Here is a 57,671-nt window from a genome sequence, read left to right as displayed (position 1 = left end):
ACAAGTTTTATGAAAAGATATTTGTAATTCGTGTCAAGTACCATATTTCAAGTCCTATAAGTATGACAGTTTATTGAATTCATCATGATTCTCTATGTGCGAAAGTTGAGTAGTTAACTATGGTAGTTTCACCTACACTGCTTGATATAAAACGACTAGTCCAATTACGGACACAAAAATTGATGCTACTGCAAAACTGGATGTGAAAAGAATTATCCAATTCGCAGTGGTTTGTTTAAAATGGTTTAGGTCTTCGTCATTTGCAAATTGTTGATCTGCACGTTTAAGTGACCTCGACCTTGTTATGGGCATAAAAGATTGCCCCATCATCCGAAATCCCTTCGTAAACAAATCCAAAAATCTTGTTTGCCAAATCTTGATGCAGGCGGTGACTATGGCGGAAATCAAACCGAATAGAAATGTATAGTTTATCCATTCCACTAATGCCCAGTCAAATAGTAGTTTACATACTATCCAAATAACTATAATACTACTACTAAGTAAGGAATACCTTTTCATATCATCACCTCAAAGAACGATAGAATACTCTACTTTTCTATACAACTAAATAATAAAGGAATAAAGCCCCTTATATCCGTAACGCGATTAATAAACTGTTGGATTAGGGACTTTATTCACTATTAAAGATAACTCTTTAAAATTCTACTTCCTAGTTATTCTGGGACTTTCTTAGCCCATTTCATTGATGGATAACGGTTTACATAATAAACTATGTCTTCATAATCTGTATTTACTAAATAATTATTTTTGTAAAAATACACTGGCATAAACGGCATGTCATCCATTAAAATTTCCTCAGCTTGGTGAAGTAGTTCATAACGTTTTTCCTGATCCTGCTCTACTTTAGACTTTGCCATGATTGAATCAAATTCCTCATTTACCCAACCTGTGCGGTTGTTTGGACTATCGCCTAAGTAATAGTCTAGGTTTACTACTGGGTCGAGGAAGATTCCAATCCATCCCATGCGAGCCATTTGAAAATTGTGTTGTTTCGTTGTTTCTAAGTAGGTTCCCCACTCTTGGTTGCCCAAACTAATATTTACACCTAGATTTTCTTTAATCATTTCTTGTACTGCTGCAGCCATTTTTTTATGGTTCTCTGAAGTATTATACATTAATGTTACTTCAGGTAATTCATCCCAGCCTTCTTCCGCCATGCCTTCTTCTAATAGTTTCTTAGCTTTCTCTACATTTTCTTCAAATTGTGGTCCACCTACTTCACGAAAGTCTCCACTTGGAGTCTTTGCTCCTGGTGGAACCATAGCATAGGCAGGTGTTTCTCCACCTAACGAAACATTTTTTGTTAACGATTCGCGATCAACAGCCATTGCAAATGCCTTACGAACTTTTTTATTTGTAAATGGTTCTTTATCTACATTAAACATATACATATATGTTCCATAGTATGGAACTTCTTTATATTCTGGATTCTCTCTCTCAGATGCAATTACATCAGTCGGTAGAGTCATCACAAGATCAAGTTCACCCGTTTGGAACATTTGGTAATATGTGGTTGCTTCATTTACAAGTTCAAACGTAACCTTTTCTAAATTAACAACATCTTTATTGTAATACTCATCGTTTTTTTCAATGACAACATAACTATCATGTTTCCATTCTGTCAGTTTAAACGGCCCATTACTAACATAAGTATCAGCTTCTGCCGACCAGTTTTCATTTCCTTCTACAAGTTCTTTTTGCACAGGGTAGAAAGTCCATAATGTTAGTAAACTATCAAAATATCCTAGTGGTGCATTCAGCTCAACTTCAAATGTGGTATCATTTATTGCTTTTATTCCAACATCTTCAACGGAACCATTACCTTTATTATATGCTTCAGCTCCCTTGATATAGTAAAAGTAAAAAGCAAATGCACTTCCTGTATCAGGGTTTAATACACGCTTCCAAGCAAATTCAAAGTCTTCTGCTGTTACTCGCGATCCGTCTGACCATTTCGCATCTTCGCGTAATGTAAACGTGTATGTTGTTCCATCTTCAGATACCTTTACATCTTCGGCTGCCCCTAGAACAGGCTTGCCTTCTTTGTCACGTGTGTACAATCCTTCAAAAATGTGGTCTAAAACCCACCCGGATGTTGTGTCAGTTGCTAATGCTGGATCAATTGCTGGTGGTTCAGTCATTGCATTAACTACAATCTCCTGTTTAACTCCGTCACTATTTTCGCTATCTCCTGAGGTTTCCTCATTTCCTCCACCACCATAACAACCAGCTAGGACAGTAGAAATTGTAAGTACAATTACTAATGATAGCAACCGTTTTTTCATTACCTTCACTCCTCATTAATTTTTAATTTAATGCATATACTTAAAACAGAATATAGACCTTGATCGTTCACCCCCTAAATTTAATATAAATGGCAAGCTGTCCAATGATCCGTTTCTACCTCCATCCATTCTGGTTCCTGGTGTTCACAAATACTCATTGCATGCGGACACCTTGTACGAAAACGGCAGCCACTTGGCGGATTCGTTGGACTTGGTGGATCACCAGCAAGAACAATACGATCCCGTCTAGCAATACGTGGGTTTGCTTGTGGTATTGCCGATAGCAATGCCTGTGTGTACGGGTGTAATGGTCTTCTGAACATATCATCGCTATTACTTAGTTCCATGATTTTCCCTAAGTACATCACCCCAATCCGATCACTTATATGTTTCACCATTCCAAGGTCATGGGCGATAAAAAGGTAAGTAAGTTCCTCCGATTCTTTTAGATCTTCCATTAAGTTGATTACCTGAGCCTGAATGGAAACATCTAATGCTGAAATCGGTTCATCCGCAACAATAAACTTCGGTTCGACTGCTAATGCCCTAGCAATACCAATCCGCTGTCTTTGACCACCGCTAAATTCATGTGGATAACGTTTTGCGTGTTCTGGACTTAACCCAACACGTTCTAATAACTCATAAATTCGGTTAAATCGTTCTTTTCCTTTGAATAGTTTATAAGCATCGATTCCCTCAGCAATAATATCTCCTACCCGCATTCTTGGATTAAGCGATGCCTGTGGATCTTGAAAAATAATTTGCATTTCCCTATTTACATTTCTTTTCATTTCTTTATTAAATTGCATTACATTTTGACCGTTGTAGAATATATCTCCTGCAGTAGGTTCTTGCAGGCCAACAAGTGTTTTTCCTAACGTAGATTTTCCACTTCCACTTTCACCAACAAGTCCAAATGTTTCCCCTTTTTTTACAGTGAAAGATATATCATCAACAGATTTAACCGTTTGATCCTTTTTAATTGAGAAGTATTTTTTCAAGGATTGGATTTCAACAAGCTGATCAGTCACTATTCTCCCCTCCCAAGTGCAACTGGTTCTTCTACTTCTGCTGCACGCGGATCATTCAGCCAGCACTTTGCAACATGTCCATCGTCAATTTCATATTCGCCCGGCATTTCCTCTAAACATACTTCCATTGCGTACTTACACCTTGGTGCAAAAGGACAACCTTTTGGTGGTGAAAAAAGATCTGGTGGCGCTCCATCTATCGGTTCTAGTTGTTTTTTTTCTTCTTCACCAATGTTCGGTACCGAGTTTAATAATCCCCATGTATACGGATGTTTTGGGTTTTCGAATAAATCAAAAACCGTTCCACTCTCAATCATCATCCCACCATACATTACAATAACTCGTTGAGCTGTTTCGGCTACAACACCCAAATCATGAGTAATTAAGATAATAGACGTATTTGTATCTTCTTGAATATTTTTCATCAATTCCAATACTTGGGCTTGGATCGTTACGTCTAATGCTGTTGTTGGCTCATCAGCAATTAAAAGTTCTGGATTACAAGCAAGCGCACTTGCTATCATTGCCCGTTGTCGCATTCCTCCACTAAATTCGTGAGGATATTGGTTATATCGCTCTTCTGGATTTGGGATCCCTACAAGCCTAATCATTTCGATAGCTCTTCTTTTGCCGTCTGATTTTGATAATCCTTGGTGAAGAATTAGTCCCTCTTCGATTTGCTTTCCAACCCTCATGGTGGGATTCAAAGACGACATAGGGTCTTGGAAGATCATACTTATCTTTGATCCTTTAATTTTTCGTAATTCTTTTTTTGGTAGTTTTAAGAGTTCCCTGCCATGAAATTGGATACTCCCCCCTTTAATGATACCTGGTGGGGTCGGGATAAGGTCCATAATAGATTGCACGGTTACACTTTTTCCACTTCCACTTTCACCGACAATCGCTACTACCTCCCCTTTATCAATATGGAAAGAAACATCTCGAACAGCTTTTACTTCCCCGCCATATGTTTTAAAATTAATCTCTAAATTCTTCACTTCTAATAAATGACCCATATTATCTGCCTCCTAATTACGGGATTGTGGATCAAGAGCATCTTGCAATCCATCACCAAATACATTGAATGCAAACATGGTTATAGAGATCATGACGGCTGGGAAAAACAGTCTCCACCATTGTCCGCTTAAAATAACACCCAATGCATCATTCGCCATTGTTCCCCAGCTAGCAAACGGAGCTTGAACACCCAGACCCAAGAAACTTAAAAATGCTTCAGCAAAAATAGCTGTTGGAATGGTAAATGTTAAATTAACGATAATAATTCCTATAGTATTAGGTAGTAAATGCCTGTAAATTATTTTTGCATGCCGTGTTCCAAGCTTTTCTGCAGCCATAACAAATTCCTGTTCTTTCAGTTGCAAAACTTGTCCACGAATAATCCTTGCCATACCCACCCATCCAGTAACAGATAAAGCGATGATAATCGTCGTTATCCCAGGTTCCATCATCACCATTAGAAGGATAACTACAAGTAGATAAGGAATACCATATAAGATCTCTACTATTCTCATCAATATGCTATCAATACGGTCTCCTCTCTTTCCCCTACCTGCCATATAACCAGATAAACCACCGACAACTACACCAATTATCAGATCAATAAAAGCCGCGAAAAAGCCTATGGTTAAAGAAACTCTAGCACCTTGCCATGTTCTGGCCCACATATCACGACCTAAATCATCTGTTCCAAACCAATGTTCACTGGAAGGAGGCAGATTTGTTGCGGTTAAATTCTGATCCGTTGCATCATACGGGACCATAGATGGACCAAATACTGCAAAAAATGTAATAGCCAACAGGAGTATTAGTCCAAAAACCGCTAATTTATTTTTAAGAATACTTAGTAGTGTATCCTTCCAAACGCTTAAGCTTGGACGTTGAATGGAATCCGTTTGTAATTTTGCTGGATCCACTGGTCGGAACAAGGAACTATCCAGTTGTTTTCCCATGGTCAATCCCCCTTACTTGTCAATTTAATTCTTGGATCAATGAATCGATAGGATATGTCAATTAAAAACAATGTTAAAACTAAGATCACACTAAAGAATACTGTTGTTCCCATAATAACTGGATAATCACGATTAAAAATACTATCAACAAAATATTTGCCAATACCAGGAATAGCGAATATTTTTTCAATAACAAATGTGCCTGTGATCAGTGCCACAAATAACGGACCAATAAAGGATACTACTGGTAATATTGCATTTCGTATCCCATGTTTAAAAACAATTTTAAATGAAGATAATCCTTTTGCATCTGCTGTTTTAATATAATTTTGGTTCATGACTTCTAGCATGCTTGATCGCATAAACCGAGCGACAACTGCTAGAGGTGTAGTTGCAAGTGCTAAAGAAGGTAATACTGAATGTTGCCATGTCCCCCAAGACGCAACTGGAAGCATTCCCCATTTAACTGAAAAATAACTAATGAGTAATGGTGCTAAAATAAAGCTAGGTACAGATATACCAACTATTGCTATAATCATAGAAAGATAATCTAAAAATCTATTGTGATATAAGGCTGCAATGATTCCTAGTAGTAATCCAAAGAAAAGTGCAATAATCAGAGATTGGATCCCCAGTGTTGCAGAGGCTGGGAAACCCGATGCGATAATGTCATTTACGGAGCGAGTCTCTGACTGAATCGACGGTCCAAGGTCCAACATAGCTAGATTTTTAAGATAAAGCACATATTGGATAGGGATAGGCTCATCAAGATTATATTTTGCTCGCATATTCTCTACGACTTCTTCAGGGAGAACATCTGCATCGGATGCAAATGGATCACCTGGTATAAACTTCATAATGACAAAAGTTAAGGAAGCAATCACCCAAATAGTGAACAACATCGTTATAAACCGTTTTACAATATACATCGCTTATGGCACCTCAATTCTATGTAATTATGCATTAACACTTCCTAATACCCCGTTCGTTGCCGTCATTGCAATGATTACACAAGCCCACATATGTTTGTAAGCCGTAACAACATCATCAAAAGTAAAGCGAATTTGTTTTGGGTTGATTAGTTCTACAGTTGGGATTGTTGTTGTCATTTTCGCCTGTTGAGGCCCTTTAAATTCTATTTCAAAGGTAATTGGCCCTGTTAATATTACTGGATTCTGTTCTTTTGCTCTTTTTACAGCGCCTTCCGCTTTTTGTCGTATTTCGTTTTGTGCTGCTTCAGGATGAATTAGTTCTGCTGCAAAACGATCTATTGCACGTTTTGTAACAGCCCCCTCAATATTCGGTAACGTTTCTTGCACCTCTTTCACGTATGCATCGTCTCCACTAATAAACAACGCTGGAACCCCAAAGGCACCCGCAACATAAGAATTCATCTCGGTTTCACCGACAACTTTCCCATTGATTTTCATCTCATTCACGCAAACCCCTGCCAACGTGTGGCTGATAACAGTTAGATCTGAACCACCCTCACGACCATGATGCCCAACAAACATGATTCCATCAAACGATTCATCCAATCCTTCTAATTGACACATCACACGATTATTTCCTGATACTAGCCTTGCACGTGGATCTAATTCCTCTATTAAAATATTAGACATATTTCCATGCCCATCCGCGACCACTACTTCTGTTGCCCCAGCGTTAAATGCACCATCAATTGCAGCGTTCACATCAGCGGTCATTAATTTACGAAAACGTTGGTATTCATGCGGCGTTTTTAATTGTTGATTTGTTGCTACTCCTGAGATACCTTCCATATCAGCTGAAATAAATATTTTCATAACTATTCTCTCTCCTTAGGCTATTGGTTTGTTTTTCATTTACAACATATAATCAAATGTATTTTTATAAACTTCCAGTTGTACAATTGAGTTAACCTCGGTAACTTCTTCAAGTTCATTAATGTCACATAAAACTTCGGTTATTTGATTTTGATCTTCTACTGTAATTTGTACGAGGATTGGAAAATTACCAGACGTTAATGTCACATAACGAATCATCTTCATTTTCCTTAGCGCTTCAATAACGGTTGTGATACCCTGCGCTTTCACTTTCAGCTGCATAATTGCTCCTGCCTTCAGACCTAAAGCAATTGGATTTACGATACCAACTACATCTATAATTTCCTTATCCATTAAGCTTTTATAGCGTAACCGGATTGTTTTTTCAGTAACACGTAAACGAGTAGATAATTCTGTAAAGGACATCCTCCCATCATTTGATAGTAGTTTAATAATACTGCGATCTAATTCATCAATTTTGTAGTTCATAGATTACCTACTTTCGATCATCTTTTATTTATTTAATGGATAAATAAGATACTTTTTAAAAGTTTTCATACTACTTTACAATATTCAAAAGATAATCTATTATTAAAAAAGGGAATTATGTTAAAGGCAATTATATAGTAAGTATTTTCAGAAATCAATGATTTTTTTAAAAATTTAGAGGAGGTTTTTAATTGCTCGCAATAAAGGGTACAAAAATCTATGACGGCAAAGGTAATATTTTGGAAAATCAGGTCTTGTTAGTTAAAGACGGGAAATTTTCATCTATTCAATCTACTGAAAATATCCCAGATGGGTACGAAGTAATTGATACGAAAGGCAAAGTTGTCACGCCGGGTTTAATTGATGTTCATACACATCTTGGCGTTTCTGAGGAAGGGGTCGGAAAAGAAGGCAGTGATTTTAATGAAACTAGCAATTCGGTCACACCAGAAGTACGTGCGATAGATGGCATTAATCCAATGGAAATTGGCTTTGAAGATGCTCGCAAAGCTGGCGTTACGACTGTTCAAATAATGCCGGGGAGCGCAAACGTCATTGGTGGGGAAATGTCTGTGTTGAAAACAGTAGGAAAAATTGTTGATGAAATGATAATAAAGTCTCCATCAGGAATGAAAGCAGCAACTGGGGAAAACCCCAAAAGATTTCATGGGGATAAAGGGAAAATGCCTGTCACAAGGATGGGTGTTGCTGCCAGACTACGAGAAAAACTAATAGAGGCTCAAAATTATTTAGACGGAGAAAAAGTGGAAAGAAAATTGGATTTAGAAAACCTGGCAAAAGTATTGAAGAAAGAAATTCCACTGCGGGTTCATGCCCACAGAGCAGATGATATTTTGACAGTGCTTCGCATCAAACGTGAATTTGATATCAATGTAACTATTGAACATTGTACAGAGGGACACCACATTGCTGACTATATTGCTAAGCATGACGTAAGAGTATCATGTGGTCCGACAATGTCTACACGCTCCAAGGTAGAACTGAAGGATAAAGGGTGGGCAACAGTAAAGAAACTCATCGATGCTGGGGTTTCATGTTCTATTACAACTGATCATCCTGTCGTTGGAATTGAATATTTAGTTACAAGTGCAATTCATGCTGTTAAAAACGGTTTAACAGAACAACAGGCACTACAGGCCATTACACTTGATGCTGCAAAACACCTGGGTGTAGAAAACCGAGTTGGATCAATCGAAATAGATAAAGATGCTGATTTTGTAATTTGGAGTGGCAATCCATTTGATCTTAGAAGTAAAGTTGAGAGAGTGTTTATTAATGGCGAGGAAGTCTGACTAAGAATTAGATCAAAAAACATGGTATTTTTGGGAAGATATGTTTGGTACCAATAAATCCAACTGATTAACCAACCAGTTGGATTTAGTAATAAAAATGATAGTTTTACACCCTTTGGCAAGTGTTAGTCATGGCTTTACTCTTTAATCTCCTGCTATTTTTATTTAAAGAGAACTGTCACTGTCGGATACTACTAACTAAACTGTTGCCATCGTCTCTTGACCATAAACGGGTTGACCATCTATAAAAGTAGCAACCACTTTTATATCCTTAATTTCTTTCGGGTCAACATTTGTTGGATCAGCTTCGAGAACCGTAAAATCGGCCTGCTTCCCAACTTCAATACTTCCCGACAAACCTTCATCAAAATTTAACTTTGCTCCATAAATGGTCATTGACTTTAGAGCAGTTTCCACGTCAATCCGCTGTTCTGGCCCTAAAACTTTTCCCTCTCTTGTTATACGATTAACCGCAGCCCAGACAGAAAATAATGGCGAAATTGGGGTTATTGGACAATCGGAGTGCAGCGTGAATAATAATTTTTGCTTTACCGCTTCGGCTAAAGGACTAATACGCCTTGCCCGATCTGGTCCTAAAAAGATCTGTTCATGTCTGTCTCCCCAATAATAAACATGATTAATAAAGAATGATCCAGCTACATCTAGTTCTTTCATTCTAGCCAAATCTCCTGGTGTTGCGGTCTGAACATGTTCAATTCTATGTCGATGATTAGTACGTGGGCTTTTCTTTAAAGCATAGCTATACGCATTAAGAATGGATTCGATGGCGCGATCACCATTTCCATGAGTGGTAATGCGAAAGCCACGATTATGCAAGTCAAGAACTTCTTCTTGAAATGGTTCTTGATCATGAATAAAGTCTCCATAGACATCAGGCGCATTATGATAGGGTTCTCTCAACGCCCCAGTTAGCCCTTGGATGGAACCATCCTGAAACATTTTAGCGCTATCTAGTTTAGCTAGTCCATTTGAGCGCTCTTTTATCTCTTCATTTAACTGATCATGAGAATAGTCACCAAAAACCTCGCCATGACGAAGAAGAAAGTGCATAATCATTAATTGAGTTCGCATTGGATTTATTCGTTGCTCCGCTGCTTTCAGATGCGCTTCAAGTTCTTCTAAACCAATAACGAGTCCAATTCCAGCATCAGAGTTCGTTGTAATACCCCGCGCGACATATTCTTCTGAAGCTTTCCCTAATTCAGTAACCATTTGTTCTACTGTCTTGTTTGGAATTTGATTAGAAATAGGATTCATCGCTCCTGGCTCATATAAAACACCATTAAGACGACCGGCATCATCACGCCCAAGATGCCCTCCTTGAGGATCAGATATCTTATCATGTAATCCCGCATACTTTAGCGCAAGTGAGTTGACTGCTGCCAAATGACCGGAAATATGTTTAATGATAACAGGATTGTTGGGGGAGACTTTATCTAAATCATATCGTGTTGGATGACGTTTTTCATATAGAAGTGTATCATCATACCCATAACCTTCTACCCATTCTCCATTAGGTGTTTCCTTTGCCTTTGAACCTATTAACTCTAATATATCTTTAATTGTTTTATTTGGAGGGGTACTACAATTTACTTGATCACGCGTGAGTGCATACATCAGTATATGGTTATGCGTATCAATAAATCCAGGTAACAATGTAGCACCCTGTAAATCAACTACATTAGTCTGTTCCGTAATTTTAATGATACCTTTTGGTGGCTCCGGACCATCCCAAACACCACATATTTTACCATTTGAAACAGCCACAGATCCTGCACGATTGTTTTGATTGTCTAATGCCAACACGTTAGCATTTTTAAATAATAAATCTATTTTCTTCATATAAATCCCCTTTTCCTTTTAGAATTATTAACCTCTCAAAGAAAGAATTGCTCTAAATTAGAACTCGCTTTATACAACGTTCGGTTTATCATTATTAGATGAATTGTTAGCTGGATCCTCAACTTTTTTCAAATCAAAATAATATGCAACAACTTCCTCATCAGACGAATGTTTTGTATTGAGGCTTACACCTACCAGAAGTAGGAAAGATACGATTAGTCCTGGAATAATCTCATGTATCCCAAACGGTCTTCCAATAAAGTTCCAAATCAAAGCAATGATTAATGAACCTATAACACTCGTAAGTACACCCTGTTTAGTAGCTTTTTTCCAAAACATAGCAGCCATAACAGGCATAACCAATGTCACTGCAGTTAAAGATAATGCATAAGTGTAGATTATAATGATATCTTTAATAAATAATGCAACGCCCAAACCTAAAACCGCCAATCCAACAACGGAAAGTCTGGAAGCTCTTAACACCTGCTTATCACTAGCATTTGGCGCAATCCATTTATGATAAATATCCTTAGACATATTTGTTGCCCCGCTCAGTAAAAAGGACGTGGCACCAGTTAATACAGCTGCAAAAAGCGAAACCATAAACAATCCACCTAAAGCCGGATGAAAAACAGCAGTTAAAAATTCTGTATATACTAAATCTGGACTTGTTCCAAGAGGCAAAGATTGTCTTGCTATAATCCCAATAAGAATGGCAACAAATCCGACCAAACCGGACATCAAAAATCCTATGGCCACACCCCTTACGGCTATCTTCTCAGTCTTGGCTGCTGCCATTCTTTGCCAAGATGTTTGCCATACTAGATAAAAGGGTCCGTAAATAACCATGAAATTAAGCATATCGGTCATATTTAAACTAGTAAAACTAAATAATTCTTTTGGAGTGTTTTCAATCACTACATTTATTCCTCCAACGTAATTCACTCCTACAATCAACATGACGATAAGTCCAGCAAGAATTAAGACAGATTGTACAGCATCTGTCCACGCAACACTTGGCAGCCCACCCATCAATGTAAATGCTACACAAACTACAAATCCGAGTAACATAGCTGAGTAAAGTGAAATATCGACAATAGAGGTTAAAATAGCCCCCATTCCTACAATTTGCATCCCAAAAGTTGGAGCCATGTATAGAATACCAATTACTAAGGCTGGAATAAGACCAGTTGCTTTTCCAAACCGGCGAACAAATAGATCTGGAATAGTGTACAATTTCAACTTACGAATTGTGGCTCCAAGTACTATTGCAAATATAATGGAAGTAATAACATAGGGTGAAGTTGCTGTAAACCATGAATTTCCCATTGTAAATCCTTTACCCGATCCACCAATAATAGCCGCAGAACCCAATGCGGTCGCAATGATACTTCCGCAAATAGGGAAAAAACCTAAACTAAAATCAGCCATGACAAAATCATCTGCGGTTTTTATTTTGCGTGAGTAGAATATCCCAACACCTGTAATACTAGCAATAAAAACTACTAACCATACAATATACCAAACCATATGTCTCACACCTTAATTTCTTATTTTAGAAAACTTGTCCCAAACCTTTGTTACTAAGCATAATCACTATCTAGGTAATAACTCAGAAAGATAACCATTTTCTTCTCTTTAATAGAAATAAGTTGAATGTGTAAAGACTTTAAGTTAATGAAGTGTCCTCCTTCCAAAGCTTTTTCAAACCGAAATTGTAAAAACGCTTCCATTTATTCGGATTTCTATTTACCCTCTTCGCCATATTAATAATAGTAATAAGACTATACAAAGGAAATTGAAAAGTCAATACTATGTGAATAATCAAATTATTATAAATGACAATAATAACTATTTAAATTTTTTATAGATAAATGGCTAAGTAATATAAATTCATACCCTGAATCCTTAACTAACTATATGTAAATGCCCTCGTATCAACTCTAGTTGGGGTTACTTACCTGTTTTAGTATATTAAAAAGAGCAGTTAGGGGTAAGCACCACCCCTAACTGCTCTTTTCAATGTTATCTTTCTGTTAATGGAATGTCATCATAATCATCAGCATTTATATCACGTACGTCACCCGTTGCGACACCGTTCAAAATTCCGTATAAACCCGTTTCAACTGCTTTTCTCAATTGTCCCATTTTCTTTTGACCATAGCTTTGAGTTTGACCAGTTACTTCGAAAAGTACTGCACCGCTGCCATTTAATGCAAAAGAGCCTAGGGCAGTTCCAGGTAAATCAAGATCTTGCGGGTAAAGTGAGATATTACCGAATGGCGAATTACCCATTTGTTGCAGCGCATTATAAGCAGCCACATTTAATTTTTTAGAAAAATCTACATTATACTGATCCTCGTACTCACTATATTCGTCACCTTCTTCTGTGCTTGGATCGGGAACAAATACACCGGATAATGATAATGTTACTGGATCATCGGTACCTTCAATCACATATTCTCCCTGGTGGTGAAGATCAATAAATACATCAACGGTTCCAAACTGTTCTGTTAAATCCTTATACACATCACGAACAGTTTGTGCTTCTGGTGTTATATACCAACCAGGCTCTGCTGAATTACCAGGAAAGTCCTGGGGTTGAGGAGTGTAATCTAAATCTGGATTAAAATCACGGTTGACGTCAAATCCAGGATTTGATTCATAGTCCCAATATCGGTTTTCGTATGTGTAATAATTCCACGATGGTTCAGCACTTTTTAATTGAGGGAATTCGTCAATAACCTCGTTCCATGACAGGTCGTTTCCCCGACGATTTAATTCCGTAGCATCTGGGTTGACCATTGGCATCACAACAATTGTTAACGATTCCCTAAGTTGTTTCATTTCTGGAGAGTCAGTTGAACCGATTTGTTTTAGCATGTTTAAAAGCGCTTTTGTTCCTACCTTCTCATTTCCATGAATTTCACTTTCGACTAGTACAACTTTGTCTCCTGTTCCAACAGTAGCCGTATAAATCTCACGACCCTGATTGGAATATCCTGCGACTTCAACAGCCACATTTCCTTTGCTTGTTTGTTCGACCTGCATAAGTTTTCTAGTAAGTTCGTCGTGGCTGATAAAACCAGATACGGACGGTTTTTTAGTGACAGAATGTTCTGCAGCATTTACTGCTGTACCTGCATACACGGGTGTTAGCATTCCTGCACTTAACAAGACCGTACTACAAAATAAGGCAACTTTACTCTTTTTCTTCATCGACAAATCCCTCCATAATTATTAAATTTATGCTACACTGTATCTATTCGTTTTCTGAATTGTTTTTACCTTCAAAGAATTAAAAGATGAACAGAACGGCTTATGCACAGCATTTGGCATAGTAGGTACTTTATCTTATTTGTACTACTTTTATCATGTCTACCAGTTCTTGATTAGCTAAAGACACCATTTTTAACGACATAAAAATTATTGATTTTACGAAATGTTTGATGCATTCTTTTAGATTAAGCATAATCATTATACATATAATTGCCGGAGGACATCATGAAGAAAATCTTGAAAATTGCAAGTGCTTTTATTGGAATCATTGTCGGTGCGGGATTCGCATCGGGACAAGAGGTTTTACAGTATTTTACAAGCTTCGGGCTTATTGGGACAGCAGGAGCTATTATTGCAACAGCGTTATTTGCCTATCTCGGAATGACGTTGACGAGGCTTGGGAGTCGTTTGCAGACCAGATCTCATAAAGATGCAGTTTATAGGATTAGCGGGCGTTACCTTGGAGTTATCGTGGATTATATCATCATCTTCACCCTTTTTGGTGTAGGGGTCGTCATGATTGCCGGGGCAGGTTCTATCCTTGACCAGCAGTTCGGATTACCTTCATTTGTGGGAATCATACTGATGACGGTTCTTGTCATTCTTACCATCATGATGAATGTCGATCGTGTGGTTGCGGTTATCGGGAGTATCACGCCCTTTCTTATCCTTGGTGTCATACTGGTTTCCATTTACAGTTTGGTAACAATGGATGCGTCGTTTGCAGAACTTAATCCAATTGCCAAAGAACAAGCCTCATCACTGCCGAATTGGTTCATCGCTGGAATCAACTATGTTTCCTTTAATATTGCAGTAGGTGCCTCCATGTCACTTGTCATGGGAGGAGCTGAACAGGATGAAAAGACAGCAAAAATTGGAGGACTTCTCGGAGGTCTTGGCCTTGGCATTCTTATACTATTAAGTCATCTTGCCATCTACTCAAATGTTGATGTCGTTGCGAACTTCGATATGCCGATGTTAAAAATTGTTGATGATATTTCTCCTGTACTTGGAATTATTTATTCCTTCATCCTGTTCGGTATGATTTTCAATACTGCAGTAAGCATGTTCTTTGCATTTGGAGCACGCTTCACAGAAATAGGAACAAGTAAGTTTAAAGTGTTCGTTAGTATAACAATGATTATTGCATTCGGCGCAAGCTTCGTTGGTTTCACAGAACTTGTTGCCTTATTCTATCCACTCATTGGCTACCTAGGCCTGTTTCTTATTGCTGCTCTCGTTTATGCATCATTAAAAATGCCAGCTGCAAAAAAACAAAGACAAAAAGAATCCTAGAGGAAAAATCAGAGGCTATCATTCGATGTGGGTGGAGCCATTCCATAAAAAATTACTGCTTGAAAAAAGAAGAAAGAAAGCTTATAATAAACCTCTGATTGACTGGGGCATTAACTCAGTTTGGAGAGTGGAGCATTAATCCACTGATACTTGTGTTTCCGGGGCTATGGTATAATGGGATTACACTTGAATGGCATTCAAGTAATCGGGGTTCAATTCCCCGTGGCTCCATACTAAGTGACGAACAATAGCTAAAAGAAAAGCCTTCCCTTTTTGTCCTAGACAGTAAGGGGAGGCTTTTCAATTCATTACATATACACGGATCCTATACTCCCCGTTTATTCCCCCATAAATAAGTATGGAGCTGCGGCAGAACACGAACATCCTTCAATACATGGCTTTCCATTACTAGATCAATTAGCTGTTCATAGTTACGCAGCATATGATCCAGTAACTTTTCATTATTCATTGTTTCTAGATCATCATTTCCAACCTGAAGGAACAATTCAACATCTGGATATCTTTGATGCATATTTACTGCGTAGGTCAAATCATTCTCATCAAAAATAACTACTTTTAAACTGAATGTTCCTTTTTGATCCTGACGTAAACGATCAATAATCTGATCAAGTCTTTCAAAATTTGTTTGCATTCCTGAACTTGGCGGCTTCGGTGAAAGCGTCAAATCATCAATGTCTATAAACCATGGCTGCCACTTACTCCCTTGAGTTTCAAGTGCTATGTTCATATCCTTTTCGTGTAATAGCTTAACAAGTTCACTTAAATGGGGCAGCAACCCGGGATTTCCACCCGATATGGTTACATGCCCAAAGCGATCACCGCCTTCTTCTGTTAACGCATTCCAAATTTCTTCCGTCTCCATCAGTTGAATCTTATTTTTTTCGGACCCATCCCACGTAAATTTAGAATCACACCAGGAACAGGAATAATCACAGCCGGCAGTTCGAATAAACATTGTCTTACGTCCAATTACCATTCCTTCTCCTTGGATGGTCGGGCCAAATATCTCGAGAACAGGGATCTTCATTATTTATCCCCCTTTCTCGGGCGATAAACACAATAACTTGTCGGTGTTTCCCGTAAATATACCTGTACACACAACGGCTTATTTTGTAACGTATTTAAATGTTCCTGGATAATTTCATACATCGTACGTGCGATAACCTCAGTCGTTGGGAAAAATTCCGGCTGCTCATCAGAAAAAGCCGGATCCTCGTTTAAAATCCCATGGTCAAAACGCCGTTCGATTAGCTCTTTTACTATCTTAAAGTTTACCAAAAATCCAGTAGACCCAAGTTCATCTCCAGCAATTGTAATGTTTGCAAAATACGTGTGTCCGTGTGTTTTCCTGCATTTTCCAGCATCCGCGTGGGCAATATAGTGTGCTGCCGCAAAGTGAAAGTCTTTGTTTATTTCAAAAGAATAATCGTGGAGTGCAGTGGGATAAATTTGCTGCATCATACCACTTCACCCTTTTTCTTATTTTCATAGTTCTCAAGACCTCTTAGCCTTAGAATACATGCTGGACAATCCCCGCATCCACTACCTTTCACACCGTTATAACAAGTTAGTGTATGTGTTTTTACAAACTCAAAAGCATTAAGTTGGTCACTTAGCTCCCATACCTGCGACTTATCCAGCCACATCAAAGGGGTATGAATGACAAACGTATCGTCCATGGATAAATTTAATGTAACATTTAATGATTTCATGAAGCCATCCCGGCAATCTGGATAACCACTGTAGTCAGCTTCACCCACTCCTGTAATCAAGTGTTTTGCACCAATCTGTTTTGCTAGCACACCTGCAAAAGATAGAAACAATAAATTTCTGCCTGGTACAAAAGTTGACGGCAATTCACCCTCATCCTCCGTAATCGCAATATCATCTCTCGTCAATGCATTCGGCGCTAATTGATTCAATAAAGACATATCAAGTTCATGGTGAGGCACACCAAGCGTCTGGCAGATCTCTTTTGCGCAATCCAGTTCAGCTATATGCCGCTGACCGTATTGAAACGTGACAGCTTCCACCTCTTCAAATTGTTCCAATGCCCAGAACAGACAAGTAGTACTATCCTGTCCGCCGCTGAATACAACAACCGCTTTTTTATTCATTTTCATTTCCCCTCTCTCTTAGCAAAAAAAGAAGAGATTCATTCTATTTCCATCAAAAAAACAACACCAAAGAGAATGTTGTTGACTCCTTAGTTTTTTATCGAGGGATGGAATTGCGAACCTCTCCTGCAGAAATGCAGATTTCTTTTTTTGATCATAGTTTGACTCTAACATATAATTTCATTTTATGTTGGGTGAATTTTCACCGCTAATGAACCTTGATTTATCAGTACGAGTTATTTCTTATAATCCCAAAGCACTTTCCATTCCCCTTCAACCATTGTTGCATAGACATCCTGTACAATATCAAAATTTCCATATTTCCCTTTAAATACCTGTGTTGCAGTTACCCTATAAACAAGTGGAATCGGTTCTGCACCCTTTTCAATTCTCCAGTTCCTTACTTCCACTGCTTCCGTAAGTGAATAGGAGAAAGTGGTGACACCAAGGTGGTTCATGAACACATGGGCGCGATCCTGTAAGTAATGCCCTTTGGCGAACTTTTCCTTCATTAATGGGTGGAACATCGCCCACGAATCAGAAAATGCTCCGTCTTGTTCATATGTATAAAATGCATCAACCACTTCCACGGCTTGTTCTTCTGGAGGTTTGCTGAAAAAAAAGAGATAGTAAATGGTTATAGCAGCAGTCACCACGGTAAATAACAGTACAATTAGCGTCGTGCCTCGACTGTTTCTCTTCATTTACTATCAGCTCCCTTTTTATAGCAGTCACTGCTATGTTTATTCAATACTTGGGACAAATAGTCTAATCAATAATTACCAAACCCGAATCATCGTCTGTACATAAAGTTGTACGATAATATAAAATACAATAGCGTACTTTAAGTTAAACTTTATTCCGTTCTTAAATAGGCTTAATCCATTGGAAGCACTTAATACAATGACTGGCATGATCACTGGTGACAAAAGAATGGAAATGACACTGCCTGAAGTTATCGTTAGCACAATCAATTCTGGGGGGTATGGAAGTGAAATATTTTCTAATAACCCTGCAACCAAAACCATCACGGTTAATGGACCTAACCCCAAAAATCCAAGAAAAATAACGATAAACGGAAGCAAATACAAAAAGTTTATGAACGGTAAAACCTCTTGTGTGTATTGTATGCCGCCTATAACAGCTATTCCAAACCCAGATTGGTTTAACCCATAAATCAGTACGCCTGCTGACAGTAAAATACATAGCTGATACGACTGCTTTACCATATCCTTGGCAAAGTATAACCTTGATTCTTCAACTAATTTTTTCGGTCTTTTTTTCACTGAATAATAAACACAAGTCCAAATAACCACTACAATAGGAATAGTCATCATAAGGTCGACAGAATAGACTGCATGCAGTAAAAATATGGTTCCGAATAACGTAACAAACATTAACAAGAATTCAACCACTTTCTTTTTTATCTCTTCCTTATTGGAATAACTACGAAGAACTGTATCAATTTCAGTTTGTAACGCAGCTGTTAAATCAATTCCATATCTTTTTTCCTGAAAGTAAGAGAATATGACTGCTACAACAGATCCTAATATGGCCATCCCAAACCCTTGCAAAACGGCTATCCACAAAGAGGCTTGCAATGTGTCCACTGCAAAAATAAAACTAGGGATACTGATAACCCACATAGTTGACAAGGCAAATGCACGTAATAGCGCAGTGCCTTTAAAGTTTTCCCACGCTTCACCTTTTTGATTTTTCAATATGACAGTGATAAATTGATACATCATTGGTATAGACCCAAAAAGTAAAAAGTAAGAAATCACTTGGGTAAAGGAAACAATCCCAAAATAAAATTTACGGCTTGAATTGATTCCTTTGTGGGCAAACGCCATAATTTCCTCAATATAAGGTTCTTCCCTCAAAACCCACCCAATCATCGGAACAATAATTAATAATCCAATGATACTCCGCATTTGAAGAAAGCCATTGTATAAGCCATCTATCATAGATCCTTCAGAAAAAATCAAAACCGTTACACTGGTGAGAAATAGAAAAAGTGGTAATTTGAATTGCTTAACAGTTAACCTTATTCCCGCAAACAATAGCGTCAGCAACCCGCTAATGGAAAGAAGATACAGCAAAATTTCCACCTCATAAAAATAGGTGAAAAAGTGCAAAAGTGCATAGAAGGAAATGGACACTTTCAATCCCCAGATAGTAAAACGCTCCATACACAAAAACTCCTCATAACTTTATAATACGATTAGAATATCAGAATAAGATTACCGAAAATTGGTGGCTTTTACAATAGAATTGTTTCAAAGAAGTACTCATACCTTCCTCATTTTTTGACAAACTAAAGATTACTACCTATATGAAAGGAGAATCATTAATGGAGGAAAAAAAGAAATCAACAGACACAAGGAAACCAGAAATTGAAAGGGAGCATATTCCCGAGATTGAACACAAAACATCCCATCCACAAGACGAAGAAGTTAATCTCCAGAATGTCAACTTTGCACCAGGGGAAAACACCTATTTAACTAATACTAGACAGGATCAACCAAATGAATAGGAAGCAAAATAAACAAGAAAAGGATCAAGCAACAAATAAAAAAGATCATGCGTTTTCCGAAGAATTATCAGATGGCGGAATAAGAGATGAAATTATTAGAAAACAATCCCCGAGAAGCTAAAAAGGTGGATGACAAGAATAATGGAGACACCTTGTAAATTTTGGTCCGATATCCTATATTTTTATGATAATAAAATTTATTCTACTTCTATAATCTTAAACAGTAGTAGGTTAGGTGGCGTCTTTTTTGAAAAAGTTACAAATAACTATTTTTCTGTAACCTAAATACACCAAAAACAGAGTAACGGCTAAATGCCGTTACTCTGTTTTATAATATTTAACTAAACATATTTATACTAGTGATAATTATTGGCATTGCAAAAACATCTATTAAGAATGCTCCAACAATGGGTACAATTAGAAATGCTTTACGAGATGGACCGTATTTATTTACAATAGCATCCATATTGGCAATCGCGTTAGGTGTTGCACCTAGGCCATGGCCAGTGAATCCGCCTACCATTACTGCAGCATCATAATCTTTGCCTAACATCCTAAATAAAACAAAAATACCAAATAATGCAATGAATAGTACTTGGACAAAGATAATAATTAGTAATGGAAAAGCAAGATTAGCAACCTCCCATAATTTAATGCTCATTAGCGCCATTGATAGGAATATTCCCAGTGTTATGTCCCCTATAATGCTAATACTTTTCATTTGAATAATACTGCTATCATATTTGTCAATAATATTTCTTACTATTACCGCAACAAACATTGCACTTACATAACTAGGTATCGCAAACCCAGTTGTACTAGTAAATAACTCACCTAAAAACGACCCTACTGCCATACATAATGTTATAATAAATACCTGAATCATAAATGTTTTTGATGTTAAATTAGAAGTTGAAGCTTGAATATTTGCCAGTGGTGAACTATCATCTTCAACGTCAGTTTCTGTCGGTTTTAAATTATATTTAGTAATCAAATGCTTTACAATCGGACCACCGATTAATCCACCAGCTACAAGTCCAACTGTGGCTGCAGCTAATCCTATTGATAATGCTGATTCAACTCCAAGTCCTTCAATAGTGGTTCCGAATGCCGTAGCTGCCCCATGGCCGCCTTCCATTGATGTTGCCCCAACCATTACACCGATTAACGGATCAAGATTTAATATCTTTGCAAAAGAAATTCCAATTACACTCTGTACTAATGCTAAAAAACCGCAAGAAAGCCAGTATATAACTAGTAGCTTTCCACCTAACTTAATTAATCCAAAGCTAGCCCCAAGTCCAACAGTTGTAAAGAATGTCAACATAAATAGTCCTTGTAAAGAGGTATCTAAACTTATTTCTAGTAGTTGGAACCCTTTTAATATAGTAGCAATAATTGCAAATAAAAGCCCTCCAACAACTGGTGCTGGTATACAAAATCTATCTAGAAAATGGATCCTTTTATTTAAGTAACTACCAATCATAAAAACTGCTACTGCAATAAATATGGTGGTTAATTGATTTATTTCCAAACTCATATTATTTCCTCCCCGTTGTTAAACATTAGATCCCCTAAAATATTTCATAACCACTGCAATTAAGTGTGCAGCTAATTTTGTTGTCTTATTACCTTCATCCAATAATGGATTAACTTCAGATACATCAAAACTTACAATGTTTGACCTTGAAACAATGTAGCGTAATAAATTTCTAACCACTTTTGATTCCAATCCAAAGACAGATGTTGCACTAACCCCTGGCGCTTCAGATGCAATAATAGAATCTGTACATAATGTCAACATAATATAATCATGCTTATCGGAAAATTCATCTATAGTTTGGAATGTATGTTGATAATTGTCAGAGGTAATATCTTCTTCAAGTATATAGGTGCAATTAAGTTTGCTTGCCTTTTCAAACAAAGCCTTTGTATTCCCAAACTCTTGTATTCCTAGACATAAATATCCAGCATCAGTATCCTGCTCAAGTATTTGTCTAAACATTGTTCCAGAAGAAGGGACACAATCGTCTCTCATATCAAAATGTGCATCAATATTTATAATACCTAATGATTGCTCATGCCCAATATACTCCCTTACCCCTAAATAATGACCATATAATGTTTCATGACCTCCACCAATAATAATTGGTATATTGGAATGGTTAAGTATTTTTGTAATATGGACCCCTAATTCCTCCTGGGCATCTTCCATCTTGCCATTTTCACATACAACATTTCCAACGTCTATTATGTTAGCATTATCGCCTATATTATAGGGTAAGTTTGATAATAACTTTCTGATTTCACTTGGAGCCGAAGAAGCACCAACTCTTCCTTTGTTTCGTCTAACACCCTCATCACATTCAAAACCAATAACACCAAAAGCGCTTTCATTTTTTGTTAATTCATCTATACCTTTAAACTTAACAACTTGATGAAAACGAAAACTGTTTAAGTCATCTTCATAATCAACTCTTCCAGTCCATAATTGTTTATCGGGGAAGTTATAGATAGTAACACCTCACTTTTATAGTTTATAAATTCAGAAAATAATAGCTTTCCATTTCATTATAATTAAGATAATATATAATTACTAATACATATTTTTTATATTTCTATAGTTTTTAACTATAAATAAGGTGTGATTCTAATGGAAATACGTCATTTACGTTACTTTATAACCGTTGTAGAACAGGAGACATATACTAACGCCGCTTCAATGTTACACATATCCCAACCCTCACTAAGTACAACCATTAAAAAACTAGAAATTGAATTAGGTCTAACCCTAATGGATAGGAGTACCCGCGATTCAAGTTTAACTAAAGAAGGGAAAATACTATATCAAGAAGCTAAAAAATTGGTAAACCATTTCGATCATGTGTCCGAAGAAATGACACGACTAAAACAACAGGGACCGTTAGAATTATCCTTCGGTTTAATAGAATCCTCTAAATCTTGGGTTCCAAAGATAATAAAAGAGTTTAAAAAGGAATATAATGATGTCCACATAAAAATATTTGATATTTTAAGCTTAGACGAGGTAGTAAAATCCTTAAGTAATTTTGATGTACATCTAGCCATTACAAATCAATATATTAACAATGAAGAAATAGAAACTATACCGATTTATGAGGAGAATTTAGTTGCTATACTACCGCCTTTGCATCCTTTAGTTACAAAAAGCTTTAAGATAAGCGACTTAGAGAATGAGGATTTTATAGTATGTAAAGAAGGGTTCCAAACTCGTGAAGATATTTTAAATGCATTTCGTAAGTCAGGTGTAAAACCAAACATTCAGTTTGAAATTGAGAGATTCGAAACCGCCTGCAGTATGGTGGAAGAAGGTTTAGGTATTACTGTGGTGCCTGAAAACTATGTTAAGTATTCAAAGAAATTTCCGTTTCATGTTAAAAAAATTCAGGATTCAAATATATCAAGAACTGTATATCTAGCTATAGATAAAAACAGATATTTACCACCCTTAGTTAATCGGTTTATAGAGTTAATAAAGAATTTCTTTGATGAGAATGATAGCAAAAACAATAACACTTAATTAATATTATAATACATCGACACTACAAATACTTAGTTCCTTATTTTTGCTTAATGCTGTTTTAAATAGCTAGGAATAACATAAGACAAAAAGCTTGTAGAACACTCACATGAGTGTTCTACAAGCCTTTACTTCCAACAAGAAAAGCCAGCCAAACCGACTGCCTTTCACGTTTATTGAACAAAACTAGTATCAACTAACCCCTCTAAATCCGGCTTCTCTTTCAAAAACTCAAGGTCATAAGAAGAATCAGCAAAATCTTGCAGGACATCTCCGTTCACTTCATACGTGAAATCTATACGTTCCCATGCGTTATCAATGACTGTTTTAGAAAGCTTCTGATCCGTAATGTCTTTGATTTTATCAATGGCAATTTTTTTTGCTTCTTCTGGGTTATCCTGAATAAATTCTGTTGCCTTTTTATGTGCGTCTACAATACTTTGAACCGTGTCAGGATTGTTTTTGACTAAGTCTTGTGATGTTACAAATACAGCCGCTGGTAAAGTTTCACCATAGGCAACGTCAGGTGTATCTACGAGTACTTCACCACTACCTTCTGCTTCGATAACGGAAGCCCATGGTTCTGGGACTGTTGCCGCGTCAACGTTTCCTGTGACAAACATGCTTTGATAGGTAGCTGGTTTTCCTGTGACATGTTTCATGGATCCGTCAATACGCTTAGATGTGATGCCGAATTTTTCTTTCATCATCGTTTCGAACTGAACGTCGTGGGTGCACCCAACACGCGGAGAGATAAAAGTCTTGCCTTTTAAGTCTTCTGCCGTTTCGATATTAGCACCTTTTCTAGCCATAATAACAGTACCGCCTGTTGACCCTGCAGCTACGATATTAATTTTTGCTCCGCTTGTAAAGTGGTTCATAGCTGGACCTGGTCCGACGAGTCCGCCTTCAATTTCGCCTGTTTCAATTGCTGTCATAAAGGCTGATCCATCAGGAAAATATTGATAATTCACCTTTGTTCCGTCTGGTAATGTTTCTGCATACAGTTTTTTCTCTTCGGCTACCATCCCCGCAACGTGATTAATGTTCGGAAAGTATCCAATTGTAATTTCTTTTGCCCCATCACTACCAGCAGCTTCCTCGCTACTTCCACATGCAGCTAATACTATGCTAAGTGTAACGAATACCATCATTAATAAAAGTTTCTTCATATACGTTTTTCATCCTCCCTTTTATTTGACCAAACCCCAGCGTTTCATAACGTTTTTCTCTAATTTTGAAAATACAAGCTGATCAACGATTGCACCAATCAATCCGATAATGATGATAATGCCGACGACTTGATCCATACGGGCGTAATCTTGGGCGTATCTTAATGAGTACCCAAGCCCAGGTCCGTTACTGAGTAATTCACCAGCCATTAATGCGCGCCAGCTGAATGCCCAGGCAAGCCTGACACCTGACATGAAATACGGAATACTCGCTGGGACTTCAACTCGGTAAAATAACCCGACTCCTTTCGTTCCCATCGTTCTTGCTGCACGTACGAGTTGAGGTGGGACATTGTGAATAGCCGATCGAACATTTAAAGCCATGACGAATGTTCCACCTAAAACGACAACGAAAACAACTGCAAATTCCGTGAATCCAAAAAGCATAATCGCTAACGGAACCCAGACAATGCTTGGAATACTTTGCAGGGCAATTAAATACATACCCGCTGTTTCATCTGCTTGCTTAGATTTACCAAGAATCACGCCTAAAATCGTTCCAAACAAGATCGCCATCGACAATCCACTAAACAGATGTTTAAAGCTCGCCCCTAATGCCTTGACGAAATCGCCACTTGCAAATCCTTCATATAAAGCTGTAAACACTTGAATCGGCGATGGAAAAATAATAACTGGAAACACGTTTATTGTATAAATAAACTGCCATAATCCAATGATTGCAACTAGAAATAATACACGTTTAACGACTATATTGAATTTCATTTGATAGCTCTTCCTCTAAGACTTTTTTAATTTCACCTTCAAGCAAATTCATCACTTTCTTTTCAAGTTCAATAACCGCTTGTTCCTCTCGTTTTCTAGGTCTAGGTATATCAACTTCAAAGTCAGATATGACACGGCCAGGTCGCGTCCCCATCACAACGACGCGATCCGATAGTTTAATAGCTTCTTGTATGCTGTGTGTAACAAAAAGAATGGTCTTTTGCGTTTCTTGCCAAATCTTAATCAACTCATCTTGCAAAATATGACGTGTTTGTTCATCGAGTGCCCCGAATGGTTCATCCATTAACAAGACTTTTGGGTCCATCGCAAGGGCCCTAGCGATGGCTACACGTTGTTGCATTCCACCTGATAGTTCATATGTGAAACTGTTTTTAAATCTGCTTAAGTGGACCATTTTTAAAAAGTGATCTGCCCTTTTGCTCGCTTCTTTTTTACTCATAATCCCTTTCAACGGAAAAATAACGTTGTCGCGAACATTGAGCCAGGGGAATAAGGAAGGCTGCTGGAAAACCATGCCACGATCAGGCCCAGCCTGCTTAATTTCCTTTTCCTGAAGCAAAATGGATCCTTCTGTGGCGCTTTCAAGCCCAGCCACCATTGATAGTAAAGTTGATTTCCCACACCCAGATGGTCCTAGGATAGATACAAATTGGTTTTCAGAGACCTCTAAGTCAATACCAGAAAAAACGTCAAAAGATGATTGCTTCTCCTGATTGGTAAAGGTTTTTCCAACATGATTTATTTCAAGAAACAATGCACTACCTCCTTATCATGACAATTCCTATAAACAAACTTGGTTATATGATAGTATACTCACCCATTGTTATTTGTGTCAATTGTCTTTCAGTCCCAACCATTACCAAATTATGCCCTACTACTATGGAGATGAAAGGGTATAGCGCATAATAAATTATTTCCATTCGAAAAGGGCCTATTTTATAAAACAGACGCCTTTTTAAAGAGTAATATAGGAAAGTCGAGCTAGACCAACTCTATATCACGCATAAAACTGAATTATCGCGCACTATCCACTCAAATTCGCGCAATAAAGGTTCATAATCACTTCAGTGCGCTTTTTGGCTGATATGTTGCGCGATTCGGTCGTGTTACCGCGCGATTAGCACCTTCGATTGCGCGATTTCCAGCCGAACTTGCCAAACTACCTAAAATGTACACACCCGTTCGATTATTCATCAATCAAGTCCATACTAAGATACCGTTCGCCACTGTCAGGTGCAACACATAGCACGCGTTTCCCTTTTCCCAATCGTTTTGCAACTTCAATTGCGGTATAAATGGATGCTGCTCCAGACAACCCCACAAATAGGCCTTCTTGTTTCGGCAACTTTTTAAACATATCAATCGCAATCGCGTCTTCTATTTGCATAATTTCATCATAAATGGTCGTATTTAATATGCTCGGCACGAAACCTGGACTAGTCCCCACTAGCTTATGGCTACCAGGTTGGCCACCTGATAAAACTGGCGATCCTTTTGGCTCCGCAATTGTAATCACAAGTTCCGGAAGTTTTTCCTTTAACACTTCGCCTGTTCCCGTCACGGTTCCACCTGTTCCTGCCGTGCATACAAATGCATCTAATTTCCCGTCCATTTGTTCATATATTTCAAGAGCTGTTGTTATTCTATGTACGTCCGCATTTGCTTGATTCTCAAATTGCTGTGGAATGAAACTGCCAGGATTTTCTGTTCGTAATTCCAATGCCTTTTTAATAGCTCCAGGCATTTTTTCTTCGCTTGGAACTAATACAACTTCCGCACCATAAGCTTTTAAAATATTTCTTCTTTCCATTGTGCTGTTATCAGGCATGATCATAATTGCCTGGTATCCTTTCGCAGCTGCGGCCATGGCGAGTCCAATCCCCGTATTCCCACTAGTCGGTTCAATAATCAGGCCACCTGGTTTCAATAATCCCGTTTCTTCTGCAACCCTGATCATATTTATCGCTGCGCGGTCCTTGACACTTCTGCTTGGGTTAAACATCTCAAGTTTAACAAAAACTTCTGCGGCATCATCCGGGACAAGCTTGTTCAACTTTACGATTGGTGTATCTCCCATCAACTCTGTTACATTATTTACAACTTTCATTCAAGACACCTTCCCAACTTAATTCCGAGTATTCCTCTCTATATGTTACTAATTAACTTCTGGTCTTTACAAACTATTTGTCTTGCTACTTTATTATGAGTGATATTAAGAAAAGCGCAAGCGCCTTGTAAGACACGACAAGCATAAGCAGAGCGGTGCAGTGTGAGTGCTTTGCTCGCCCGGAAGCGAACTGCTTATGTCTCGAGTGTCTAGGCGCTGGAGCTAGACAGACACGAAAAGCGTAAGCGCCTTGTAAGACACGACAAGCATAAGCAGAGGGGTGCAGTGTGAGTGCCTTGCTCGCGCGGAAGCGAACTGCTTATGTCTCGAGTGTCTAGGCGCTGGAGCTAGACAGACAATCGCCAAATTTTTATATTTTCTTTGATACTTGAAAAAAGCTTGTAGAAAAACCTTTTTTCTACAAGCTTTTTTTCAATGCCCAATTATGCTTTCGACCGATAGCTCAAATTATGTTCTTTTAGTGTTTCGTCTTTTCCAAATAAGAAATGCTTCTCCATATCAGGGGAGTATTTTGAATTAATTGTCTCAACGCCTACCGCTTCTGCCACTGCACGAAGCATTGCTGGTGATGCCCCACAACACAAGCCAATATAATTAATGCCGATATCCTTTGCCTCTTTTGCCCACTCTGCTAATTCATAGCGATTATGGTAAAGAGGGTCCAGTGCTGTCGGGAAGGTTGTTTCTAAAGGTAAATGACAGCTGCATCCTCCATCAGGCAGATTAAAGAATGTCGGGTTTTCTTCACTTGTGCGGTATGGAATAGGCAATCCACCCACATATCCACCAACATTTTTTCGTATGTCCGCGAGATATGGTTGCATCGTGTGAGGACCCCTGAAGCAATTCATGCCAACAACTAGCGCACCTTTTTCAGATAGGACTTTACAAGATTCATCGACAGTGTAGCCGTCTCGTAAAATATTTTCTCCCATTAAACCAAATGTAATGACTGCTGGTAAATCTTGTTTTTGAATTTCCTCTAAAGCGATAAGTGCTTCTTCATGGTAATAAAACGTTTCACCATTTATGAAATCAACTCCTTCTTCCTTACACCACTTCACCATTTCGGCAAATATATTTCTTACTTTGGTCTTAGATTCAGAGTCTTCTGGATCAAAAATATTCGTATTTGATATATTTCCAGCCACCAACGCTTCTTCTTTTGTATTTTCCTTGGCAACCTCTTTTGCGAGACGGATAGCATTTCTATTTAATGGCTCTAGTAACTCTTCTTTCCCAATGATACGCATTTTTTCCCTGTGGGCATTATATGTAAAAGCTAATACAACATCAGAACCAGCATTCATATAATCCCTGTATGCTTGTTTAAGCGCTTCAGGGTTATCCAGCGCCACCTCGGGAACAAAGGAACCAGCTTGTAAATATCCCCTTCGTTCCAATTCGAATAAATACCCTTCCCCACAAATAACAGTACCTTCTCTTAAACGTTCTTCCAAACTACGCTTCATTTCTTTTCCTCCTCGTATACTTTCATTAGCCAAAAATAAAACCCCTTCTTATATAAGAAGAGGTTTAGGCACGTGGCTAGTTACTCTTCTTATCTCCAAGCTTTACACTTCTGGAATTAGCACAGTATTTAAAAAACCTGTTGCTGAGGTTTCAAAGGGCCAGTCCCTCCACCTCTCTGGATAAGAAAATTACATTATTTAATTATTAATTAGGTTACATGTGTTGCTATTGAATGTCAAGTATAGATTTATAATATTTCGAAATAACTCAGTAAATTCTTTTAGACTACGAAATTATAGAGGCCAGCTATACTCCATTGCCTGTCGGTGAGAAAACTAAACTTGAATCTCCTCTATAACCGATTCCAATTCACTAATAGATGCTTCCACTATTCTTTCATACAGGCGCAAAATAGACTCTCCATAGTCGTCTCCCGGGACGGCCCATTTACCATTTAGGGCCTGCCATGTTGGTGCGCTCCCCCGTTGAACTAGATCAAAACGCGGATCAATCAATGGATACTTATCAGGCAATGATTCCGTAGAAGCATAGGCAAACAGGTGTTGAATGTGTGCAAGAGCTCCATCTCTTGGGGTGGCAAAACTAGCACCTTGATTATCAGGTCCCGTAGCACCAATCCCAGCATAATTATTCTGCCCAGATTCAACGACACCTGTAAAACGGAAGTAGTCGGTTTCATGCAAGGCTTGTGCGAAAGCAATATCTCCTTTAATACCATAATACTCCCCGAATTCTAAATAATATCTTCCTAATGCGGGCGCATTTGGATTAATAGCATGCACATAACGATTTAACTGTTCTGGAGATAAAAGAATTGGGCCTGAAATTGGATATCCTGAAATAATAGTTTCTTCCTGATCCCGGTCTTCAACAATAAAAGCATTTTCAATCCCTGCTTCTTTAACTCTTGCTAAACGTTCCTCTGCATTTTTCCTGTTCTCAAAAGCTCCAGCTTGAACACGATACCAAGTTTCACCAGTTATATTGGTTGGGTCGACAAACGCAGGGATCCCCTTGGTATCAAGATAATTAACCCGATTGTCTGCATTTTCCCTTTCCTTAAAAGATCCTGCAATGACATGATAGGTCGTTACCATAGTAGTTTCCTCAAGAATATAAGCGTCGCCTATTCCCGCTTCCTTAACCTCCGTCAATCGCTGTTCCGCATTAGCTCGATTTTCGAAAGCACCAGCCTGTACACGGTACCAAGTATCACCAGATACAGTGATTTCACCAAAGAAAGCAGATATCCCCTTGGAATCAAGGTAAGCCACCCGTTCTTCAGCGTTCGCTTGTTCTTGAAAGGATCCAGCAATCAATTTATACAGTACATCCGATGATACTTTTTCCAGATTAAAGGCACGCTCCAGACCATTTACATGCCCCCGGGCTACTTTTTGTCGATAGGAGGGGTCGGCCAATTTCGTTGCATTGCCTGCATTATCAATAAAACCATTTTCCGTTAATAAGGCTGGCATTATCGATTCTCGCAATACATGAAAGTTAGCCTGTTTTTGCCCCCTATCCGTTAATTCATTAACAGCAGTAATTTCACTGTGCAAGATATCCTGATACTGCGCTGTCAGGGATGAATCAGATAACCCAATATAAATATAATCCTCATATCCTTGCGCAGAACCATTGAAGGCATTGCAATGAATCGACAAAAAATAGTCCGCATTCCATGCATTGGCTTCATTTGTGCGTTCTGCTAAACTTACGGAAGTATCTGTTGTACGGCTCATATTCACCTCAACATCTTTATATTCGTTGTTCAGCAGATCACGGATACGTAAGGCAATATCTAGTACAATATTCTTTTCCTTTAAACCTTGTCCGCTAGCGCCTGGATCAGAACCACCATGACCTGGATCTAAATAAATTTTAACCATTAAATTCCCTTCTCTCTAATTATTTGCCACGGATTTGTAAAAACTACTGAGTACTTGGCAAATTAGTACTCTATTTATTCTATGATTCGAGGAGAAAACCCGCTGGGGCAGCTGTGCTTAAAAACCTGAAAACAGGTGATTGTCCAAGTTTATGTTCTAGTCAGGAGATTCATAGAGTTTAGTTTAGAGGTAGAAAAATAATCAATCAAACCTATTAATTATTAATGCCTGCCACCTGAATATACTCAGGTGGCAGGCATGGTAGAAAAAATATCTATTCTGTCAACAACGGATAATATCCTTCTTCATTATGTGTTTCTCTTCCTACAAGTGGTGGGTTAAACACACACACCATGCGCATTTGCGTTCTTGCCCTGAGTTTATGTTTATCGTTATCATTTAAAAGATACATTGTTCCTGCTTTAAGCTGATAAACATCTCCAGTCTCAACCTTTTCAATTTCCCCTTCACCTTCAATACAATAAACTGCTTCGATATGATTTTTATACCAGAAATAACTTTCTGTACCTGCTTTGATAATTGTATCATTCATACTAAAACCGACATTGTCCTGTTTCAATATAAACCGACGACTTGACCATGTTTCGCCAGACTTTTCATCCTCTGTTCCAATAATATCTTCAAGTGATTTTACGATCATTTCTATTCCCCATTTCTTTATAAGTGCGTGTTCAAAAAGGCGGCAAATTAGAAACAAGAAGTTCAAGGCGCGAAGATTTTGAGGACCGGAACGTATGCTTTTAATACGTGAGGACCGGAAAAACTGCGCAACGAAGAAATTCGCCGTTTATCATTTGGTGACTTTTTGAACATCCTCTTTAAGTTAGTTTGATAAATACATTATTGCGCAAGAACATGTTTAATACTCTCATCGAGTATTTTCAATCCCTTGTTAAGACCATTCTCATCAATAATAAGTGGTGGGAGAAATTTAATAACTTCATCGTTCGGTCCCGACGTTTCCACAATTAAGCCACGCTCGAATGCTTCCGCACAAATTTTACCTGCGAGACCATATGTATCAATTGCTAGTCCCTGCATTAAACCTCGTCCGCGGGCCTTTCCTTTTAGTTCCGGGTACTTTTTTATGATAGCTTCAATAGCGTCATTCAAAATAACAGCCTTTTGCCCGATTGCTTTACTAAAATCGGCTGTTTCCCAGTTTGTTAACGCTTCTGTTGCAGCAATAAACGCTAGGTTATTTCCGCGAAATGTTCCATTATGCTCTCCAGGCCCCCACTTGTCATACTCAGGTTTAATTAACGTGATTGCCATTGGTAATCCGATGCCACCGATTGATTTCGAAAGACAGACAATATCCGGGTTAATTCCAGCGGGTTCAAAACTAAAAAAAGTACCAGTTCTTCCACAGCCAGCTTGAACATCGTCAACGATCAATAGAATATCCCAGCGTTTACACATACTGTCTATTTTTTTCAACCATTCGAATCTAGCGGCATTCATACCGCCTTCCCCTTGAACTGTTTCTAAAATAATAGCAGCCGGTAACGCTACACCGCTTCCGTTATCCTCCAGAAACTTTTCCAAATAGGCAATCTCATCCTGACCTTCCACATAGTCATCAAATGGCATTGATACAGTATGATGAAGGGGAATCCCTGCTCCATGTCGTTTAAATGAATTTGCTGTTACAGAGAGGGAACCGATTGTCATTCCATGAAATGCATTCGTAAAACTAATTACCGTATCACGCCCTGTTACTTTTCTAGCTATTTTCAGTGCACTTTCAACTGTATTCGTGCCAGTTGGTCCAGGAAACATTACCTTATAATCGAGTTCCCGAGGTGTAAGAATTACCTCTTTAAAACGCTCAAGAAATTCTTTTCTTGGAGTTGTTCCCATATCCAGGCTATGAATAAGTCCATCATTACGAATATAATCGATCATTTTTTCCTGCATCACGTCATTATTATGACCGTAATTTAGTGCACCTGCCCCTGCAAAAAAGTCAATATATTCTTTTTCGTCTATGTCCCACAGCTTATACCCTTTGGCCTTTTTAAAAATGGTTGGCCAGCCTCGGCTGTAACTTCTCACTGCTGATTCCATTTCCTCAAACGTTTTCATCTTTGCGTTACTTAATACTGCAGTTGTCATCAAATCGCCCCTTTTTTCAATTTGTTTTCTTCTTGAATAGGTCCAATCTTATACAATAATTCATCTTCATGTCCTGTTTGCGGAAAGTCAGTTGCTGAAAAATAATCCTCTGTTACACAATTCGTATCGAGCTTTTCCGCAAAACCATGAAACAAGTTTTGTGATGGCGTATTTGATGGTGAGACAGTCGCTTCCACATAGTGAATGTTTTCACAAGACTCACGTTGCAATAGTTGAAACAACATCTTCGTTCCAAACCCTCTGCCCCGTTCCGATTCATGAACAGCTACTTGCCAGATAAACAATGTATGCGGTGTACCTGGGTGAATAAAGCCGGAAATAAACCCAACCGTTTCCCCTTCATCTATAGCCACAATCGATGTTTCCGAGAAAATTTCACACCACATAAGGTAGCTATAGGAGGAATTAAGGTCAAGAACACCTGTATGTTTAATAAGTTCCCAAACAGCTGCCCCGTCTTCTTTTTTAGGCCTACGAAAATGAAATTCAGTTTTTATATCTTTTGTATTTGTCATTTCACTAGTTCCACTTTTAATGCTCTCACCTCCTGATCAATTTTAACGCACTATAATAGCATAGATTGAATTTACTGATTTCGTCAAAACCAAATAAACGTTGTATAGCCCGTTTAAGCATGATTCTATACGATTAGCGATACGTAATCGGCTTAGCCTACAATCTACTACCAAATAGTACATAATAAACAGAATTTCAAGTATAAGTACACTGTCACCTGAAACTATTTTGAATAGTACCAGGTGACAGGTATGCGCGTTTTCAAGAACCCTTATAACCCTTCCTGAATATCTCTTGTACAGTGTGAACTGTTACATAGGCATTCGGATCAATTTCCTGAACGATTTTCTTTAACTGGACAATTTCCTGTTTATTGATAACAAGATAGAGAACTTCTTTATTCGCCTTTGTATACCCACCTCGCCCTTCTAAAACGGTTATACCACGTGCCATTTTATTGGTAACTTGATCAAGGACTTCTCCTGGATCTCTGGAGATGATCATAACGGCTGTCTTTTCATTTGCTCCTTCGACGATGATATCAATTATCTTAGCACCAACATAAACGGAAATTAATGTGTACATCGCCTTTTCCTGTCCAATAATAAAGACGGATCCTGCGATTACGATAATATCAACAACCAGCACACCTTTCCCAATGCCCCAGCCTAATCGTTGATTCGCTACCTGTGCTATTATGGCTGATCCACCAGAAGTTCCGCCCGCGCGGAAAATTAATCCTAGGCCGAAACCAATTGTGACGCCTGCAAATAAGGCAGCTAATAATGTATCACCATTTAAATATTCACCTACTTCTACCGTAAGATGCAAAAAGATGGAGGATGCCACAATGGAAATAATGGTGTACACAATCACTTGCTTATTAAACAGCTTATAACCTATCGCTACTAAAATTGCATTAAGCACAAAGTTAACAATACCAGGCGACCATTCAAATAAATAATAGGTAACAATCGTAATACCAATTATTCCACCCTCAGATAAGCGATTAGGGATAGCAAAGTAATTGATACCAAACGCGAATATAAAGGAACCAATAATAATTAAAAGGATTTCTTTTATTTCTTTTGCTGATATTTTGTTCACGTACGATCCCTCCTTTTCTATCATTCTACACTATTTGTGTTTCCAGCTTGACCGATATTTTAAATTAACCCTTTTAACGTTTTCGCTGTTTTATTCCACAAATTCCAGTTTTTAAAGTTCCATATAGTTTGATTTTAGAGTATTAGAGCAGATTTAGACCGATGAGCTGAAAATACCTCTAAATGACAACGCTTACCATCACTATTTCGCTTATATACACCCGACTTGCGTAAAAACCCTTGAAGTATATATAGGAAGTGTTATTCTAACTACGGCAAACAAAACCGTTCGTTAAGCATTATTAATTAAAAATAGTACATTATTATATGCAAAAATAAAATTGTATTTTCAATAACTAGGGTCTACCCTACTTGGAATGAAAATTAGAAGGAGTGTTGACTTGACACCAGAAATTGACGCAAGACGTATCGTAATTAAAATTGGGAGTAGTTCCCTAACAAGCATAAATGGAGAAGTGAGCCGTAGAAAACTCGAAAAACTAGTTGATGAAGTTGTTCGATTAAAAGAAAACGGCCATGAAATCCTGCTTGTTTCCTCAGGGGCTGTGGCAGCTGGATACCGCAAGCTCGGCTATCTCAATCGTCCAGATTCACTACCTGAAAAGCAAGCATCCGCTTCCATTGGCCAGGGCCTACTTATTGAAACCTACTCTGACATCTTCATGTCACATGGATATGTGGCTTCACAAATACTAATCACCCGTGATGATTTTTCTGATGAGAATCGTTACAACAACGCACGAAATACCATTAATGTATTACTTGAAAGAGGCATCGTTCCAATCGTAAATGAAAACGACACGATTTCGATGGATTTTTTGAAATTCGGGGATAACGATACACTTTCCGCAAAAGTTGCTGGGCTTGTTGATGCTGATCAACTAATCATTCTATCTGATATTGATGGTTTGTATGATGCGGATCCACGTAAAGACGAAAATGCCAAGCTTCTTCAAAAAGTTCATGAGATTACACCATCAATTGAAGCTGCTGCTGGTGATCCTGGTAGCGCAAATGGTACAGGCGGAATGAAATCAAAGATAGATGCTATTAAAATTGCAATGGCCTCAGGGATACCTTCCTTTTTAGGAAATGCAACAACTAAAAATATCGTGTTTGATGCTGTCCATAATGATGCAAAAGGCTCCTACTTTGAACCAAAGAAAAACATCCAAAATTTAAATCAAAAAAAACAATGGATCGCATTCAATTCAGGACCTAAAGGCAAAGTAACGGTGAATCATACAATAAGAGAAGCAATCATAAACGAAAGAATTAGTTTAAATCCAACAGACCTTCGTACGGTAACTGGACGCTTTGAAAAAGGAGCAGTTGTGACAATTATCGATGTCGAAGGCGAAGTAATTGGCTTAGGCGTGGTAAACTACTCTTCAGAGGCATTGAATAATTTAATTAACCAAAAGGAAATTGAAATGAAAGACTATGAAAAAGTTGCGATTGAAAGTAAACACCTTGTCTGCCATTTAGATGCGGAAGTACCGGTAGATAGTTTAGTAACAAATTAATTGGAGGGATTAGATGACAGTAACGACTAAAAAAGTAAATGTAGAAGAACAGGCAAAACTTGCTAAGAAAGCTGCTAAAACGTTATCTTTATTGACGACTGAAGAAAAAAATGAAGCACTTCTTACATTGGCTGACACAATAGACAATGAGTATGAAACGATACTAACAGCCAATAAAGAGGACTTAAAAAACGGTCGTGAACAAGGACATGATGACGCGTTTATCGACAGGTTGACACTTACCAAAGAACGGATTGAGGAATTTGCTCAAGGTCTACGTGAAGTGGCTGAACTAGACGACCCAACTGGCATTATCAATTCAGACTGGAACCTTGATAACGGATTAAACGTACAACAGATAACTGTACCGCTTGGTGTTATCGGAATGATTTATGAAGCTCGTCCGAATGTAACAGTCGACGCGACAGGTCTGGCACTAAAATCTGGCAATGCCATTGTCTTAAAAGGTGGTTCCTCTGCGATCAATTCCAATAAGACCATTGTAGAAGTCATGCATCGCGGTTTAGAACAAACAAAAGTGCCAAAAGAAGCTGTTCAGTTTATTGCGAGCACCGATCGCGAAGCAACACAACAATTATTTACTATGAAGGAACATATTGATGTGCTGATTCCTCGTGGAGGCGGCTCGTTAATCAAAGCAGTTGTTAATAACGCAACAGTTCCCGTATTAGAAACAGGTGTTGGAAATTGCCATCTTTATATTGATGCGGAGGCAGATGTCAAGAAAGCATTAGCTATACTAGTTAACGCCAAAACTGACCGCCCAGCTGTCTGTAATGCGTTAGAGACTGCAATTATCCATAAAGACTGGCTTGAAGCAAATAAGGATGCACTGATTGAAACACTTCAGGAAAATGACATCCAAGTCCATGGTGACAGTACCATCATGAAGCTTATCCCAGGTGCAGTTCCTGCTAGTGAAGCCGACTGGGCAAATGAATATTTAAGCAAAGACATCGCTATTAAAACAGTCACTAACGTTACAGAAGCAACACAGCACATTGAAACTTATGGTACAAAACACTCAGAAGCAATTATCACCGAGAATAAAGAAATCGCTGAGAAATTTATGAAACTCGTAGATGCAGCAGCGTTATACCATAATGCTTCAACTCGTTTCACCGATGGAGGTGCCCTAGGTTTTGGTGCCGAGATTGGAATCTCAACTCAAAAATTACATGCACGAGGGCCAATGGGATTACCAGCCCTAACAACGATCAAATATTTGATGCATGGGAACGGTCAAATTAGATAATAGTGCACGAATAAAACTTGGGGACTTTGATCTCCAGGTTTTTTTCGTGTCTTAAAAATATTTAATTCAATAAGGAACATAACTCTTCTTGCCCCGTAAGGTTCACCTGATTTATTCACCCATTTTTTCTATCACCATAGAAGCTAATTGACTCATAAAACACAATTGCGTCCGTCTAAAAAGTAAAAATTGTCGAGAAATTGAATATAACTTCAAAATTTCTCGACAATACTATCTGTGTGCAGGAAACCAAAGCTAATCCCGTAACTAATCGATCAGGCGATTGCGAATAATAGAGTTGAAATAAGTAGATAGAACGCCTTCATCTGGTTGGTACGTCTTACATGCATGCAACGTTGCATACATACTATCCTGGTAGAATTCCTGGTTCTGATCGGTATTCCGCAATTTGTAAGTATGGTAATAAAATCTTCTTTTATTCTGCTCAAAAATTTCTTCAAACGTAACATAAATGACCTTTTCCATTTTCCCCTTGTCCCCTAGCATTTTATAATGGCTTCTCTTCAGTACCTGCAGCTTCACTATAAGATAGATAAAGTTCCCATATATCATCGTAAACTCCTGGTTGTTTGGTTTATTAGAAAACCCTCGCCATCAAAGTAACGCCCATGTGTTATGCCGTTAAAATATTGAAAACAACATGATCCTTTTCCATAAAATAAGCTTTACATAAGGACACCTGATGAATCTCCCCATGTCATTATTAACCCCTTTTTTATGTAGTAAACAAGTACTAGTTTCATTTTATTTTATTTTCTGTTTTTTGTCATCATTTAATTACATAATTTGGCATTTTTTTATCATTTGTTTATCGAAAATGGAATTTACTACTATTTAACTACATGGCATTTTGGAATTTTGAATAAAAAAAGGCTGTTAGCCAGTGGTTCAACTAAAGCAGCCAAAAACTAACAGCTTGTTATAATTAACATCTATTACATCTATTTAAATAATCCCCTGAATCCGCAATACAATTTCTGCAATAATCGCGGATCCTAAAAATGTTCCAAGTATAACGCACATTCCAACGACAATTGTTTTCCAGCCTAATCTAGCAAAGTCAAACCAAGAACGACCAATTGAAACACCCGCATAGGCTAAAATTGGTGTTGCGATGGCTAGTAGATTTACCTTAGCTGTCCAAGCAACGACTTGCTCTGAACCTGGGAAGCCAGGAATAGTAATGATTAATCCTAAAATCCCGATGTAAGCAATGCTTGGAATTTGGAAAGGTAAAAGTCTGTGAATAATTAAACCAGCTAAACTTATAAGAACTAAAACAATGATACCAGGTAGAGCAACAAGCGGTAGGACTTCATATCCGATCCAATTTCCAATTAACATGATCGCTCCAATTACAGTAAAAACCATTACCCATTCTTGAATGCTTTTTAACATAATTTATGCTCCCTTTGTTTTCTGTATTTGATTATTGTTTTTCCCATTTTTCTTTTTTGTCATCACTTCATAAAGTTTTACTGTTAATGGCAATCCAATAAATATGCTCATATATAACCCTGTCACAGAGGAGATAAGATTACTGACACCCGAAAAAGCAGTTAGTGTTTCTTTCATCTCCGGGAAAGCGGCAACAAGTGGTCCTAATGCTGCAGCAGCCATACTACCGCTTCCTATACCAGTTGCCATCGCAAAGGAAAGGGGGTGAAGTGGTGTAACGGTTGCCAGGTAGCCTGAAATCAGCCCTATAAAAATAGATCCAAAAACAGTACCGAATATATACATGGCCATGACTCCACGGCCTTCAGCTGAAGACAAACCATATTTGTCGGTAATTAATGCTAAATTTGCTTCTCTGGCAATCGAGTGAGTCATACCAATACTTTCACGTTTTATTCCAAGGAATATCGCTAAGGGAAGTGCCAGAAAAATCGTACCGAGATTTCCTAATTCTTGAAGCAATAAAGCTGGACCCGCTTCAATGATTTGCGGCATTGCTGGACCTGCCTGTACGCCAAATTTAGCAATAAGTAGTGCCACTGATAAAAAAACAAGTGTTTCTGCATTTTTAGATTGTTTTTCCTTCACGACTGGCGTGAAATAAAGTGCTAGTCCAATAATAACTGCATAAAGCATTGGCAGTAATAAAATCACACCAGGACCGATAGAGATCTCATGGATTCCAATTAGTTCAGTTACGATTACAATAGCTAACACAATTGCATGCAAACGCCAATCTTTCCATAAATTAAGAGCTTGTCCAGCCATTTCTTTCTACCTCCTGTTGGTTTATCTATAAGAGTGTGTGTTCAAAAAGTCGCCTAATTAGAAATAAGAAGGGCGAGTCATGAGTGTTTTGAGGACCGGACTTGCGCGCGATATGTTGACTTCTGCGTCGTCCACAGAACATGCACGATTTTAGTAGAAGTTCCTCTTTCAACGAAGCGGTTCGCCATTTATCATTTGGTGACTTTTTGAACATCCTCCATAAGAACTGAAATTCATTTTACAACGATTCATTTACCAATGTCTTATTTTCACTTTTCATATAGTCTAATGCTGCTGATCCCAGAACTTTTGCAGCAATTAACAGTGCACGCTCGTCAATATCAAATTTCGGATGGTGATGGGCAAACGCATTATCCCAATCAGGGTTTTTAGCCCCTGTAAAAAAGAAAGTTCCCTTCACATTTTGTAAGTAGTAAGAAAAGTCCTCTCCTCCCATAACTGGTTCGGTTTCCTTAACCACCTCGACTCCAGGCACATGTGGAGCCACTCTAGCAACCAATTCCGTTTCAGCCTTGTGATTCACAGTTGTTGGATAGCCCCTTGCATACTTATATTCATAGCTTGCGCCAGATACATGACAGGTTCCTTCTATAACTCTTTCAATTTCTTTTTCGATAAACGTGCGAATATCTTCTTTAAATGTACGCACAGTTCCTGTTAATTCAGCTGTATCAGCGATAACATTATAAGGATTCTTGGCTTCAAAGTTACAAATAGATAAAACAGCGGATTCCAGAGGATCTACCCTTCGGCTGACAATTTGCTGTAAATTGTTTATCAGCTGAGCGCCTATCAAAATACTATCCTTTGTATCGTGAGGCATGGCACCATGGCCACCCTTACCTTGAATTGTAATATCAAAACGGTCTGGAGCTGCTTGAAGCGGACCTGTCCGATATCCAATTTCACCAAGTGGCATTTGGGCTTGCAAATGGGTACCGAAAATAACATCCACACCATCTAAACAGCCATCTTCAATCATTGCACTTGCCCCACCTGGCGGTAACTCCTCAGCATGCTGATGCAGGAAAACGACAGTTCCTTCTATTTCGGATTTCATGCCGTTTAAAACCTTAGCAAGTCCTAGTAAAGTTGCCGTATGTCCGTCATGACCACAAGCATGCATAACACCGTCATTTTCCGATTTAAAAGGGACATCCGTTTGCTCATGAATTGGAAGTGCATCAAAATCAGCACGCAATGCGACGGTAGGGCCAGGCTTACCTCCCTCTAAATAAGCCAAAACACCATTTCCACCCACATTTGTACGAACTTGGTGCCCTAATTTCTCATGATAATCTGCGATGTACTTCGCTGTATTCACTTCTTCAAAAGATAGCTCAGGATGCTGGTGGAGATAACGTCTGATCTCAATAATTTCCTCATGAACATTATCTAATCCTTTAAATAATTGATCCATACTAGTTCAACTCCTTTAATTTTAAGAAAGGTTATCATAAATAGTAAGAAATGTCTATATATTATAAATTCATTTCAACTAACCATCTTCCTTCAACACAAAATACAAGAGTGTACAATGCTCAAATCTGCTCGTACATAATCCAGTAAGATTATCAATTTTTTTCAGGCGGTATATTAACGTATTTCGGTGGATAAACAAAGATTTTGCCGCTTGACTAATGTTCATATTGTGATTGCAATAGGTCATAAAGTCATGTTTAAGTTCTATAAAAGCCTCATTCGTCATCAGCAATTTTAAACGTTGTACTAATATCTTCTGCATTTTTGGATCTATTTGATGTGGGAGGATATCAATCAATATATTCCAGTCATAATAAGAATAGATTTTAGGAGTAATCGATAACCTATTTCCATATCTTACTAACCAATCCGCTTGCTCGTAGGATTGATTTAGATTATCAATAGATGAAAACACATTTCCAGAAGCAATACTTACATCGTTGACTTTATATACACAGAACATTTCCAGCAATTTTTCACATCGACCCTTGAACTCCTCCATAAAGTGTAAAAAATCATCTTCACTTTTGATTGATTTTAGAAATACGATTCTCTCTGTGCTTAAAAAAGCACATATATTTTGATGACCCTCATCAAATGTTCGAACAACACAATCTAGTAAAGTCTTCTTCAATCGATCACGCGGAATAGTTCCTCCATTAACTTGTACATTTTTTAATAAGTAGTCACCAGTATCAACTATAATGCATATTCGTTTAAGGTTTGGTTGTAACTCAAGCAATTTACAATAGTGATTAATCTGATTACGGTTTACAGATTTGTTTAGCAATATGTGTTGCACAAAGGATTCTAACGTCATTGTCTCTAAATTTTCAATTTGTACATGTAGTGTTTCCTGCCACATCATCTCCACGTATTTCTTTACCAAATGAGCATAGGATTCAACCTCATTTGGATCGCCAATGATACCTAGTACACCAACAGTCCTGTTATCAAAATTTAGTGGAACAGCAACCCCAGGTAATACATTGTCCATACTGGATGCTTTTTCTTCCGTAAATAAGATAACCTTGTTCGCCTTGATAACCTCAACTGATGGAGTATGTATGGTTCCGATTCAAGATAGACTTGTATCTCCAATGATATAACCCTGTTCGTCGCTTACACTAATTGGAAAAGACAAAACATCCGAAACCGCTTTCACTGTCTTTTGTGCAAATTGTACGAATCCATCCATCACGCTATCCTCCCGCATTCTTTACTGTTTTATATATTATCACAATTTTTATAATTATGAAAATCAATTATATTTTTGTACAAAGTAACCATAGACTTTACTAGAGAATGTACGTTATAACTAAATCACTTAATTAATGAGGTGTTATGTATGCAAAGGAAAACAGATCTTATTATAATAGGTGGTAGTGTAATAGGTTCAAGCGTTGCTTACAATTTACTAAAAGACGGCTATACTGGTGAAATTACCGTTTTTGAAAAAGATCAGCTATATGAGTTTTCCTCAACCCCGAGGAGTGCTGGTGGAATCAGACAGCTATTCACCACCGCAATCAACATTCAAATTAGTCGTTATAGTCTACAACACTATAAAACATTTCCTGAAGATATGGCTATCGATGGTGAAAAGGCTGAAATAGATTTTAAACAACGAGGTTATTTATTTCTAGCGAAAAATGAAAACCTTGATCAATTACAAAAGCAATCTCAATTACAGCGTCAGTATGGTGTTCCATCTGAATTACTATCACCCCAAGAGTTACTCACCATTATACCTGAGTTAAATATTGCTGATTTACAAGGCGGGTTGTATTGTGCAGAGGATGGCTATCTTGATCCCTATTCCGTCATGCAAGGGTATGTTAAAAAAGCTAAACAGCTTGGCGCTACATATGTCTATGAAGCAGTAGAAATGATTTTAAAAAATGAACAAGGCGTATCCGGTGTAGAATTAGCCAACGGGGATACGTACCATGCACCAATTGTAATAAATTGTGCTGGTCCTTGGGCTCCTTCATTAAGTGAGAAAATAAACTGCCCAATTCCTGTCGTTCCATTAAAAAGACAAATTATCCAGTTTGATATTGCTGAATCTTTAACATATGACTTGCCATTAACAGTTGATCCTACTGGTGTATATTTTCGGCATGAAGGACAAAGCTTAATCGCAGGGTTTTCCGAAAAAGTCAAATCAGGAATTGACTTTAGATGGTCGCGTGACTTTTTCACGGAGCAATTATGGCCAGTTCTCGGTAATCGAATCGATAATTTTTCAAGAGCAAAAATTGCAAGCGGTTGGGCCGGGTTGTATAGTCATAATACAGTAGACCAAAATGCGATCATTGGCGAACATCCAAATCTCGCAGGCTACTATTTAGCTTCCGGCTTCAGTGGACATGGTATGCAGCAGGCGCCTGCTGTTGGTAAAGGCCTATCTGAATTAATTCGGACAGGTAACTATCAAACGTTAGACCTGTCACCGCTTCGATTCGAACGATTTGCAGAAAAGGAATTGCTTATTGAAGGCGCCATTGTCTAATAATAATTGAAAGGATGATCAGATGTTATATTTGAATAAAAATGACATGATGAAGGCTGTATCCATGAAGGACGTTATCGATGCAATTGATACAGCTTATGAAATCTATCAATCTAAACAATTCCATATGCCCGCGCGCGTACAAGTCACAGATGATGATAATACATTGTTACTTATGCCTTGTATGACAAACGATGCAATTGGCACCAAATTGATTACATCTTTCCCAAACAATACTGATCAACCAGTTTTACATGGTCTAGTTATCTTAAACAGTCAGGAAAATGGCGAGATAATGGCTTTAATTGATGGATCATTTATAACCGGTTTTCGGACAGGTGCCATCGGAGGTTCCGCAATCCGCCACCTTGCTATGAAAAACGCGTCAAAAATTGCGATAATCGGAACAGGTGTCCAAGGCCTCTATCAAGCAGTAGCAGCATGTACGGAACGAGCGATTACAGATATTTACCTATACAATCGATCGCCCGAAAAAATCCCTTCTTTCATAGATTCACTTCAACAATGGATTGGTTATACTATTCAAATCCATGCGGTGGATTCAGCTGAGGAAGCTATCACCCATGCAGAAGTCATTATTACCGCAACCACTTCTAGAAATCCGGTGCTTCCAGATAATCCCGAATTACTAACAAACAAATTAATTATCGGCATTGGTTCCTTTCAACCAACTATGCGAGAATTTCCTAAAGTATTGTACCAATTGGCAGATCATATTTTTATTGACACAGAAGATGCACTAGCAGAATCAGGTGACATTGCGACACCACTTAAGAATAATTGGATAAGGCGTGAATCTATCCAAACGATGGCTAGTTTCCTCACGTCCCAAGATCAAGTTCAAGATGGTAAAACAGTTGTATTTAAATCGACAGGTATGGCGTTATTTGATGTTGTCGTAACTAATTTAATCTATCAACTAGCAATGGAAAAGGGGGTCGGTCAGAACCTAGCTTAAATTGATAAGTTGGGCTTGTGAAATTTGAAAGCGTTTTCAATATGAGGGGGTTTACCATGACTATTATTCTTGTTGAGTTTGTCTTGTACTGTATCGTTATTTTACTAATCGGCTATCATTTCAGTAAAAATAGTAAAACACATTCTGACTTTCTATTAGGTGGAAAAAAGTTACCTGGCTGGGCATTAGCTTTTTCCGAACGCGCAACGGGAGAATCGGCTTGGTTACTATTAGGATATACAGGGTTTGTTTTCACGACTGGTTTAGCTTCGTTTTGGGTTGCAGCGGGGATTGGTTCAGGGATTATCTTTGCTTGGTTGGTCTTAGCGAGAAAGTTCATGAGAGAAACAGACAAATATAACGTTCTAACACTCCCAGATTACTTAGCTGCTCGCTTTGGGCAAAAAGCTAATGTGATTCGCTGGTTAACCAGTATTTTAATTGCCGGATTTCTCATGTTTTATGTCGGTGCACAAATGGCGGGCGCTGGGAAAATGCTTTTCACGACATTTGGCATGTCTACTACAACTGGTATTATATTAGCTACAATTATTATTATCGTTATCGCCTTTGCAGGAGGTTTCATTTCAGTTGTTTGGACCGATATGATTCAGAGTGTCATGATGTTAATTACCCTAGTTGCCTTGCCGATAGTCGCCCTAATTTACATTAATACAAACGACTTGTCTATTAGTCAATCACTTGTCAATGTAGGCGGTTCATTTAATAGCTGGTTCGGTGGTCTAACTGGATTTGCCCTTGGTGTATTATTCTTCAATAACTTTTCCTGGTTCTTCGGCTTTCTAGGCGGTCAGCCGCAGCTCAGTGCCCGATTCATGGCACTTAAAAATGATAAAGATGCCAAACAAGGTAGTATAGTCGCTATCATTTGGACATTTTTAGCCTACGGTGGAGCATTTTTGATAGGTTTATGTGCTATCGCAATGTATAGTCAAGGGTCATTTGCCGATGTTGAAATTATTCTACCAACAATGATTCTCGATCTATTCCCTACTTGGATTGCAGGTATTCTTCTTGCAGGTGTCTTGGCCGCAATCATTACAACTGCTGATTCTCAACTTATGGTTGTAACAAGTTCTGTCAGTGAAGACATCATTCATAAAGCAATGGGAATCGAATTAACGGAAAAACAATTAATTTGGATCTCTCGAATTTCAGTTGTATTTTTTGGCCTCGTTGGTATGACAATTGCATTAGTTTCAGATTCATTATTGTATCTCGTCGTAAGTTGGGCTTGGGCCGGAGTTGGTTGTACCCTATCTCCCGCTATCTTAATGACCTTTTTCTGGAAAAGGTACTCAAGTGCAGGGGTTGTTGCTACCATTCTTGCCGGGCTGTTTTCTACCCTATTATGGATCAGCACACCTCTTGAAGGTATCATTACGTCTAAATTTACAACGTTTTTTATCGCAGCATTTTTCGGTATTGTATTTAGTCTACTAATGCCTGATAAGAATCAGAAAACAGGAGTGGATACGGTGGAAAAGGCATTGTAAGTGAAGTACACTTACTATCGCCAAAAAACAAATGACCATTAATTTGATGGTCATTTGTTTTTTCAGTAGTTAGGTTGTTAGTCCTTATTTGTCTGAACATTTCCGTAATTTATTCAAATCCTACAAGCATTTTTTTGGATATGTTCTCACCATGGTGAAAGAATGATAGTTCGCGAATTACAGGTTCTTCATCGCTTTCCGTAATTTCAAGAATTACTTCCTGAACTTTTATAGACGGTATTCGTATAATTGCTTTATTTCCAATATTAATTCCTTCGTAAATGGTAAGAGGACGCTGGTTATTTGCGGTATTGACTATAATCTTAAAGTTTCGAACACGCTCACCGTTCTTTAAATCCTCTTGAATAACAACATGATCTAGTAGGTGCGGTTTTTGGGGTTGATAGATCCATCTATCCTTACTAAATATACACTGTTCAATTGTTGCAATAGGTTTATCAAATCGACTCTTTATTTCTGCACCAAAACCAAGCAATCGCTGGGCATCTTTTTTTGGCAAAAGCCCTTGTCGATCTGGTCCAATATTGAGTAATAAATTAGCCCCCCGTCCAACAGAGTGATAATAAATCCCCATTAAATCTTCAAGACTTTTCACCGTATGTTCATCATTGTCACTATAAAACCAATTCTCTCTCATTTGGACATCACACTCTGCTGGTAACCATAGCTGATCCCCCAGTTGCTCTTGTTTATCACTCAGAACAGAAACTTCAACAGTATCCACAACATTCCAGCAAGGTACAGGTGCTATCCCGTCCTCATTACCAACCCAACGGAAATCAGGGTCAGCCATGTTAAATATAAGAATGTTTGGCTGTAGAGTTCGGATTCTATCGACAATCCGTTTCCAGTCATACTCATGTCCTTCTGAGCCAGCCCCATCAAACCAAAGAATTTCAATATCTCCATAATTGGATAATAATTCTGTTATTTGATTTACAAAATAATCGTCATACGCCTTACCACTCTTGTTATAAAAATCAGCAGAACCATCATAGGGCGAGTAATAGAGACCTGGTTTAATGCCATATTTCTTGCATGCCGCAACAAACTCCTGAACAACGTCTCCTTTCCCATTTTTCCACGGTGAATGGGCAACTGAGAACTCAGTATATTTTGAAGGCCAATTTGCAAAACCATCATGGTGCTTCGCAGTTAGGACAGCGTACTTCATACCAGCTTCTTTTGCAGTATGAATCCACTGGTTGCAATCCAAGTTTGTTGGCATATACGAAGTTGGTGACATTGGCCTTTCATCAAAATCTTTGTATCCTTCATAAAAGGTCCGTAAACCAAAGTGTATAAAAAAACCATATTCCCAACTTTGGAAATGAAGTTGTTTTTCAGTAGGTTTAATTCTATTGTCTGTATTCATTAAATACCTCCGTATCTTCCATGGTCAAGATCCCTTCGATTCAAAATAAACATTATTAATGTAGAAGAAAGGAAAAAGTATGAATTCTTCTTCCTCAATATACAGAATTAAATTTGAATACTCATGTCCATCATTTTTTCAGTTCGGACTTTACACATATTTCAGAAATTTTTTGATTAACCTCTTCCCTAATAGCCAACAGCCATTCGCTTTCACGAGGATACTCGGTAAATGTTAAAGGCTGATCAAGTGATTTCTCAACTAAATCCATTACTTTTTCTCTACCAGCTAGATTTTCCAGCAGTTGCAATGCTCTTAAATCTTGAAGTGCATCATAGAATACTTCCATTCTGATTGATTCGATTGGCCCTAGTTCACCAGGATAAACAAGAAAGGCATCCCCAGAAGGAAAACTATGATCTGCATCAGTGACTTGAAAAGGATCAATTTTCTTACGGGACAAACTTGAATACCAAAAGTTATACCCCCAGTGAAGAAATCCCTTTATCTGATATTTATAAAGTTGTATTCCACTAATCCGATTACGAGCAGATGGAAAGTTAAAGAATCTGTTCGATACTTCTTTGTACTGTGCACAACAATAATAGGTCCATAGATTTGGTACTCTATTTTCGATAAAAGGTTCCATATGGTTATTGGAAGGAATTGGGTTTTTCACTAAACCTTGCTCATAAAACGTATAGTCTGACAATGCGTCAATCACAGGAAATTCGGACAAATAGTAATGGATGATTTCAGCAGCCTTTTTATAAGATTCCAATTCAGCCAGGGCAGGTTCATCAGATACATGAAAATAAACTCTTTTTTCAAGTTTATTTTTTTTTATAAATTCAACAAGCTCAGGTAAAAATTGTGAAAGAAACTGTTTATACGATTCTCCCACCGCATCCGTTTCCCATCCAAATATTTTTCTTACTTTACCATTTTCATTCGCCATAATTTTCGGAGCGTGCTTGGCCCCCCATTGAGTAAATAAATGAGAAAACTCAAAGTACTTAATCCCTCGCTTCGAACACAATTCTACCCACCGGATTAGCTTATCAAAACAAAATTGATAATTGTCGCCGAACTTTTCCAGGTCCACTAGCTGAACGGTTGGACGTTCTGCACCAATTTCAGTATCCAATGGAGGGGTGAACAAAGGTGTTAACAGCATATTTATACCATGCTCAGCTGCTGTTTGTACATATTGATCAATCAATTGCCAGTGTTTTTCACTAAATACATCTACATCATAATACGTCGCCAAACAATCTGTATGAAACCATTGTGTATGGATGAGTTGTTGCTCAGGTAACACCTTGGGTATTACTTCAAGTTCAAATGTTTCCATGCCAAGTACACCATCTGATTCTGACTCAAGAACCACTCTAACCAGATGGTTACCAGGCTGTACTTCTTTATTCAGTTCGACAGTTACCCAAACCGAACACCACTGATTGGAAGGAGCAGACAGTCCCTCCTCATCTAATGGATAAAGTGGATCAGGGTACAAACCCGGTGTAGCCCGAAGTATATGATCATCATGGTCGTCATAACACGGTAGGTCTGAAGGAACATGACCAACTGCTCTAATTTTAACCAGGTTCTGTATATCCCCTTCAATGCGAGCGTTTATTTTTATTGGAGAATCTTTATTCATCTTAAATGCAACCTGAAAGGAAAAGGTTTCATTTAGGAGCGCGGAAGCTTTACTAAACGGTTTATCTTTTAATTCTTCATCTGCAAATACCTTCGTCAAAGAACTTAGACAGCGGGTTTCAAATGATTCGTTGTATTTTTCGACCATTTATTACATCCCCCTTCTCCCTTTCCTGCATATTACACATAATGAATCCCTTCCGTATTTGGTAACGGGATAGGAAATAACGCTTGCAGTTTAGGATCCTCTTGAAAGTCAAACAGCACCTTCACTAACTCCTCTGGTGTTAACGTTATTTTCGTATTCTCAAATTGTATGCTTATATTCTCATCATCTGTATTAACTAGTAAATCCTGAACCAATCCGGGATTACGTCTCCTCAAATAGGGCATCGCCTGTTCTATCAATCTCTTACAATTTACAACATATATCGTCCCACCATTATGTTTCGTTTCATAAGGAAAATCATCATTCAATTCTTCATGTAACGGATCTTGCCATGGAATGGATATATCTATTTCTTGGACAATTTTCTTGTCTATACAATTCATTAAAATCCCATTAACAGCTTTTGGATTACCTCCCCAATCCGTTACAATGGCTTGTTCCTTTGTACTATTTTCAGTTGGTATGGCGATAGCGGCATACCCTTCTACCACACCATTTTTTTCGGCGATATATAATGTTTGTTCCATTTTAAAAATACTTGCATAACCACCAGCTTCAAGAAGCGTTAACCATTCCCAAGTACTGCTTTCATAGCTGACTTCCTTCGCTTTTAATAATTCGGCAATTTTAAAAATATCGGTTATATTAGCTTCTCGAATAGAACCTTCATATCGATTTACGGCTGATGCAGCAAGCCTATACTTATATACTCTCCCAAATTGGTAACACTGATTTCGTTTATACAATCCGCGGTCACCGGATACAAACAATAAGGATGCCTTTGCCTGATCAATATACTGATAAACTTCTTTTAAAATTGTACTTGATATCCCTTGATTTCGATAATCGGGATGTGTGCATACGGCCCCAATTGAAAAGGTATTAAGTTCTGCCTTTTCCACACGTATTTTGGATGGGACTAATCCAATAAAACTGACTAACTTCCCCTCATCAAATGCACCGAATGACTGTTGTAATTCCTTAGAAAAAACCTGTGGAAATGCTCCCCCCATTGAGGTGTGGTCTTCATCCCGAAATGTCTGATCAGATAACTGTATTGCCTGTTCAAATTCATCCGCCTTTAATCGTCGAATCTCCATTTATACCTCCCCTTCATACATCAGCTTTTGCTTACGTAATTCCACTGGTGAAATTTGATCAATAGAAAAAGGTTTTAATCGTAAATTGAAATTAAAGTTCCTTGTATACAGTTCACTTTCCGGCAATACATCCGGTCCACAGCTCGCAGAACCCAGACCATGCTGCATATGATCCAAGTGAACAAAAATTTCTTCATTTTTCTCAAGTTCATATGTGTGGTGTGCTTGATCAAGATCTTCTATTGAATAATGATGTGCACTAAAGTTAAAATCTGGTGAACCTGATACAAATAAGCCCATCCCACGCAAATTAGTGAAAGTTACCCAATTTACACCTGTCCGGTTTCCATTTTCTTGTGGGTATACATAATTCGTAAAAAGACCATCCACGGAATTTTTATAAATGCCACAACGATTTGCCAGCATACTATCTACATAGGATTCACCGGGACCTCTACCATACCAGGTTACTTGATCTAGCGTTTTCGGCAATGTCATACCAAAACCTATACGTGGAAGTGTTTTTGGTGCATGACCTGTTGGTTTCCCGCTTATATCCACAACAACTTCCCCACTTCCGTAAATGGTGTAGGTAAGTTCCACAACGATTCCCCAAGCTATCATAGGTGGCGCAATTTTTTGAACGACCTTTATATTAAAATAAGACTTATCATCAGATAATTGCCAATCAACTTGGTCCGTTCTTTGCTGCAGCCAATGTACACCATGTTGTTTCCATTCTCTTACCGAATGATAATCGTTATCTATCATAGCCCGCCAAAATTCTAGTTTTGGACCCGCATGAATAAGAGATAATCCATTAAATTTCCACGATTGAATTTGACCCGTTATTCTATTGAAGCTTATTTCAAAATTTGAACGTTGCACATTTATTTTCAAATCTTCTGTTTTAACATCTAACGGATGGATAGGTCCACTACTAACGTCATCCGTTAACGTAGACTTTTGTGGCAGTTCAAACTGTGCCCATGCTACTTCATGTCCTATCGTAGCCCAATTCGCTTCAGTTGCTAGTATAAATTGAATGTTTAACCAATAATCCGTTTTGTTCAGAAGTTTTCCTGGTAATTGATAAGGAACAGTTAACTCTTTTGTAGAACCCCCTTCAATTCCATTTATGGGAGTAGTTCCATTTTGTATGACTTCTCCATCTGCTTCCAGATTCCATGATAAAATTAAATGATCTAATGAAATAAAATCATATCTGTTTGTAATTTTTATCTTTCCGGCCTTTAAATCCATCTCCTCGACCTTTACAGGTTCAACAACTTTCTTATGTTCTAAATACCCTGGTGAGGGAGTTCGGTCAGGCATCACAAGCCCATCAATTACAAAATTATAGTCATTTGGCTGATCACCAAAATCACCACCATAAGCAAAGTATTCTTGCCCATCTTCACTTTGTGTTCGTATCCCATGATCAGCCCATTCCCATACAAATCCGCCTTGAAGACGTCGATGCTTATAAAATACTTCCCAATATTCCTTTAATGCACCCGGTCCATTGCCCATCGCATGTGCATATTCACAAAGAATATGCGGTTTTGTTAGTTCTGTATAATGACCTACCTTATCTAATAAATCAACTGCAGTATACATCGTTGTGTGCACGTCAGATAGCAAAGGCTCTTTCTTAAAATCATTTTCCTGATAAAATTCTCGTGACTCCCCTTCATGATGAATAAGCCTAGTCGTGTCTTTTTTTACAGCCCAGTTAACCATCGCTTTCTGGTTAATTCCATTTCCTGATTCATTGCCTAATGACCACATTACAATTGATGGATGGTTCTTATCTCGTTCAACCATTCTTTCCATTCGATCAACATAAGCTTCTCCCCATTCCGGATCATCACTAAGTTGATTGATGTTTCCAATTGTTTCAAATCCATGGGTCTCCAGGTCAGCTTCATTAATAACATACAATCCATACTCATCACATAAATCATAGAATCTTGGTTCATTTGGATAATGAGCCGATCGTACTGCATTAATATTACCTTGCTTCATTAATTTAATATCTTTGGCCATATGATCAAGCGGAACTGCGCGGCCAAGGTCCGGATGACTATCATGACGGTTTACCCCTTTAAACTTAATAGCCACACCATTAATCAAAACTAATCCATCCTTTAATTCCACTGAACGGAATCCAACCTTTTTGGTAATTACCTCTTTATTACCATGATCATCATATACTTTAATCACCATATGGTATAAATATGGAATTTCGGCAGACCACTTTTCCGGATTTCTAATGGGAATTTCGATAGTAAGAAGGTTTGATTTTTCTCCTGACAACGAAGTAGTTTCACTTCCCGTAGTCTCTGCAACGTGTTCCTTTTGTGCATCCAATAAATAATACGCTACTTTCAAATCATCGATTGATTGTCCTAGTTTATTTTCTATTTCAACATCCACTTTTAATGTAGCATCTTCATATTTTTCATCTAAATCAGTCCGAATAAACAAGTCTCTAACATGCACATTTGGTCTGGATAGTAAATAAACGTCTCTAAAAATCCCGCTCAGCCACCACATATCCTGATCTTCTATATAGGTAGAATCCGACCATTTATAGACACGTACCGCTACACTATTTTTACCTGGCTGCAGATAACCTGAAATATTAAATTCAGCGGGCAATCTGCTTCCTTTGCTAAAGCCAACCTCTTTCCCGTTCACCCAAAGATGGAAACAGTTATCAACACCTTCAAACCTTAAATATACCTGGTCGTTAATCCATCCATCAGGAACATAAAATTCACGATGATACGAGCCGGTTGGATTTTCAGTTGGGACATGAGGTGGATCAACTGGGAATGGATAATTTACATTTGTATAATGGGGCTTATCATACCCTTGAAGTTGCCAATGATGAGGAACCTCAATATCATCCCAATTGCTAACATCAAAATCTTTCTGGTGAAAACCTGTTGGTGCTTCATGTGGGTTATCTGCGTAATTAAACTTCCAAACACCATTTAACAATTGAAAACGTTCAGAGTTACCTCGTTCATATGTCAACGCCTTTTGTTCATCTGAAAAAGGAATAAAATAGGAACGGCTTTTGACACGATTTCTATGTAATACATGTAATGATTGCAAGTCTTGCAAACTCATAGTGTATAATCCCCTTTATATCCTAAATATTTTTTCCGTCTGATTTTCCGATTACTTAATTCACTACGTCCGTGATTCAACCTGAGTTATTATTGTTTGTTTAATTTGCTCAATCGCTTCATCCGTACCAATTGTGTAGTCACATTCAAGTCCCACAAACCCTTTATATCCGGTTGCTTTAATAGCTTGAAGAATGTTAACATAATTTAGTTCTCCTGTTCCGGGCTGTTTTCTGCCAGGATTGTCAGCTAAATGGAAGTGGTTTATATGTTTTATTTGGACGGTTGCATTTCGAATAATATTTCCTTCTGTAATTTGTTGATGATAAACATCAAAAAGAAGCTTAACATATGGACTATCTACTTGATCAATAATAGATGAAGCCTCGTTGGAATATTGTAGAAAGTGCCCTGGATGATCGACAAGTCCGTTTAATGGTTCAACCTCTAAAGTAATTCCCGCCTGTTCGCAAAGGAAGGCGCATTCTTTCAATGTTTCTATCATTGCTTCCTGCTGTTTTCCGCGTAAAACTCCTTCGCGTACATTACCAGATTGTGTAATAATTGATTTCGTTCCTAATATCTTGCATGCTTCTATCGTGTTTGTTAATCCATCAATGTAATTTTTTCGATAGCTTGGATCAATTAAATTAAAAAAACTGGTACAAGTTGCACTAATTCCAACACCAATTTTCTCTTGTTCTTTAGCAACTTCTTTTATATTTAAATCCCACCAGTTATAATATTCCAAACCGTGAAAACCATGCTCTTTCACCTTTTTAAGATGATAAACAGGATTTTCTCCACTATAAGCACCAAAGCAAAGTGAATACTTCATTGTGCCAACTCCCTTATTCTGCTGTTACGTTTGCTTTTAGTTTAATAGCCTCGCCCTTTTCAGCTGATTCATATAAACCATTAATGATCTTTTGGAGCTTCACACCTTGTTCAGCAGTACTAATTGGTTGCTCACCCGTTAAACAACAGTTAATAAAACGTTCCATCTGAAGTTCGTAATTCCCTTTCTTCGGGAGGTATGAAGGCGTAATATCTATTAGTGTTTCATGTTTTTCCTGATACATTTTCAATGGAAAAACGTCAGCACCGCCTTGATCACCCATTAAGGAAACGGACATCTCGTCGTGTTTTTCAATATTTGCAGCAAATGCTGCTTCCAGAATGATTGATGAACCATTTTTAAAGGTAATCATTCCTCGCGCCATATCCTCTATGGAAAAATTGTTCCAATCCCATTCTCCAGCCATTCCTACGCCTTTTTTGTTGCCTATCTTTTGATAGGTGACACCAAAAACGGTATCTGGTTCTGGATATCCCATTAAGTACAATGCCGTGTCCAACATATGAACGCCAATATCGATTAGCGGACCACCACCTTGAAGTTCCTTATTCGTAAATACACCCCATCCAGGAATTCCCCGTCGACGAATCGCGTGAACACGCGCAGCATAAATTTCACCGAGGTCATCTGCATCAATAAATCTTTTTAAAGTGTCGACTTCAGGAGTATGTCGAAAACTAAGGCCATACGTTAATAGTTTACCTGACTTTTTCGAGGCCGCTTCCATCCGCTCTGCTTCTTCCACAGTCATCGCAGGCGGCTTTTCACACATAACATGGTAACCTGCTTCAAGAGCGGCAATTGTAGCGACAGCGTGAAATTTATTCGGCGTACAAACACTTACAACATCAAGTTCAATAGTATCCATCATTTCTTGAAAGTCTGTAAAAACATGTGCAATATTATATGTATCAGCTAAAGATTCCGCATTACTTCTTACCACATCGGCAACCGCTATTATTTTCACTTTATTTTCTTGCTTAAGATAGTTTGGTATATGAACCTCTTTCGCAATTGCGCCGGCTCCAATAATTCCAACTCGTAGAACTTGTGTCATTCTCCATCCCCCACTTACTTATAAAAAATTACCTCCCCCGACAATTCAAAAGGAGGCAGTGTTATTCAAATTTTAAGGCTGTTTTCGTAAAGATTGTTGCTTTTGAGAGAATAGATATAGAATGCGACATAACTGCTATGTTGATTTCCGCTGCGGACAGTTGCTTTCCGCGGGCACGGCCTCAGCCTCCTCGGAAGAAAACCACTTCCTGCGGGGTCTTCAGACTCGTGCTGTTCCCGCAGGAGTCAACTGTCCTCCGCTCCAATCAACTGCCATAAATTACTGGCTGACTGTGTGATCTAAACAATCAAATAAATTGATATTGTTAGGCTCAACCCTAGCGAAGGAAAAACACGGAGACTCCTGCGGAAACAGCGAAGACGTTGAGACCCCGCAGTGAGCGATTTTTGCTCGCGAGGAGGCTCAGCGCGAGCCCGCGGAAAGCGTAGTGTTTTTCCGCAGCAATCGCAGGGTACCGAACATGATTTTTAGCCACATCGCATTGTATTTCCGGAGCGGTATGCTACGTCGCATTTTATATCAACTATGAAAATGAAAAGCAACAATGCGTACGAAAAGGGCCATCTTTAAAACGTGTCAGTATACAAACGATAGTTCATTTATTCGAAATGAATTTCCGCACCTTTTTCACTAGATTCATAGATGCCCGCTAATATTTTCATAACTTCCACACCGTCCTGAACAGGGCTGATTGTTTCTGTTTCACCTTTCACACAGGATACAAAGTGATCGATTTCTTTTTGGAACCCTTTATTGAAATCAAATGATAACGAATCAATTTGTGGTGTAGCGTTCAACATGGTATTGTTTTTTTCCATTACCAGTTGAAGTTCAGGTTCGATTTCTGCACCACCTTTGTCTCCAAATAAATTAACAGCGATTGATTCTTCCTTCGCATGAAGCGTGAAGCTGACATCAATCATTAAAGATGCACCATTTTCAAATCGAATAATCGCATTAGCTAAATCCTCTACCGTATTTTTATCAGGGTCATAATCAGCAGCTTTATAAAATGATTTGTTTTCCACATTTGAGCGGTTCCCCAGTTTGTTGTACGTATTTCCACTAATTGATTTTACTTTTGGTTTACCCATTAGATACCAGCATAAGTCAATAACATGCACACCTAAATCAATTAACGGACCGCCACCTGAGCGCTCCTTATCAGAAAACCATCCACCGGGGTTCCCCAAAGCACGTAAACAGGATGCTTTTGCATAATAGATGTCACCAAGTTCGCCCGAATCGATGAATTTCTTTAATACTTGTGTATTTGTCCCAAATCGGCGAACGAACCCTACTTGTAATGTTTTTTCATTATTTGTTTTTGCTGCTTTTTCGATCTCATAAGCTTCTTCCACCGTTTTACATAATGGCTTTTCTACTAATACATGTTTACCAGCATCTAAAGCAGCAATTGAAATTTCCGCATGAGAGTTATTCCATGTACAAATACTTACAGCATCAACCTGTGGATCAGCTAGTAATTCTTGATAGTCACCATAATATTTTCCTGCACCGTACTTCGTTGCCTTTTCCTGTGCCCTTTGCTCATTACTATCACAAACAGCATAGATTTCAACATCGTTATTATTTTTATAGGATTCAAAATGCATATCCGATATAGAACCTGCTCCAATTACACCTATTTTTATTTTCTCCATTGTATTACCCTCATTTCTTTTTTTAAGGCTTTTTTCGTAAGGATTGTTATTTTTTAAACCACGCAGTTGATATAAACTGCGACGTAACAGCGCCGTGATTTCCGCTATGGATAGTCGCTTTCCGCGGGTGGCTGGTGAGCCTCCTCGTGCTACGCACTCCGG

The 57,671-nt window shown here is 38.2% G+C and carries 50 protein-coding genes, 1 tRNA gene, 2 pseudogenes and 2 riboswitches; of the genes and pseudogenes, 11 read left to right on the top strand and 42 right to left on the bottom strand.

Annotation, left to right across the window (positions count from 1 at the left end):
• Positions 1 to 132 precede the first annotated feature (132 nt).
• From AC3G7N_RS15240 to AC3G7N_RS15205, 8 genes are all read right to left on the bottom strand, one after another.
• The gene (locus AC3G7N_RS15240; RefSeq protein ID WP_489423017.1) at positions 133 to 519 is read right to left on the bottom strand and encodes a DUF3899 domain-containing protein; all 387 of its coding nucleotides are present in this window, start codon (positions 517 to 519) and stop codon (positions 133 to 135) included.
• 155 nt (positions 520 to 674) lie between these two features.
• The gene (locus AC3G7N_RS15235) at positions 675 to 2,306 is read right to left on the bottom strand and encodes a peptide ABC transporter substrate-binding protein (RefSeq protein WP_489423016.1); all 1,632 of its coding nucleotides are present in this window, start codon (positions 2,304 to 2,306) and stop codon (positions 675 to 677) included.
• Between the two features lie 80 nt (positions 2,307 to 2,386).
• On the bottom strand, positions 2,387 to 3,337 hold the full coding sequence (locus tag AC3G7N_RS15230; RefSeq protein ID WP_489423015.1) for an ABC transporter ATP-binding protein: 951 nt from the start codon (positions 3,335 to 3,337) through the stop codon (positions 2,387 to 2,389).
• Entirely contained in the window at positions 3,337 to 4,353 is a 1,017-nt protein-coding gene (locus tag AC3G7N_RS15225; RefSeq protein WP_489423014.1) for an ABC transporter ATP-binding protein, read from the bottom strand. The genes AC3G7N_RS15230 and AC3G7N_RS15225 overlap by 1 nt, the downstream gene beginning before the upstream one ends.
• Positions 4,354 to 4,365: 12 nt before the next feature.
• The gene (locus AC3G7N_RS15220; RefSeq protein WP_489423013.1) at positions 4,366 to 5,307 is read right to left on the bottom strand and encodes an ABC transporter permease; all 942 of its coding nucleotides are present in this window, start codon (positions 5,305 to 5,307) and stop codon (positions 4,366 to 4,368) included.
• Positions 5,308 to 5,309: 2 nt separating this feature from the next.
• On the bottom strand, positions 5,310 to 6,236 hold the full coding sequence (locus AC3G7N_RS15215) for an ABC transporter permease (protein ID WP_489423012.1): 927 nt from the start codon (positions 6,234 to 6,236) through the stop codon (positions 5,310 to 5,312).
• A gap of 27 nt (positions 6,237 to 6,263) precedes the next feature.
• Positions 6,264 to 7,112, bottom strand: a complete 849-nt coding sequence (locus AC3G7N_RS15210; RefSeq protein ID WP_489423011.1) for a M55 family metallopeptidase — start codon at positions 7,110 to 7,112, stop codon at positions 6,264 to 6,266.
• Between the two features lie 39 nt (positions 7,113 to 7,151).
• Complete coding sequence (locus AC3G7N_RS15205; RefSeq protein WP_489423010.1) at positions 7,152 to 7,601, bottom strand: Lrp/AsnC family transcriptional regulator; 450 nt, start codon at positions 7,599 to 7,601, stop codon at positions 7,152 to 7,154.
• 191 nt (positions 7,602 to 7,792) lie between these two features.
• Here AC3G7N_RS15205 and AC3G7N_RS15200 point away from each other — a divergent pair, with 191 nt between their 5' ends.
• On the top strand, positions 7,793 to 8,914 hold the full coding sequence (locus AC3G7N_RS15200; RefSeq protein ID WP_489423009.1) for an amidohydrolase: 1,122 nt from the start codon (positions 7,793 to 7,795) through the stop codon (positions 8,912 to 8,914).
• Between the two features lie 198 nt (positions 8,915 to 9,112).
• Here the strand turns inward: AC3G7N_RS15200 and AC3G7N_RS15195 are convergent, their stop codons facing one another.
• The 3 genes from AC3G7N_RS15195 to AC3G7N_RS15185 all read right to left on the bottom strand — a co-directional run bounded on the left by AC3G7N_RS15195 (position 9,113) and on the right by AC3G7N_RS15185 (position 13,996).
• Positions 9,113 to 10,777, bottom strand: a complete 1,665-nt coding sequence (locus AC3G7N_RS15195) for an amidohydrolase (RefSeq protein ID WP_489423008.1) — start codon at positions 10,775 to 10,777, stop codon at positions 9,113 to 9,115.
• Between the two features lie 69 nt (positions 10,778 to 10,846).
• The gene (locus tag AC3G7N_RS15190) at positions 10,847 to 12,307 is read right to left on the bottom strand and encodes a sodium:solute symporter family protein (RefSeq protein WP_489423007.1); all 1,461 of its coding nucleotides are present in this window, start codon (positions 12,305 to 12,307) and stop codon (positions 10,847 to 10,849) included.
• Between the two features lie 495 nt (positions 12,308 to 12,802).
• Positions 12,803 to 13,996 (bottom strand): M14 family zinc carboxypeptidase, encoded by a 1,194-nt coding sequence (locus AC3G7N_RS15185; protein WP_489423006.1) that lies wholly within the window; start codon positions 13,994 to 13,996, stop codon positions 12,803 to 12,805.
• A gap of 285 nt (positions 13,997 to 14,281) precedes the next feature.
• Between AC3G7N_RS15185 and AC3G7N_RS15180 the strand changes: the two genes are divergently transcribed.
• Together AC3G7N_RS15180 and AC3G7N_RS15175 are read left to right on the top strand one after the other, a co-directional pair.
• Positions 14,282 to 15,352: a YkvI family membrane protein gene (locus AC3G7N_RS15180; RefSeq protein ID WP_489423005.1), complete on the top strand. Its 1,071-nt coding sequence runs from the start codon at positions 14,282 to 14,284 to the stop codon at positions 15,350 to 15,352.
• Positions 15,353 to 15,512: 160 nt separating this feature from the next.
• Positions 15,513 to 15,583, top strand: a tRNA-Ala gene (locus AC3G7N_RS15175).
• Positions 15,584 to 15,677: 94 nt separating this feature from the next.
• On the opposite strand, the gene queE is transcribed toward AC3G7N_RS15175, so the two are convergent.
• From queE to AC3G7N_RS15150, 5 genes are all read right to left on the bottom strand, one after another.
• A complete protein-coding gene (queE, locus tag AC3G7N_RS15170; protein WP_489423004.1) occupies positions 15,678 to 16,400 on the bottom strand; it encodes a 7-carboxy-7-deazaguanine synthase QueE in 723 nt (240 codons plus the stop codon).
• Positions 16,400 to 16,834, bottom strand: a complete 435-nt coding sequence (locus AC3G7N_RS15165) for a 6-carboxytetrahydropterin synthase (protein ID WP_489423003.1) — start codon at positions 16,832 to 16,834, stop codon at positions 16,400 to 16,402. The genes queE and AC3G7N_RS15165 overlap by 1 nt, the downstream gene beginning before the upstream one ends.
• On the bottom strand, positions 16,831 to 17,496 hold the full coding sequence (queC, locus tag AC3G7N_RS15160; protein ID WP_489423002.1) for a 7-cyano-7-deazaguanine synthase QueC: 666 nt from the start codon (positions 17,494 to 17,496) through the stop codon (positions 16,831 to 16,833). Before queC ends, AC3G7N_RS15165 begins: the two co-directional genes overlap by 4 nt.
• A gap of 77 nt (positions 17,497 to 17,573) precedes the next feature.
• A riboswitch (PreQ1 riboswitch) is annotated at positions 17,574 to 17,620 on the bottom strand.
• A 106-nt stretch (positions 17,621 to 17,726) separates the two neighbouring features.
• A complete protein-coding gene (locus AC3G7N_RS15155; RefSeq protein WP_489423001.1) occupies positions 17,727 to 18,194 on the bottom strand; it encodes a hypothetical protein in 468 nt (155 codons plus the stop codon).
• Positions 18,195 to 18,269: 75 nt separating this feature from the next.
• Complete coding sequence (locus AC3G7N_RS15150; RefSeq protein ID WP_489423000.1) at positions 18,270 to 19,682, bottom strand: hypothetical protein; 1,413 nt, start codon at positions 19,680 to 19,682, stop codon at positions 18,270 to 18,272.
• Positions 19,683 to 19,843: 161 nt separating this feature from the next.
• Here AC3G7N_RS15150 and AC3G7N_RS15145 point away from each other — a divergent pair, with 161 nt between their 5' ends.
• Positions 19,844 to 20,026, top strand: a complete 183-nt coding sequence (locus tag AC3G7N_RS15145; protein WP_489422999.1) for a hypothetical protein — start codon at positions 19,844 to 19,846, stop codon at positions 20,024 to 20,026.
• Positions 20,019 to 20,147 (top strand): hypothetical protein, encoded by a 129-nt coding sequence (locus AC3G7N_RS15140; RefSeq protein ID WP_489422998.1) that lies wholly within the window; start codon positions 20,019 to 20,021, stop codon positions 20,145 to 20,147. The genes AC3G7N_RS15145 and AC3G7N_RS15140 overlap by 8 nt, the downstream gene beginning before the upstream one ends.
• 216 nt (positions 20,148 to 20,363) lie before the next feature.
• On the opposite strand, the gene gltS is transcribed toward AC3G7N_RS15140, so the two are convergent.
• Complete coding sequence (gene gltS, locus AC3G7N_RS15135) at positions 20,364 to 21,566, bottom strand: sodium/glutamate symporter (RefSeq protein WP_489422997.1); 1,203 nt, start codon at positions 21,564 to 21,566, stop codon at positions 20,364 to 20,366.
• Positions 21,567 to 21,584: 18 nt separating this feature from the next.
• Positions 21,585 to 22,541, bottom strand: a complete 957-nt coding sequence (hutG, locus tag AC3G7N_RS15130; protein ID WP_489423021.1) for a formimidoylglutamase — start codon at positions 22,539 to 22,541, stop codon at positions 21,585 to 21,587.
• A gap of 138 nt (positions 22,542 to 22,679) precedes the next feature.
• On the opposite strand from hutG, the gene AC3G7N_RS15125 reads away from it, so the two are divergent.
• Entirely contained in the window at positions 22,680 to 23,585 is a 906-nt protein-coding gene (locus tag AC3G7N_RS15125; RefSeq protein WP_489422996.1) for a LysR family transcriptional regulator, read from the top strand.
• A gap of 173 nt (positions 23,586 to 23,758) precedes the next feature.
• Here AC3G7N_RS15125 and AC3G7N_RS15120 read toward each other — a convergent pair whose 3' ends face one another.
• From AC3G7N_RS15120 to AC3G7N_RS15065, 12 genes and pseudogenes are all read right to left on the bottom strand, one after another.
• On the bottom strand, positions 23,759 to 24,757 hold the full coding sequence (locus AC3G7N_RS15120; protein WP_489422995.1) for an aliphatic sulfonate ABC transporter substrate-binding protein: 999 nt from the start codon (positions 24,755 to 24,757) through the stop codon (positions 23,759 to 23,761).
• A 21-nt stretch (positions 24,758 to 24,778) separates the two neighbouring features.
• The gene (locus tag AC3G7N_RS15115) at positions 24,779 to 25,540 is read right to left on the bottom strand and encodes an ABC transporter permease (RefSeq protein WP_489422994.1); all 762 of its coding nucleotides are present in this window, start codon (positions 25,538 to 25,540) and stop codon (positions 24,779 to 24,781) included.
• The gene (locus AC3G7N_RS15110; protein WP_489422993.1) at positions 25,518 to 26,315 is read right to left on the bottom strand and encodes an ABC transporter ATP-binding protein; all 798 of its coding nucleotides are present in this window, start codon (positions 26,313 to 26,315) and stop codon (positions 25,518 to 25,520) included. Before AC3G7N_RS15110 ends, AC3G7N_RS15115 begins: the two co-directional genes overlap by 23 nt.
• 305 nt (positions 26,316 to 26,620) lie before the next feature.
• Positions 26,621 to 26,755 (bottom strand): hypothetical protein, encoded by a 135-nt coding sequence (locus tag AC3G7N_RS15105; RefSeq protein ID WP_489422992.1) that lies wholly within the window; start codon positions 26,753 to 26,755, stop codon positions 26,621 to 26,623.
• A complete protein-coding gene (gene cysK, locus AC3G7N_RS15100; protein ID WP_489422991.1) occupies positions 26,748 to 27,668 on the bottom strand; it encodes a cysteine synthase A in 921 nt (306 codons plus the stop codon). Before cysK ends, AC3G7N_RS15105 begins: the two co-directional genes overlap by 8 nt.
• A 443-nt stretch (positions 27,669 to 28,111) precedes the next feature.
• Positions 28,112 to 29,161: a homocysteine S-methyltransferase family protein gene (locus AC3G7N_RS15095; protein ID WP_489422990.1), complete on the bottom strand. Its 1,050-nt coding sequence runs from the start codon at positions 29,159 to 29,161 to the stop codon at positions 28,112 to 28,114.
• A gap of 86 nt (positions 29,162 to 29,247) precedes the next feature.
• Positions 29,248 to 29,348: riboswitch (SAM riboswitch) on the bottom strand.
• Between the two features lie 149 nt (positions 29,349 to 29,497).
• A pseudogene (locus tag AC3G7N_RS15090) lies at positions 29,498 to 30,262 on the bottom strand (SPOR domain-containing protein); the annotation flags it as partial.
• Positions 30,263 to 30,286: 24 nt separating this feature from the next.
• Positions 30,287 to 31,075 (bottom strand): annotated as a pseudogene (locus AC3G7N_RS15085) (N-acetylmuramoyl-L-alanine amidase); the annotation flags it as partial.
• A gap of 274 nt (positions 31,076 to 31,349) precedes the next feature.
• Entirely contained in the window at positions 31,350 to 31,736 is a 387-nt protein-coding gene (locus tag AC3G7N_RS15080; protein ID WP_089531282.1) for an ectoine synthase, read from the bottom strand.
• Positions 31,737 to 31,936: 200 nt separating this feature from the next.
• Entirely contained in the window at positions 31,937 to 33,214 is a 1,278-nt protein-coding gene (ectB, locus tag AC3G7N_RS15075; RefSeq protein ID WP_489422989.1) for a diaminobutyrate--2-oxoglutarate transaminase, read from the bottom strand.
• Positions 33,214 to 33,750: a diaminobutyrate acetyltransferase gene (gene ectA / locus AC3G7N_RS15070; RefSeq protein ID WP_489422988.1), complete on the bottom strand. Its 537-nt coding sequence runs from the start codon at positions 33,748 to 33,750 to the stop codon at positions 33,214 to 33,216. Before ectA ends, ectB begins: the two co-directional genes overlap by 1 nt.
• A 262-nt stretch (positions 33,751 to 34,012) precedes the next feature.
• Positions 34,013 to 34,849 carry a YitT family protein gene (locus AC3G7N_RS15065; RefSeq protein WP_489423020.1) on the bottom strand — a complete coding sequence of 279 codons (837 nt, stop codon included), beginning with the start codon at positions 34,847 to 34,849 and terminating at the stop codon, positions 34,013 to 34,015.
• 409 nt (positions 34,850 to 35,258) lie between these two features.
• On the opposite strand from AC3G7N_RS15065, the gene proB reads away from it, so the two are divergent.
• Entirely contained in the window at positions 35,259 to 36,404 is a 1,146-nt protein-coding gene (proB, locus tag AC3G7N_RS15060) for a glutamate 5-kinase (protein ID WP_489422987.1), read from the top strand.
• A 13-nt stretch (positions 36,405 to 36,417) separates the two neighbouring features.
• Positions 36,418 to 37,680 (top strand): glutamate-5-semialdehyde dehydrogenase, encoded by a 1,263-nt coding sequence (locus tag AC3G7N_RS15055; protein WP_489422986.1) that lies wholly within the window; start codon positions 36,418 to 36,420, stop codon positions 37,678 to 37,680.
• A 267-nt stretch (positions 37,681 to 37,947) separates the two neighbouring features.
• On the opposite strand, the gene AC3G7N_RS15050 is transcribed toward AC3G7N_RS15055, so the two are convergent.
• From AC3G7N_RS15050 to AC3G7N_RS15030, 5 genes are all read right to left on the bottom strand, one after another.
• On the bottom strand, positions 37,948 to 38,166 hold the full coding sequence (locus AC3G7N_RS15050) for a sigma factor (protein ID WP_489422985.1): 219 nt from the start codon (positions 38,164 to 38,166) through the stop codon (positions 37,948 to 37,950).
• A 480-nt stretch (positions 38,167 to 38,646) separates the two neighbouring features.
• The gene (locus AC3G7N_RS15045) at positions 38,647 to 39,099 is read right to left on the bottom strand and encodes a hypothetical protein (RefSeq protein ID WP_489422984.1); all 453 of its coding nucleotides are present in this window, start codon (positions 39,097 to 39,099) and stop codon (positions 38,647 to 38,649) included.
• A gap of 3 nt (positions 39,100 to 39,102) precedes the next feature.
• Positions 39,103 to 39,927, bottom strand: coding sequence for a DUF3100 domain-containing protein (locus AC3G7N_RS15040; RefSeq protein ID WP_489422983.1), 825 nt, complete (start codon positions 39,925 to 39,927; stop codon positions 39,103 to 39,105).
• Positions 39,928 to 40,165: 238 nt separating this feature from the next.
• On the bottom strand, positions 40,166 to 41,368 hold the full coding sequence (locus tag AC3G7N_RS15035; RefSeq protein ID WP_489422982.1) for a M20 family metallopeptidase: 1,203 nt from the start codon (positions 41,366 to 41,368) through the stop codon (positions 40,166 to 40,168).
• 78 nt (positions 41,369 to 41,446) lie between these two features.
• Positions 41,447 to 42,499 carry a PucR family transcriptional regulator gene (locus tag AC3G7N_RS15030; protein WP_489423019.1) on the bottom strand — a complete coding sequence of 351 codons (1,053 nt, stop codon included), beginning with the start codon at positions 42,497 to 42,499 and terminating at the stop codon, positions 41,447 to 41,449.
• A gap of 279 nt (positions 42,500 to 42,778) precedes the next feature.
• Here AC3G7N_RS15030 and AC3G7N_RS15025 point away from each other — a divergent pair, with 279 nt between their 5' ends.
• The 3 genes from AC3G7N_RS15025 to AC3G7N_RS15015 are packed head-to-tail and all read left to right on the top strand — an operon-like array spanning position 42,779 to position 46,441.
• Positions 42,779 to 43,945, top strand: a complete 1,167-nt coding sequence (locus AC3G7N_RS15025) for an NAD(P)/FAD-dependent oxidoreductase (RefSeq protein WP_489422981.1) — start codon at positions 42,779 to 42,781, stop codon at positions 43,943 to 43,945.
• Between the two features lie 22 nt (positions 43,946 to 43,967).
• Positions 43,968 to 44,924, top strand: coding sequence for an ornithine cyclodeaminase family protein (locus tag AC3G7N_RS15020; protein WP_489422980.1), 957 nt, complete (start codon positions 43,968 to 43,970; stop codon positions 44,922 to 44,924).
• Positions 44,925 to 44,980: 56 nt separating this feature from the next.
• Positions 44,981 to 46,441, top strand: coding sequence for a sodium/proline symporter (locus tag AC3G7N_RS15015; protein ID WP_489422979.1), 1,461 nt, complete (start codon positions 44,981 to 44,983; stop codon positions 46,439 to 46,441).
• Positions 46,442 to 46,550: 109 nt separating this feature from the next.
• Here the strand turns inward: AC3G7N_RS15015 and AC3G7N_RS15010 are convergent, their stop codons facing one another.
• The 7 genes from AC3G7N_RS15010 to AC3G7N_RS14980 form a co-directional block, all read right to left on the bottom strand.
• Entirely contained in the window at positions 46,551 to 47,837 is a 1,287-nt protein-coding gene (locus AC3G7N_RS15010) for an alpha-L-fucosidase (protein ID WP_489422978.1), read from the bottom strand.
• A gap of 130 nt (positions 47,838 to 47,967) precedes the next feature.
• Positions 47,968 to 49,647, bottom strand: coding sequence for a DUF4091 domain-containing protein (locus tag AC3G7N_RS15005; protein ID WP_489422977.1), 1,680 nt, complete (start codon positions 49,645 to 49,647; stop codon positions 47,968 to 47,970).
• 32 nt (positions 49,648 to 49,679) lie between these two features.
• A complete protein-coding gene (locus AC3G7N_RS15000) occupies positions 49,680 to 50,768 on the bottom strand; it encodes a GNAT family N-acetyltransferase (protein WP_489422976.1) in 1,089 nt (362 codons plus the stop codon).
• Positions 50,769 to 53,909, bottom strand: a complete 3,141-nt coding sequence (gene lacZ, locus AC3G7N_RS14995) for a beta-galactosidase, LacZ type (RefSeq protein WP_489422975.1) — start codon at positions 53,907 to 53,909, stop codon at positions 50,769 to 50,771.
• A gap of 63 nt (positions 53,910 to 53,972) precedes the next feature.
• Complete coding sequence (locus AC3G7N_RS14990) at positions 53,973 to 54,746, bottom strand: TIM barrel protein (RefSeq protein ID WP_489422974.1); 774 nt, start codon at positions 54,744 to 54,746, stop codon at positions 53,973 to 53,975.
• Between the two features lie 13 nt (positions 54,747 to 54,759).
• Positions 54,760 to 55,824, bottom strand: coding sequence for a Gfo/Idh/MocA family protein (locus tag AC3G7N_RS14985; protein ID WP_489422973.1), 1,065 nt, complete (start codon positions 55,822 to 55,824; stop codon positions 54,760 to 54,762).
• A 620-nt stretch (positions 55,825 to 56,444) separates the two neighbouring features.
• A complete protein-coding gene (locus AC3G7N_RS14980; RefSeq protein WP_489423018.1) occupies positions 56,445 to 57,509 on the bottom strand; it encodes a Gfo/Idh/MocA family protein in 1,065 nt (354 codons plus the stop codon).
• Positions 57,510 to 57,671 lie beyond the last annotated feature (162 nt).

The organism is Virgibacillus carmonensis (genome assembly GCF_057836705.1).
Note: the sequence above shows the minus strand (reverse complement) of the source record. Positions and strands in the feature narration are given on the sequence as shown.

Excerpts from the sequence above, each read along its gene's own strand:
- AC3G7N_RS15240 (WP_489423017.1), bottom strand. The coding sequence starts at position 519 with ATGAAAAGGTATTCCTTACTTAGTAGTAGTATTATAGTTATTTGGATA.
- AC3G7N_RS15235 (WP_489423016.1), bottom strand. The coding sequence starts at position 2,306 with ATGAAAAAACGGTTGCTATCATTAGTAATTGTACTTACAATTTCTACT.
- AC3G7N_RS15225 (WP_489423014.1), bottom strand. The coding sequence starts at position 4,353 with ATGGGTCATTTATTAGAAGTGAAGAATTTAGAGATTAATTTTAAAACA.
- AC3G7N_RS15220 (WP_489423013.1), bottom strand. The coding sequence starts at position 5,307 with ATGGGAAAACAACTGGATAGTTCCTTGTTCCGACCAGTGGATCCAGCA.
- AC3G7N_RS15215 (WP_489423012.1), bottom strand. The coding sequence starts at position 6,236 with ATGTATATTGTAAAACGGTTTATAACGATGTTGTTCACTATTTGGGTG.
- AC3G7N_RS15210 (WP_489423011.1), bottom strand. The coding sequence starts at position 7,112 with ATGAAAATATTTATTTCAGCTGATATGGAAGGTATCTCAGGAGTAGCA.
- AC3G7N_RS15205 (WP_489423010.1), bottom strand. The coding sequence starts at position 7,601 with ATGAACTACAAAATTGATGAATTAGATCGCAGTATTATTAAACTACTA.
- AC3G7N_RS15195 (WP_489423008.1), bottom strand. The coding sequence starts at position 10,777 with ATGAAGAAAATAGATTTATTATTTAAAAATGCTAACGTGTTGGCATTA.
- AC3G7N_RS15190 (WP_489423007.1), bottom strand. The coding sequence starts at position 12,307 with ATGGTTTGGTATATTGTATGGTTAGTAGTTTTTATTGCTAGTATTACA.
- AC3G7N_RS15185 (WP_489423006.1), bottom strand. The coding sequence starts at position 13,996 with ATGAAGAAAAAGAGTAAAGTTGCCTTATTTTGTAGTACGGTCTTGTTA.
- AC3G7N_RS15180 (WP_489423005.1), top strand. The coding sequence starts at position 14,282 with ATGAAGAAAATCTTGAAAATTGCAAGTGCTTTTATTGGAATCATTGTC.
- queE (WP_489423004.1), bottom strand. The coding sequence starts at position 16,400 with ATGAAGATCCCTGTTCTCGAGATATTTGGCCCGACCATCCAAGGAGAA.
- AC3G7N_RS15165 (WP_489423003.1), bottom strand. The coding sequence starts at position 16,834 with ATGATGCAGCAAATTTATCCCACTGCACTCCACGATTATTCTTTTGAA.
- queC (WP_489423002.1), bottom strand. The coding sequence starts at position 17,496 with ATGAAAATGAATAAAAAAGCGGTTGTTGTATTCAGCGGCGGACAGGAT.
- AC3G7N_RS15155 (WP_489423001.1), bottom strand. The coding sequence starts at position 18,194 with ATGAAGAGAAACAGTCGAGGCACGACGCTAATTGTACTGTTATTTACC.
- AC3G7N_RS15150 (WP_489423000.1), bottom strand. The coding sequence starts at position 19,682 with ATGGAGCGTTTTACTATCTGGGGATTGAAAGTGTCCATTTCCTTCTAT.
- AC3G7N_RS15145 (WP_489422999.1), top strand. The coding sequence starts at position 19,844 with ATGGAGGAAAAAAAGAAATCAACAGACACAAGGAAACCAGAAATTGAA.
- AC3G7N_RS15140 (WP_489422998.1), top strand. The coding sequence starts at position 20,019 with ATGAATAGGAAGCAAAATAAACAAGAAAAGGATCAAGCAACAAATAAA.
- gltS (WP_489422997.1), bottom strand. The coding sequence starts at position 21,566 with ATGAGTTTGGAAATAAATCAATTAACCACCATATTTATTGCAGTAGCA.
- AC3G7N_RS15125 (WP_489422996.1), top strand. The coding sequence starts at position 22,680 with ATGGAAATACGTCATTTACGTTACTTTATAACCGTTGTAGAACAGGAG.
- AC3G7N_RS15120 (WP_489422995.1), bottom strand. The coding sequence starts at position 24,757 with ATGAAGAAACTTTTATTAATGATGGTATTCGTTACACTTAGCATAGTA.
- AC3G7N_RS15115 (WP_489422994.1), bottom strand. The coding sequence starts at position 25,540 with ATGAAATTCAATATAGTCGTTAAACGTGTATTATTTCTAGTTGCAATC.
- AC3G7N_RS15105 (WP_489422992.1), bottom strand. The coding sequence starts at position 26,755 with ATGAATAATCGAACGGGTGTGTACATTTTAGGTAGTTTGGCAAGTTCG.
- cysK (WP_489422991.1), bottom strand. The coding sequence starts at position 27,668 with ATGAAAGTTGTAAATAATGTAACAGAGTTGATGGGAGATACACCAATC.
- AC3G7N_RS15095 (WP_489422990.1), bottom strand. The coding sequence starts at position 29,161 with ATGAAGCGTAGTTTGGAAGAACGTTTAAGAGAAGGTACTGTTATTTGT.
- AC3G7N_RS15080 (WP_089531282.1), bottom strand. The coding sequence starts at position 31,736 with ATGATCGTAAAATCACTTGAAGATATTATTGGAACAGAGGATGAAAAG.
- ectB (WP_489422989.1), bottom strand. The coding sequence starts at position 33,214 with ATGACAACTGCAGTATTAAGTAACGCAAAGATGAAAACGTTTGAGGAA.
- ectA (WP_489422988.1), bottom strand. The coding sequence starts at position 33,750 with ATGACAAATACAAAAGATATAAAAACTGAATTTCATTTTCGTAGGCCT.
- AC3G7N_RS15055 (WP_489422986.1), top strand. The coding sequence starts at position 36,418 with ATGACAGTAACGACTAAAAAAGTAAATGTAGAAGAACAGGCAAAACTT.
- AC3G7N_RS15050 (WP_489422985.1), bottom strand. The coding sequence starts at position 38,166 with ATGGAAAAGGTCATTTATGTTACGTTTGAAGAAATTTTTGAGCAGAAT.
- AC3G7N_RS15045 (WP_489422984.1), bottom strand. The coding sequence starts at position 39,099 with ATGTTAAAAAGCATTCAAGAATGGGTAATGGTTTTTACTGTAATTGGA.
- AC3G7N_RS15040 (WP_489422983.1), bottom strand. The coding sequence starts at position 39,927 with ATGGCTGGACAAGCTCTTAATTTATGGAAAGATTGGCGTTTGCATGCA.
- AC3G7N_RS15035 (WP_489422982.1), bottom strand. The coding sequence starts at position 41,368 with ATGGATCAATTATTTAAAGGATTAGATAATGTTCATGAGGAAATTATT.
- AC3G7N_RS15025 (WP_489422981.1), top strand. The coding sequence starts at position 42,779 with ATGCAAAGGAAAACAGATCTTATTATAATAGGTGGTAGTGTAATAGGT.
- AC3G7N_RS15020 (WP_489422980.1), top strand. The coding sequence starts at position 43,968 with ATGTTATATTTGAATAAAAATGACATGATGAAGGCTGTATCCATGAAG.
- AC3G7N_RS15015 (WP_489422979.1), top strand. The coding sequence starts at position 44,981 with ATGACTATTATTCTTGTTGAGTTTGTCTTGTACTGTATCGTTATTTTA.
- AC3G7N_RS15010 (WP_489422978.1), bottom strand. The coding sequence starts at position 47,837 with ATGAATACAGACAATAGAATTAAACCTACTGAAAAACAACTTCATTTC.
- AC3G7N_RS15005 (WP_489422977.1), bottom strand. The coding sequence starts at position 49,647 with ATGGTCGAAAAATACAACGAATCATTTGAAACCCGCTGTCTAAGTTCT.
- AC3G7N_RS15000 (WP_489422976.1), bottom strand. The coding sequence starts at position 50,768 with ATGGAGATTCGACGATTAAAGGCGGATGAATTTGAACAGGCAATACAG.
- lacZ (WP_489422975.1), bottom strand. The coding sequence starts at position 53,909 with ATGAGTTTGCAAGACTTGCAATCATTACATGTATTACATAGAAATCGT.
- AC3G7N_RS14990 (WP_489422974.1), bottom strand. The coding sequence starts at position 54,746 with ATGAAGTATTCACTTTGCTTTGGTGCTTATAGTGGAGAAAATCCTGTT.
- AC3G7N_RS14985 (WP_489422973.1), bottom strand. The coding sequence starts at position 55,824 with ATGACACAAGTTCTACGAGTTGGAATTATTGGAGCCGGCGCAATTGCG.
- AC3G7N_RS14980 (WP_489423018.1), bottom strand. The coding sequence starts at position 57,509 with ATGGAGAAAATAAAAATAGGTGTAATTGGAGCAGGTTCTATATCGGAT.